The 55552-nt window shown below is 68.1% G+C and carries 53 protein-coding genes and 1 pseudogene (1 of these 54 cut by a window edge); 35 read left to right on the plus strand and 19 right to left on the minus strand.

Annotated elements, in window-relative coordinates; all coding sequences use genetic code 11:
- A pseudogene (locus B3E91_RS07410) lies at positions 1-160 on the minus strand (outer membrane porin, OprD family); the annotation flags it as partial.
- Positions 161-511: 351 nt separating this feature from the next.
- Between B3E91_RS07410 and B3E91_RS07415 the strand changes: the two are divergent.
- The 3 genes from B3E91_RS07415 to B3E91_RS07425 are packed head-to-tail and all read left to right on the plus strand — an operon-like array spanning position 512 to position 2822.
- Positions 512-1471 carry an aliphatic sulfonate ABC transporter substrate-binding protein gene (locus B3E91_RS07415; protein ID WP_287028901.1) on the plus strand — a complete coding sequence of 320 codons (960 nt, stop codon included), beginning with the start codon at positions 512-514 and terminating at the stop codon, positions 1469-1471.
- Positions 1468-2694, plus strand: coding sequence for an acyl-CoA dehydrogenase family protein (locus B3E91_RS07420; protein WP_287028902.1), 1227 nt, complete (start codon positions 1468-1470; stop codon positions 2692-2694). The genes B3E91_RS07415 and B3E91_RS07420 overlap by 4 nt, the downstream gene beginning before the upstream one ends.
- Entirely contained in the window at positions 2691-2822 is a 132-nt protein-coding gene (locus B3E91_RS07425) for a hypothetical protein (protein ID WP_287028903.1), read from the plus strand. The genes B3E91_RS07420 and B3E91_RS07425 overlap by 4 nt, the downstream gene beginning before the upstream one ends.
- Before the next feature lie 62 nt (positions 2823-2884).
- Here the strand turns inward: B3E91_RS07425 and B3E91_RS07430 are convergent, their stop codons facing one another.
- Together B3E91_RS07430 and B3E91_RS07435 are read right to left on the minus strand one after the other, a co-directional pair.
- Entirely contained in the window at positions 2885-4468 is a 1584-nt protein-coding gene (locus B3E91_RS07430) for a rhodanese-related sulfurtransferase (protein WP_287028904.1), read from the minus strand.
- Positions 4465-5073, minus strand: coding sequence for a cysteine dioxygenase (locus B3E91_RS07435; protein WP_287028905.1), 609 nt, complete (start codon positions 5071-5073; stop codon positions 4465-4467). The genes B3E91_RS07430 and B3E91_RS07435 overlap by 4 nt, the downstream gene beginning before the upstream one ends.
- A 94-nt stretch (positions 5074-5167) precedes the next feature.
- Here B3E91_RS07435 and B3E91_RS07440 point away from each other — a divergent pair, with 94 nt between their 5' ends.
- The 9 genes from B3E91_RS07440 (at position 5168) to B3E91_RS07480 (ending at position 14899) form a co-directional block, all read left to right on the plus strand.
- A complete protein-coding gene (locus B3E91_RS07440; protein ID WP_287028907.1) occupies positions 5168-6064 on the plus strand; it encodes a LysR family transcriptional regulator in 897 nt (298 codons plus the stop codon).
- Between the two features lie 633 nt (positions 6065-6697).
- The gene (locus tag B3E91_RS07445; protein WP_287028960.1) at positions 6698-7762 is read left to right on the plus strand and encodes an LLM class flavin-dependent oxidoreductase; all 1065 of its coding nucleotides are present in this window, start codon (positions 6698-6700) and stop codon (positions 7760-7762) included.
- Between the two features lie 18 nt (positions 7763-7780).
- Positions 7781-8713, plus strand: coding sequence for an ABC transporter substrate-binding protein (locus tag B3E91_RS07450; protein WP_287028908.1), 933 nt, complete (start codon positions 7781-7783; stop codon positions 8711-8713).
- Positions 8714-8743: 30 nt separating this feature from the next.
- Positions 8744-9841 carry an LLM class flavin-dependent oxidoreductase gene (locus B3E91_RS07455; protein ID WP_287028909.1) on the plus strand — a complete coding sequence of 366 codons (1098 nt, stop codon included), beginning with the start codon at positions 8744-8746 and terminating at the stop codon, positions 9839-9841.
- Positions 9838-11007, plus strand: coding sequence for an acyl-CoA dehydrogenase family protein (locus tag B3E91_RS07460; RefSeq protein WP_414708209.1), 1170 nt, complete (start codon positions 9838-9840; stop codon positions 11005-11007). The genes B3E91_RS07455 and B3E91_RS07460 overlap by 4 nt, the downstream gene beginning before the upstream one ends.
- 89 nt (positions 11008-11096) lie before the next feature.
- Entirely contained in the window at positions 11097-12077 is a 981-nt protein-coding gene (locus B3E91_RS07465; RefSeq protein ID WP_287028910.1) for an ABC transporter substrate-binding protein, read from the plus strand.
- Positions 12074-13144, plus strand: coding sequence for an ABC transporter substrate-binding protein (locus tag B3E91_RS07470; protein ID WP_287028911.1), 1071 nt, complete (start codon positions 12074-12076; stop codon positions 13142-13144). The genes B3E91_RS07465 and B3E91_RS07470 overlap by 4 nt, the downstream gene beginning before the upstream one ends.
- Positions 13125-14114, plus strand: a complete 990-nt coding sequence (locus B3E91_RS07475) for an ABC transporter permease (protein WP_287028912.1) — start codon at positions 13125-13127, stop codon at positions 14112-14114. Before B3E91_RS07470 ends, B3E91_RS07475 begins: the two co-directional genes overlap by 20 nt.
- Positions 14108-14899, plus strand: a complete 792-nt coding sequence (locus B3E91_RS07480) for an ABC transporter ATP-binding protein (RefSeq protein ID WP_287028913.1) — start codon at positions 14108-14110, stop codon at positions 14897-14899. Before B3E91_RS07475 ends, B3E91_RS07480 begins: the two co-directional genes overlap by 7 nt.
- Positions 14900-15081: 182 nt before the next feature.
- On the opposite strand, the gene gloA is transcribed toward B3E91_RS07480, so the two are convergent.
- Both gloA and B3E91_RS07490 read right to left on the minus strand, forming a co-directional pair.
- The gene (gloA, locus tag B3E91_RS07485) at positions 15082-15612 is read right to left on the minus strand and encodes a lactoylglutathione lyase (protein ID WP_090224800.1); all 531 of its coding nucleotides are present in this window, start codon (positions 15610-15612) and stop codon (positions 15082-15084) included.
- Positions 15613-15739: 127 nt separating this feature from the next.
- Positions 15740-16075: a ribbon-helix-helix domain-containing protein gene (locus B3E91_RS07490; protein WP_090224798.1), complete on the minus strand. Its 336-nt coding sequence runs from the start codon at positions 16073-16075 to the stop codon at positions 15740-15742.
- A gap of 244 nt (positions 16076-16319) precedes the next feature.
- Here B3E91_RS07490 and B3E91_RS07495 point away from each other — a divergent pair, with 244 nt between their 5' ends.
- The 8 genes from B3E91_RS07495 (at position 16320) to ssuD (ending at position 24508) form a co-directional block, all read left to right on the plus strand.
- Positions 16320-16880, plus strand: a complete 561-nt coding sequence (locus B3E91_RS07495) for a twin-arginine translocation signal domain-containing protein (protein ID WP_287028914.1) — start codon at positions 16320-16322, stop codon at positions 16878-16880.
- Between the two features lie 10 nt (positions 16881-16890).
- Positions 16891-18459 (plus strand): GMC family oxidoreductase, encoded by a 1569-nt coding sequence (locus B3E91_RS07500; RefSeq protein WP_287028915.1) that lies wholly within the window; start codon positions 16891-16893, stop codon positions 18457-18459.
- Between the two features lie 62 nt (positions 18460-18521).
- Positions 18522-19313 (plus strand): hydroxyacylglutathione hydrolase, encoded by a 792-nt coding sequence (gloB, locus tag B3E91_RS07505; protein WP_287028916.1) that lies wholly within the window; start codon positions 18522-18524, stop codon positions 19311-19313.
- A gap of 33 nt (positions 19314-19346) precedes the next feature.
- On the plus strand, positions 19347-21971 hold the full coding sequence (locus B3E91_RS07510) for a YdbH domain-containing protein (protein ID WP_287028918.1): 2625 nt from the start codon (positions 19347-19349) through the stop codon (positions 21969-21971).
- The gene (locus tag B3E91_RS07515) at positions 21971-22165 is read left to right on the plus strand and encodes a YnbE family lipoprotein (RefSeq protein WP_287028919.1); all 195 of its coding nucleotides are present in this window, start codon (positions 21971-21973) and stop codon (positions 22163-22165) included. The genes B3E91_RS07510 and B3E91_RS07515 overlap by 1 nt, the downstream gene beginning before the upstream one ends.
- Before the next feature lie 10 nt (positions 22166-22175).
- Positions 22176-22520, plus strand: coding sequence for a YdbL family protein (locus tag B3E91_RS07520; RefSeq protein WP_282344223.1), 345 nt, complete (start codon positions 22176-22178; stop codon positions 22518-22520).
- A gap of 4 nt (positions 22521-22524) precedes the next feature.
- A complete protein-coding gene (locus B3E91_RS07525; RefSeq protein ID WP_287028920.1) occupies positions 22525-23142 on the plus strand; it encodes a class I SAM-dependent methyltransferase in 618 nt (205 codons plus the stop codon).
- Positions 23143-23362: 220 nt separating this feature from the next.
- Positions 23363-24508, plus strand: coding sequence for an FMNH2-dependent alkanesulfonate monooxygenase (gene ssuD, locus B3E91_RS07530; protein WP_287028922.1), 1146 nt, complete (start codon positions 23363-23365; stop codon positions 24506-24508).
- 561 nt (positions 24509-25069) lie between these two features.
- On the opposite strand, the gene B3E91_RS07535 is transcribed toward ssuD, so the two are convergent.
- The 6 genes from B3E91_RS07535 to B3E91_RS07560 all read right to left on the minus strand — a co-directional run bounded on the left by B3E91_RS07535 (position 25070) and on the right by B3E91_RS07560 (position 30777).
- Positions 25070-26068 carry an ABC transporter substrate-binding protein gene (locus B3E91_RS07535; protein ID WP_287028923.1) on the minus strand — a complete coding sequence of 333 codons (999 nt, stop codon included), beginning with the start codon at positions 26066-26068 and terminating at the stop codon, positions 25070-25072.
- A 278-nt stretch (positions 26069-26346) separates the two neighbouring features.
- Entirely contained in the window at positions 26347-27216 is an 870-nt protein-coding gene (locus tag B3E91_RS07540) for an ABC transporter permease (protein WP_287028924.1), read from the minus strand.
- 15 nt (positions 27217-27231) lie between these two features.
- Positions 27232-28086, minus strand: coding sequence for an ABC transporter ATP-binding protein (locus B3E91_RS07545; protein ID WP_287028925.1), 855 nt, complete (start codon positions 28084-28086; stop codon positions 27232-27234).
- 40 nt (positions 28087-28126) lie between these two features.
- The gene (locus B3E91_RS07550) at positions 28127-29023 is read right to left on the minus strand and encodes a TauD/TfdA dioxygenase family protein (RefSeq protein WP_287028926.1); all 897 of its coding nucleotides are present in this window, start codon (positions 29021-29023) and stop codon (positions 28127-28129) included.
- Between the two features lie 166 nt (positions 29024-29189).
- Positions 29190-30125: a sigma 54-interacting transcriptional regulator gene (locus B3E91_RS07555; protein ID WP_287028927.1), complete on the minus strand. Its 936-nt coding sequence runs from the start codon at positions 30123-30125 to the stop codon at positions 29190-29192.
- Positions 30126-30195: 70 nt separating this feature from the next.
- On the minus strand, positions 30196-30777 hold the full coding sequence (locus tag B3E91_RS07560) for an RBBP9/YdeN family alpha/beta hydrolase (RefSeq protein WP_287028928.1): 582 nt from the start codon (positions 30775-30777) through the stop codon (positions 30196-30198).
- Positions 30778-30998: 221 nt separating this feature from the next.
- On the opposite strand from B3E91_RS07560, the gene oscA reads away from it, so the two are divergent.
- The 6 genes from oscA to B3E91_RS07590 all read left to right on the plus strand — a co-directional run bounded on the left by oscA (position 30999) and on the right by B3E91_RS07590 (position 36214).
- Positions 30999-31181, plus strand: a complete 183-nt coding sequence (gene oscA, locus B3E91_RS07565; protein WP_090224769.1) for a sulfur starvation response protein OscA — start codon at positions 30999-31001, stop codon at positions 31179-31181.
- Positions 31182-31356: 175 nt separating this feature from the next.
- The gene (locus B3E91_RS07570; protein ID WP_287028929.1) at positions 31357-32370 is read left to right on the plus strand and encodes a sulfate ABC transporter substrate-binding protein; all 1014 of its coding nucleotides are present in this window, start codon (positions 31357-31359) and stop codon (positions 32368-32370) included.
- Between the two features lie 90 nt (positions 32371-32460).
- Complete coding sequence (cysT, locus tag B3E91_RS07575; RefSeq protein ID WP_287028930.1) at positions 32461-33273, plus strand: sulfate ABC transporter permease subunit CysT; 813 nt, start codon at positions 32461-32463, stop codon at positions 33271-33273.
- 10 nt (positions 33274-33283) lie between these two features.
- Positions 33284-34156, plus strand: coding sequence for a sulfate ABC transporter permease subunit CysW (gene cysW, locus B3E91_RS07580; protein WP_287028931.1), 873 nt, complete (start codon positions 33284-33286; stop codon positions 34154-34156).
- Between the two features lie 82 nt (positions 34157-34238).
- The gene (locus B3E91_RS07585; RefSeq protein WP_287028932.1) at positions 34239-35240 is read left to right on the plus strand and encodes a sulfate/molybdate ABC transporter ATP-binding protein; all 1002 of its coding nucleotides are present in this window, start codon (positions 34239-34241) and stop codon (positions 35238-35240) included.
- A 233-nt stretch (positions 35241-35473) separates the two neighbouring features.
- Positions 35474-36214 carry a hypothetical protein gene (locus B3E91_RS07590; RefSeq protein ID WP_287028933.1) on the plus strand — a complete coding sequence of 247 codons (741 nt, stop codon included), beginning with the start codon at positions 35474-35476 and terminating at the stop codon, positions 36212-36214.
- A gap of 445 nt (positions 36215-36659) precedes the next feature.
- On the opposite strand, the gene glcC is transcribed toward B3E91_RS07590, so the two are convergent.
- A complete protein-coding gene (gene glcC, locus B3E91_RS07595) occupies positions 36660-37430 on the minus strand; it encodes a transcriptional regulator GlcC (protein WP_273234597.1) in 771 nt (256 codons plus the stop codon).
- A gap of 250 nt (positions 37431-37680) precedes the next feature.
- Here glcC and glcD point away from each other — a divergent pair, with 250 nt between their 5' ends.
- From glcD to glcF, 3 genes are read left to right on the plus strand one after another with little or no spacing between them, the layout of a single operon-like run.
- Positions 37681-39180: a glycolate oxidase subunit GlcD gene (glcD, locus tag B3E91_RS07600; RefSeq protein WP_287028936.1), complete on the plus strand. Its 1500-nt coding sequence runs from the start codon at positions 37681-37683 to the stop codon at positions 39178-39180.
- Positions 39180-40262 carry a glycolate oxidase subunit GlcE gene (gene glcE, locus B3E91_RS07605; RefSeq protein ID WP_287028937.1) on the plus strand — a complete coding sequence of 361 codons (1083 nt, stop codon included), beginning with the start codon at positions 39180-39182 and terminating at the stop codon, positions 40260-40262. The genes glcD and glcE overlap by 1 nt, the downstream gene beginning before the upstream one ends.
- Positions 40263-40265: 3 nt before the next feature.
- Complete coding sequence (glcF, locus tag B3E91_RS07610) at positions 40266-41483, plus strand: glycolate oxidase subunit GlcF (protein WP_273234601.1); 1218 nt, start codon at positions 40266-40268, stop codon at positions 41481-41483.
- Between the two features lie 271 nt (positions 41484-41754).
- Here glcF and B3E91_RS07615 read toward each other — a convergent pair whose 3' ends face one another.
- On the minus strand, positions 41755-42672 hold the full coding sequence (locus B3E91_RS07615) for a LysR family transcriptional regulator (RefSeq protein ID WP_287028938.1): 918 nt from the start codon (positions 42670-42672) through the stop codon (positions 41755-41757).
- 582 nt (positions 42673-43254) lie between these two features.
- Between B3E91_RS07615 and B3E91_RS07620 the strand changes: the two genes are divergently transcribed.
- The 6 genes from B3E91_RS07620 (at position 43255) to B3E91_RS07645 (ending at position 48604) form a co-directional block, all read left to right on the plus strand.
- Positions 43255-43653: a heme-binding protein gene (locus B3E91_RS07620; protein WP_090224751.1), complete on the plus strand. Its 399-nt coding sequence runs from the start codon at positions 43255-43257 to the stop codon at positions 43651-43653.
- Between the two features lie 108 nt (positions 43654-43761).
- Positions 43762-45936, plus strand: a complete 2175-nt coding sequence (locus B3E91_RS07625) for a malate synthase G (protein WP_287028940.1) — start codon at positions 43762-43764, stop codon at positions 45934-45936.
- 187 nt (positions 45937-46123) lie between these two features.
- Positions 46124-46291, plus strand: coding sequence for a rubredoxin (locus tag B3E91_RS07630; RefSeq protein ID WP_090224747.1), 168 nt, complete (start codon positions 46124-46126; stop codon positions 46289-46291).
- A 140-nt stretch (positions 46292-46431) separates the two neighbouring features.
- Positions 46432-47580 carry an NAD(P)/FAD-dependent oxidoreductase gene (locus B3E91_RS07635; RefSeq protein WP_287028942.1) on the plus strand — a complete coding sequence of 383 codons (1149 nt, stop codon included), beginning with the start codon at positions 46432-46434 and terminating at the stop codon, positions 47578-47580.
- 166 nt (positions 47581-47746) lie between these two features.
- Positions 47747-48040 (plus strand): HU family DNA-binding protein, encoded by a 294-nt coding sequence (locus B3E91_RS07640; protein ID WP_255964714.1) that lies wholly within the window; start codon positions 47747-47749, stop codon positions 48038-48040.
- A gap of 171 nt (positions 48041-48211) precedes the next feature.
- On the plus strand, positions 48212-48604 hold the full coding sequence (locus B3E91_RS07645; protein ID WP_287028944.1) for a helicase: 393 nt from the start codon (positions 48212-48214) through the stop codon (positions 48602-48604).
- A gap of 57 nt (positions 48605-48661) precedes the next feature.
- On the opposite strand, the gene B3E91_RS07650 is transcribed toward B3E91_RS07645, so the two are convergent.
- The 6 genes from B3E91_RS07650 to exbB all read right to left on the minus strand — a co-directional run.
- Complete coding sequence (locus B3E91_RS07650; protein ID WP_287028945.1) at positions 48662-50068, minus strand: aminoacyl-tRNA deacylase and HDOD domain-containing protein; 1407 nt, start codon at positions 50066-50068, stop codon at positions 48662-48664.
- A gap of 88 nt (positions 50069-50156) precedes the next feature.
- Entirely contained in the window at positions 50157-52232 is a 2076-nt protein-coding gene (gene recG, locus B3E91_RS07655) for an ATP-dependent DNA helicase RecG (RefSeq protein WP_273234837.1), read from the minus strand.
- On the minus strand, positions 52229-53158 hold the full coding sequence (locus tag B3E91_RS07660; protein ID WP_090224735.1) for a hydrogen peroxide-inducible genes activator: 930 nt from the start codon (positions 53156-53158) through the stop codon (positions 52229-52231). Before B3E91_RS07660 ends, recG begins: the two co-directional genes overlap by 4 nt.
- A gap of 280 nt (positions 53159-53438) precedes the next feature.
- Positions 53439-54176 (minus strand): TonB family protein, encoded by a 738-nt coding sequence (locus B3E91_RS07665; protein ID WP_287028946.1) that lies wholly within the window; start codon positions 54174-54176, stop codon positions 53439-53441.
- Entirely contained in the window at positions 54173-54595 is a 423-nt protein-coding gene (gene exbD / locus B3E91_RS07670) for a TonB system transport protein ExbD (RefSeq protein WP_090224732.1), read from the minus strand. Before exbD ends, B3E91_RS07665 begins: the two co-directional genes overlap by 4 nt.
- Positions 54596-54598: 3 nt before the next feature.
- Positions 54599-55552, minus strand: partial view of a tonB-system energizer ExbB gene (gene exbB, locus B3E91_RS07675; protein WP_287028947.1) — the 3' portion only. The gene runs 42 nt beyond the window's last position; only the last 954 of its 996 coding nucleotides appear in the window; its start codon lies beyond the right edge, outside the window; the stop codon is at positions 54599-54601.

The raw sequence follows: 55552 nt of genomic DNA on the forward strand, positions 1-55552 counted from the left end.
CGTTGGCCTCGGCCCGGTTGTCCGCGGTGTTCTTGGTGTTCAGGTCGTAATAGAAATTGCGCAGGCCGAGGCTGGCCTTGCTGTCCTCGATGAAATCGGCGGACGCCTGCTGGGCGACCGTCGCCAGCGCCACGGCCAGCGCCAGGGATGACGTGTTCATGCTCGTAATGCTCCAGGTTGCTGTGTCTGTCGCTCCTTGTGCCGGGTGGCTCGAGATGGTCGGGTCATCGTCGTTGGCAAGGGAGCCGCCTGGGTCGGCCTTTGCAGAGGCACGAAGCGGCAGCTGGGGTGCAATTTAAGGAGTCTTTTGTGATTCCAATAAAGAATTTTTTAGAACGTTTTAATAATCGTATGGAATAAACGCGACGTCTAAGCTAATTCTTAAAAAATATTTATATCGCGCTTTTTAGATCGTTTAGCTTTGCTGTACCGGACCACCGGACCCACTCGAATTCCAGATTCCGTCCGGTCCCCCCTCTGCGTGCGCGACCGGCACATTCCAGAGGTCCCCATGGCCATCGCCAAACTGCTTCGCCTTCCCCTCGTGCTCGCCCTCGGCTTCGGCCTGATCGCCGGCGCGCAGGCGGAAACCACCCTGCGTATCGGTTACCAGAAATCCTCCACCCTGATCAGCCTGCTGAAAATCAACGGCGCGCTGGAGAAGGACCTCGCCCGCCAGCAGATCACCATCAGCTGGCACGAATTCCCCAGCGGCCAGCCGCTGCTCGAAGCGCTCAACGTCGGCAACGTCGACCTCTCCGCCGATGTCGCCGACACCGTGCCGGTGTTCGCCCAGGCGGCCGGCGGGCAACTCACCTATTTCGCCCAGGAAGCGCCGTCGCCAGCCGCCCAGGCCGTGCTGGTGCGCAAGGACTCGCCGCTGCATTCGCTGGCCGATCTCAAGGGCAAGAAGGTCGCCGTGACCAAGGCCGCCGGCAGCCACTACCTGCTGATCGCCGCGCTGGCCAAGGCCGGGCTGAAATTCAGCGACATCCAGCCGGCCTACCTGACGCCGGCCGATGGTCGTGCCGCGTTCGAGAGCGGCAACGTCGACGCCTGGGTCACCTGGGAACCCTTCCTCAGCGGCGCGCAGGTGCAGCTGGACGCCCGCACCCTGGCCGATGGCAAGGGCCTGGCCGACTACCAGCGCTACTACCTGACCAGCAACGCCTTCGCCAAGGCGCACCCCGAAGTGCTCGACGCGGTGTTCGCCGAGCTGGTGAAGACCGGCGACTGGTTGCGCGCGCATCCCGCCGAGGCTGCGAAAACCCTCGGCCCGCTGTGGGGCAACCTGAAGCCCGAGATCGTCGAGCAGGCCAACGCCCGGCGCAGCTATCAGGTGCGCGCGGTGAAGCCGGAGAACCTCAAGGAACAGCAGAAGATCGCCGATGCCTTCTTCGCCGCCGGCCTGCTGCCCAAGCCGGTCGACGCGCTGGACGTGTCGATCTGGACGCCGGGCGCCAAGCCATGAGCGCCGAAGCCCGGCTGAGCCAGGGCCAGCCCCAGGGTCTGCTCGACCCGCGATTGTTTCCCTACGACTTCGGCCGCTTCGGCGGCAAGGTCGAACGCCTCGCCCAACGCCTGGCCGCCAGCGCCGTGGAGCGCGACCGCCGCGGCGGCAGCGCCCAGGCCGAACGCCAATTGCTGCGCGACAGCGGCCTGCTCTCCCTCGCGGTGCCGCAAACGTTCGGCGGCCAGGGGCTGGACTGGCCGAACCTCTATCGCCTGGTGCGCTACCTCGCCGCGGCGGACAGTTCGCTGGCCCACCTGTTCGCCTTCCAGCACCTGCAGGTGGCGACCATCCTGCTGTTCGGCAGCGCTGACCAGCAACGCCACTGGCTGGGCCGTACCGTGCAGGAGCGCTGGTTCTGGGGCAACGCCGCCAACGGCCGCGACAACCGCCTGAGCCTCGACCGTCGCGACGAACATTTCGAGCTCAACGGCAGCAAATCCTTCTGTTCCGGCGCGCTCGGCTCGGACGCCCTGGTGATCAGCGCGCCGCGTCCCGGCAGCCGCGATGAGCGGGTGTTCCTGGTGCTGCCGGCGCAACGCGAGGGCCTGGCGATCAACGACGACTGGGACGGCTTCGGCCAGCGCCAGACCGACAGCGGCACGGTGCAGTTCGACAACGTCTTCGTCGATGCCGGCGAGCTGCTCGGCCCGGTCGGCGCCAGCCCGCGCGGCACGCTGCGCACCTGCCTGTCGCAGCTGATCCTCACCCAGCTCTACCTCGGCAACGCCCAGGCCGCGCTGGACGCGGCGCTGCGCTACACCCGCGTGGAAGCGCGCGCCTGGCCCGCCTCCGGCGTCGGGCAGGCCAGCGACGATCCGTACAACCAGCTGCGCTACGGCGACCTCTGGCTGCGCTATCGCAGTGCCCTGCTGCTCGCCGAGGAGGCCGCGCAGCGTTTGCAGACGGCCTGGGAAAAACCCGCGCTGACCGCCGCCGAGCGTGGCGAGGTAGCCCTGGCCGCAGCGGAGGCCAAGGTGGTCTCGGCGCGCGCGGCGCTGGACATCACCGCGCAGATCTTCGAGAGCATGGGCGCCCGCGCCACCAGTTCGCGCTACGGCTTCGACCGCTTCTGGCGCAACGTGCGCGTGCACAGCCTGCACGACCCGCTGGACTACAAGGTTCGCGACCTCGGCCGCTGGCTGCTCGACGGGGTGCCTCCAGTGCCCTCGATCTACTCATGAAGCGCCCGTGGCCAGCGCGTCTGTGGCGCGCGATCCAGCTGGCGGCGCAGGCATTCAGCTCGCCGGAGCCGCAGATGATCCTGCGCAGCGACACCGCGTCGGCGAAGGCGCGGAACCGGCAATCCTGAACGGACCTTTCCCATGAAAAACGGCGCCCGAGGGCGCCGTTCCTTTTCGCCGGACGGCCACCCTAGATGACGAAGAAGCCGTGGGTGCCGTCGCGACCGAGCTGCTCCACCAGGCCGAACTCCCAGTCCAGATACCCCTGCATCGCCTCGCGCGGGTTGTCGGTGCCTTCGTACGGGCGCCGGTAGCGGTCGATGCGCGGGCTGGCCAGGCGGGCGTCGCCGACTTCCAGCGGCAGTCCAGCGGCGCGCCAGGCGGCGGTGCCTCCGGCGAGGAGGAACACCGGCTTGCCGGTGGCCGCGGCGAACTCTTCCACCGCGTAGCGCGCCAGCAGGCTGCTGGCGCAGGTGAGCACGTAGCGCGACGCCGGCGGCAGCTGCTCCAGCGCCTGGCGCAGGCCGGCACGCAGGGCCCACCAGGCACCGGGCACATGCCCGGCGACGTGGTTGGCGCTACTGGTCAGGTCGAGCACCTGGGTATCGCCTTCGGCCAGCCAGTCCCGCAGCGTCGCCGCATCGATCTCGCTGGCCGTCGGCGCCGCCGGACGCGGCGTCGGCCACTCGCCGCGCTCGCCGAAGGCCGTTGCGTCGAGGCCGTCGAGCACATGCACCTCCCAACCCATCTGCGCAAGCCAGGAGGCACTCATGTTGGCGCGCACGCCGTCGTCGTCCACCAACACCACGCGCGCGCCACGCACGCTGGCGTAGTGATCGGTTTCCTGCACCAGTTGCCCGCCCGGCACCGGCCGTGCGCCGGGCAGATGGCCGGCGAGGTATTCCTCCGTCGTGCGCACGTCGAACAGGTAGGTGGTGCGCCGTTCTTCCGCATGCCAGGCGGCGAGGTCCTGCGCCGTGGCGCGGCCTACGCCGGCCTTGTCGGCCACGCCGCGCGCCGAGCCGGCGGCGACCCTGCGGGTAGCCTCGGACACCTCGCCGAAGCGCCGCGCCTGGCCCTTGTCGAGGGTCTGCCCGGCCAGGGTCCAGCCGATGGTGCCGTTACGCAGCGCGGCGACCGGGTTGGGAATCCCGGCGTTCACCAGCGACTGGGTGCCGATGATGCTGCGCGTGCGCCCGGCGCAATTGACGATCACCCGCGTCGCCGGGTCCGGCGCCAGCTCGCGCACCCGCAGCACCAGCTCGGCGCCGGGCACGCTGATGGAGCCGGGGATGTTCATGGTCTGGTATTCGTCGAAGCGCCGCGCGTCCAGCACTACCACATCGGCCCGGGCATCGAGCAGCGCCTGGACTTCCTCGGCGGCCAGCGACGGCGTATGGCGCCGGCTTTCCACCAGCTCGCCGAAGGCCTTGCTCGGCACGTTGACGTCGCGGAACAGCTCGCCGCCGGCATCCGCCCAGCCGGCCAGGCCGCCTTCGAGCAGCGCCACGTCGCTGTAGCCAAGCGCGCGCAGACGTTCCGCGGCGATCTCGGCGAGGCCTTCGCCATCGTCATAGACGGTGATTGGCGTGTCGCGACGTGGCACGCGGGGGAAGACTTCCAGCTCCAGTCTGGACAGCGGCACATTGGCCGCGAACAGCGGGTGCGCCTGGGCGAACGGATCTTCCTCGCGCACATCGAGCAGGGCCAGTTCCTGGCGGGCGAGCAGGGCGCGGCGCAGCGCGGCGTAGGATCGGACGGGGAACGAACTCATGCGGGAAGAGACTCCTTGGACAGGTCCCAGAGGTTGGGCAAGGTGCTGTTGGAATAGCCCGAGATGAACGGCTTGCTGCCGCCCTCGGGCGGATAGACCGCGCGGCTGACCGCGCCGATGTTGGCGCCGTAGACGTGGATGCTGATGGAGGTGCGGTCGGCGAAGGCGTTGCTGACCCGGTGGATGTCGCCGATGCGCGGCGATACCGCTTCCACCTGGCCGGGCTCGAGACGCAGCGCCGGGCCGCTCTCATGCAGCACACCGTCGTCGTCGCTGCTGAAGTTCTGCGCCAGCTCGGCGCCACGCAACATGCCGATCAGGCCCCAGACGCGGTGATCGTGCACCGGCGTGGCCTGGCCCGGTCCCCAGACGAAGCTGACCACCGAGAAGCGCGACTGCGCGTCGGCGTACAGCAGGTATTGCTGGTAGTACTGCGGGTGCGGCTGGGCGAAGGCCTCCGGCAGCCAGTCGTCGTGGCGCACCAGCTCGCCGAGCAACTCGGCGCCGCGCTCCAGCAGGCGTGCCTCATCGGTTTCGCGACCGACCAGGGCGGACAGCCCGGCGAGGAAATGGCGCAGGCGATAAAGACGTGGGGCTTGGCTCATGACAAGTGCTCAACGGGAACGATGGCGCTAAGCTAGCAACCCGCTGCATGCTTACAAAATTCAATTTGGTCATAAGCTAATATGCGAATCCAGCATGAAAATAGATGACATCGATGCCTTCGTCGCGGTGGTCCGCCTGCAGTCGCTGAACCAGGCGGCGGAATCCCTGCAGCTGACCCAGTCGGCCGTGACCCGACGCCTGCAGAACTTCGAGGAAACCCTCGGCGTGGCGCTGCTGGACCGCAACACCAAGCCGCTCAAGCCCACCGCCATCGGCCTGCGCGTGTACGAGCGCTGCCGCGTGGTGCTGCGCGAGCTCGATTCGCTGCGCGATCTGGTGGCGCAGGACGCCATGCCCAGCGGCGCGCTGCGCCTCGGCGTGCCGCAGACGATCGGCGACAGCGCGCTGCTCGAAGCCCTGCAGGCGTTGCGCGGCAGCTACCCGGACCTGCAGGTGCAGGTCTCCAACGGCTGGGGCGCGAGCCTGGTGAAGAAGCTGGAGAACGACGAACTGGACGCCGCCGCCGCGCTGTTCCCGGCCGGCAAGCAGTTCCCCGAGGGCATCGTTGGCCGTTCGCTGGCGCGTATGGGCCTGGTCATCGTCGCCGCGCGCGGCTCGGCGCCCAGGCGCAGCTACCGGTTGGCCGACTGCCAGGCCCGCGGCTTCGTGCTCAACCCCGACGGCTGCGGCTTCCGCGCCGGCCTGCAGCGGGCGCTGGCCGAGCAGGGCCTGAACCTCAAGGTGAACCTGGAAATCTTCGGCACCGACCTCCAGCTGAGCCTGGTCGCCAACGGCATGGGCCTGGGTCTGGTGCCGCTGCCGCTGCTGCAGGACAGCCACCACCTCGACGTGCTCAACGTGGTCGACTTCAAGCCGATGATCGACCTCTGGCTGCTGCACGCCGCCTTCCTCGGCAACCTGCAGGGCGCCGTCGAACGCTTCGGCGAATCCGTGGCGCAACGCCTGGCGGCACCGGCCGACGCGGCCTGAGCATCCCCCAACCGTAGGGTGCGCCGCGCGCACCGCTGGAGCCTCGCCGAAGAGCCGGTGCGCATGGCGCACCCTACGACGTACGTCCTGAAGCTCGGTGCCCCCGTAGGGTGCGCCGCGTGCACCACCGGAGCCGCGCCGAAGAGCCGGTGCGCATGGCGCACCCTACGGCGTACGTCCTGACGCTCGGTGCCCCCGTAGGGTGCGCCGCGCGCACCGCTGGAGCCGCACCGAAGAGCCGGTGCGCATGGCGCATCCTACGAGGTACTTCCTGACGCTCGGTGCCCCCCGTAGGGTGCGCCGCGCGCACCACCGGAGCCACGTCGAAGAGCCGGTGCGCATGGCGCACCCTACGGCGTGCTTCCGGACGCTCGGTGAATCCCACCGTAGGGTGCGCCGCGCGCACCACCGATGCAGCACGGAGCAGCCGCGCACGCAGCACCCGGCACATCACTACCCGCGTAACACTTGCGCGATAAGCATATTAGAATATGCCTAAAATGAATTTCCATCCTGATTGGCTTGCGACTAGCTTATAAGCGCTCGTTAGGCGTTTTCATTTCCTTATATGGAAAAAGCGCAGTAACAGTCCAAACCAACAGGAGCACACGCATGAGCGTGGAAATCATCGGCATGATCACCGCGACGCCCAGCGCCGAGGTCGACCAGCCACTCGGTGCGGCGGTGGACGCCGACTTCGTCCGCCGCTTCGCCCAGGCCCATGAGAGCGCCGGCTTCGACCGCGCGCTGGTGGGCTACTTCTCCAACGGTGCGGAAGGCGCCGTGGTCAGCGCGTTCATCGCCGCCGCCACCGAGCGCCTGGGCATCCTGCTGGCCTACCGGCCGGGGGTGATCGCGCCGCCGCTGGCCGCACGGCAACTGGCGACGCTGGACCAGTTCAGCAACGGCCGCCTGGCGCTCAACGTGATCAGCGGCGGCAGCGATACCGACCAGCGGCGCGACGGCGACTACCTCGACCATGACGCGCGCTACGCCCGTACCGACGAATACCTGCAGGTGCTGAAGACGATCTGGACCGCGCAGGCACCGGTTGATCACCACGGACGCTTCTACCGTTTCGACGGCGCGCTGCCGAACGTACGCACGCAGCAGAAGCCGCACATCCCGATCTACTTCAGCGGCTCCTCGGACGCCGCCGTCGAGGTCGCCGCGCGCCACGCCGACACCTACATGCTCTGGGGCGAGCCGCTGGCCGACTTCGCCGCCCACGTGCAGAAGGTCCGCGCGGCGGCGCAGCGCCAGGGCCGCAGCCCGCGCATCTCGGTGTCGTTCCGGCCGATCGTCGCCGACACCGAGGAAGCCGCCTGGAAACGCGCCGCCGAAATCCTCGAACGGGTGCGCGAGAACCGCGCGCGCCTCGGCCTGCCGCTGAACGACCACGCCCCGGCCAACGTCGGCTCGCAGCGCCTGCTGGCCGCGGCCCGGCGCGGCGATGTGCTGGATACACGCCTGTGGACCGGCATCGCCCAGCTGACCGGCGCGCAGTGGAACTCCACCGCGCTGGTCGGCACCGCCGAGCAGGTCGCCGAAGCCCTCGGCGAATACCACCTGCGCGGCGCCTCGACCTTTCTCATCCGAGGCTTCGACCCACTGGACGATGCCCTCCTCTACGGCCGGGAACTGATCCCGGCCATCCGCGAACGCATTGCCGGCCTGCAACGTCGCCACGCCGGCTGATCAAGGGACATGAATCGCATGAAGCTGCTCCACGCACTCGCCACACTCGTCCTGCTGACGCCCCTGGCACAGGCCGCCGAACAGATCACCCTGCGCGTCGGCGATCAGAACTACTACAACGTGCGCGCCTCGGTGGAAGCCTCGGGCGTGCTCGAAGGCGCGCCCTACACGGTGGACTGGAAGCACTTCCAGTCCGCCGCGCCGGTGGCCGAGGGTCTGGATGCCGGCGCCCTCGACCTGGGCTTCCTCGGCGACTCGGGCTTCATCTTCCTCGCCGCCAAGGGCGCGCCGGTGAAGCTGATCGGCGTCTCGCGGCAGAACCCGGACACCATCGCGCTGCTGGTGCCGAAGGACTCGCCGGCGAAAAGCATCGAGGACCTGAAGGGCAAGAAGGTCGCCTACTGGCCCGGCGCCTGGAGCCAGCAGCTGACCCTGCGCGCGCTGGAGAAGGCCGGCCTGCCGAACGACTACGTGGAGTTCGTCAAACTGATGCCGATCGACGCCGCCGCGGCGCTGCCGCAGGGCAGCATCGATGCCTTCCCGGTCTGGGAACCCTACATCTCGCAGCAGATCGTCTTCTCCGGCGCGCGGCCGATCATCACCGCGCGCAACCTGATGCCCGGCCTGTCGAGCATCGCCGCCAACGCCAATTCCCTGGAACCCAAGCGCGCCGCGATCGCCGATTTCCTCGGCCGGCTGCAGAAGGCGCGTGCCTGGGTCGAGGCCAACCGCCAGGCCTACGCCGACCTCTGGGCGAAGAAGGCCAACCTCGACCAGGCCGTGTCGCGGCACTGGATCGACCAGGCGCACATGACCATCGAGCCGGTCGACACCCAGGCCGCCGCCGATTACCAGGCGACCACCGATTTCCTCGCCAAGACCGGCGCGCTGCCCAAGCCGTTCGATTTCAGCGGCGTGATCGATACCTCTTTCACCGCCGCCTTCCACTGAAGGCCGGCGACACACCAGGGAGCACTTAGCATGAGCGTTCAGTTTCTCGGCATGATCGGCCACCGGCTGTCCTCGGAAATCATTCCCGCCGTCGGTCCGGTGTTCGACAAGCAGTACATCACCGCCGCCGCGCAGGCCCACGAGGCGGCCGGTTTCGACCGCCTGCTGGTCGGCTACTGGTCGGATCAGCCAGACGGTTTCCTGGTCACCGCGCTGGCCGGGCTGGCCACCACGAAGGTCGGCCTGCTGCTCGCGCACCGCCCCGGTTTCGTCGCCCCGACCCTCGCCGCGCGCAAGCTGGCGACCCTCGAGCACCTGCTCGACGGACGCCTGGCGGTGAACGTGATTTCCGGCGGCAGCGATGCCGAGCAGCGCCGCGATGGCGACTTCCTCAGCCACGACGAGCGCTACGCGCGCACCGACGAGTTCCTCGATGTGGTCCGCCGCGTCTGGCAAAGCGAGCGGCCCTTCGACCACCAGGGCACCTATTACCAGGCCGAGCAAGCGTTCTCGGCGATCAAGCCGCTGCAGAAACCGCACCTGCCGATCTTCTTCGGCGGCTCCTCGCCGGCGGCGCTGAAGGTCGCCGGCAAGCACGCCGACGTCTACATGCTCTGGGGCGAATCCCTGGAGCAGGTGCGCGACACCATCGCCGCCGTGCGCAAGGAGGCCGGCAAGCACGGCCGGCGTGTGGAGTTCAGCGTATCGTTCCGGCCGATCCTCGGCGCCACCGAGGAAGAAGCCTGGGCCAAGGCCGAACGGATTCGCGCCGCGACCCGCGAGCAGTTGATCCAGGGCGGCAATCCGTTTCCCAAGCCGAAGCCGCAGAGCACCGGCGCGCAACGCCTGCTGCAGGCGGTGGAAAAGGGCGATCGCCTGGACAAGCGGCTGTGGACCGGCGTGGCCGCGCTGGTCGGCGGCGGGCACAACTCCACCGCGCTGGTCGGCACCGCCGAGCAGGTCGCCGATGCGCTGCTCGACTACTACGACCTGGGCGTCACGCATTTCCTCGTGCGCGGCTTCGACCCGCTCAACGATGCCATCGAATACGGCCGCGGACTGCTGCCGCTGACCCGCGCCAAGGTCGCCGAACGCGATGCCCGCAACGACCGGGGAGCACGCGCGTGAGCCAGGCGCTACGAAAGGCCGATCCCGTCGCGCCGGTAACGGACGCGCAGGCGCTGGACGCCCTTTGCGCGACACTCGCCGCCAGCGCCGCGCAGCTCGACCGCGATGCCGGGTTTCCCCACGCCAACCTGGCGCTGCTGCGCGACGCCGGGCTGCTCGGCCTGGCCACGGCGCGACGTTTCGGCGGCGACGAGGCGGAGCGCAGCCGGCTGCGCGAGGTGATCGGCGAGGTGGCGCGCGGCGAGCCCTCCACCGCGCTGCTGCTGGCCATGCAGTACATCAACCTGCGCCGCCTGCAGCGCAACGCCACGGCGCCTCGGCCGCTGGTGGAACGCGTGCTGCGCGAATCGGTGAGCGACGGCGCATTGATCAACGCCTTTCGCGTCGAGCCGGAGCTCGGCTCGCCAGCGCGCGGCGGCCTGCCGCAGACCATCGCCCGGCGCCAGCCCGACGGCTGGCGGCTGAGCGGGCACAAGCTCTACACCACCGGCATTCCGGGGCTGACCTGGCTGCTGGTGTGGGCGCGCAGCGACGATCCGCAGCCGCTGGTCGGTGGCTGGCTGGTGCACCGCGACACGCCGGGCATCCGCGTGATCGAAAGCTGGGACCACCTGGGCATGCGCGCCACCGGCAGCCACGAGGTGATCTTCGAGGACGTGCATCTGCCGCCCGACAGCGCGGTCGACGTACAGCCCTTCGAGCGCCAGCCGGGCCTCGACGACGCCGCTGTCGCCGCCTTCCAGGGCGACAACGCGATCCTCCTCGCAGCGCTCTACGACGGTGTCGCCCGCGCCGCCCGCGACGACCTGCTCGGCTGGCTGGCGCAGCGCGTGCCGGGCAGCCTCGGCGCGCCGCTGTCGAGCCTGCCGCGGGTGCAGGAAGCGGTCGGCCGCATCGATGCGCTGCTGCTGAGCAACCGCCTGCTGCTGCGCGGCTCGGACGATCCGGTGCTGAGCGTCGGCGAGTTGGGGCAGATCAAGGTGAATGTCATCGACAACGCCATCGACGCCGTGCGCCGCGGCCTGGAGCTGGCCGGCAACCACGCGCTGGAACACGCCAATCCGCTGCAACGGCACTACCGCAACCTGCTCTGCGGCCGCGTGCACACGCCGCAGCCGGACAGCGTCTGGCTGGCGGCCGGCAAAGCGGCCTTCGCCACCTTCTGAACGACGCCGGCGAGGCCGGCACGCCCTTCGAGACCGCACGCGCGGACCGAATCCCCTTTTCCTGGCCACGGCCAACCGGAGATCCGTCCATGCGTCATCCCCTACTCGCCACCGTCGGCCTGCTGCTCTCACTGACGGCCAGCGCCATCGCCCTCGCCGCCGAGGTTCCGACCCTGCGCATCGCCGACCAGAAGGGCAACATGCGCGCCCAGCTGGAAGCCGCCGACGCGCTGCGCGACCTGCCGTACCGTATCGAATGGGCGGAATTCCCCGCCGCCGCGCCGCTCGCCGAGGCGCTCAACGCCGGCGCGGTGGATGCCGGCATCATCGGCGACGCGCCGCTGCTGTTCGCCCTCGCCGCCGGTGCCCAGGTGAAGGCCATCGCGGTAGACAAATCCGACCCCTACGGCACCGCGATCATCGCCCGCCAGGGTTCGCCGCTGAAGGCCGCGCAGGATCTCAAGGGCAAGCGCATCGCCACCGGCAAGGGCTCCATCGGCCACTTCATCACCCTCAAGGCGCTGACCTCGGCCGGGCTGACGGCGAAGGACGTCGAGCTGCGCTTCCTCACCCCGGCGGACGCCAAGATGGCCCTGGCCAACGGTTCGGTGGACGCCTGGGCGACCTGGGAACCCTACACGGCGCTGGCGGAAACCGCCGACCACGCCAAGGTGGTGGTGAACGGCCGCGGCCTCTGGGCCGGCAACAGCTACCTGGCCGCCACCGACGCGGCGCTGGCCGATCCGGCGCGCCGCGCCGCCCTGCAGGATTACCTGCAACGCCTGGCCGACGCGCAGCGCTGGGCCTACCGGAACCTCGACCGCTACAGCGCCAGCCTGGCGCGGATCATCGGCTTCCCCGAGGACGCCGCGCGCCTGCAGTTCGAGCGCCGCAAGCTGCGCTGGCTGCCGCTGGACGCCGAGACCCTGGCACAACAGCAGGCCACGGCCGATTTCTACCACGCCAGCGGGCTGATCCCGGAACCGCTGGATGTCACCCCCACCTTCGACCGCAGCTTCACGCTGAACAGCCAGCAGGCCGCGCTCGATCACGACAGGAACGTCAAATGAAACCGCTCGACAACCATCGCCTTTCCGCCCTCTCCCGCCGCCGCCTGCTGGGCCTCGCCGGAACCGCCGGCGCCGCCGCTCTGCTCGGCCGCTTCGCACTGGCCGACGAGCACGTGCATGAGCACTCCGCCGCCGGCGCGGCCGCGCCCGAGCGCTCCTTCGTACTGCCCGAGCGGCGCAAGCTGAAGCTGGCGATCAACCTCAACGCGGTGTGCCTGGCGCCGGTGGCGGTGGCCGAATCCCAGGGCTTCTTCAGCAAGCACAACCTCGACGTGGAGTTCGTCAACTTCGGCAACTCCACCGAAGTGCTGCTCGAAGCCATCGCCACCGGCAAGGCGGATGCCGGCGTCGGCATGGCGCTGCGCTGGCTGAAGGCGCTGGAGCAGGGCTTCGACGTCAAGCTCACCGCCGGCACCCACGGCGGCTGCCTGCGCCTGCTCACCGCGGCCAACGGCGGCGCCAGCAACCTGGAGGCGCTCAAGGGCAAGACCATCGGCGTCACCGACATGGCCAGCCCGGACAAGAACTTCTTCTCGATCATGCTCAAGCGCCACGGCGTCGACCCGGTACGCGACGTGGAATGGCGGCAGTACCCGGCCGACCTGCTCGGCACCGCGCTGGACAAGGGCGAGGTGCAGGCGGTGAGCGGCAGCGACCCGTTCATGTACCGCCTGCTCAAGGGCGGCGATTTCGTCGAGCTGTCGACCAACCTGGCCGAGGAATACGGCCAGCTCAGCTGCTGCGTGGTCGGCGTCACCGGCACCCTGGCGCGCCAGGACAAGGCTGCCGCCGCGGCACTGACCCAGGCGATCCTCGAAGCGCACAGCTGGGCCGCCGCGCACCCGGACGTGGTCGCCCAGGACTTCCTCAAGTACGCGGTGAACACCTCACCCGAGGAGATCGCCGCGATTCTCAAGGACCACACCCACGCGCATCACGCCAGCGGTCCGGCCTTCGTCAAGGAGATCGCCTACTACGCCCGCGACCTGAAGGACGTGGACGTGCTGCGGCCGAGCACCGACCCGCAAAAATTCGCGGAGAGCATCTATGTCGACGTCTTCTCTTGAGTGGAGCGCCGCCCGCGAGCGCCCCGCGCCCGCGCGGCTGTGGCGCACCGGCCTGCTCGCCGGCGCGGCCTGGGTCGGGCTGGGCCTGCTCACCGCGCGGCTGCCCAACGCGATCCGCGACTGGCCGCTGACCGCCGAGCTGGCGAGCCTGAGTTTCGTCGTCGCAGCCTTGCTGGTCGGCCTGGCGCTGGCCGGGCGCTGGGTGCCGGCGAGGCTGCGCGCGGCCGGCCCCTGGCTGGTGGCGCTGGCGCTGCTGTTCGGCGCCTGGCAGCTGTTCACCGCCAAGCTCGGCTGGTTGCCGGTGCCGTTCTTCGCCCCGCCGCAGGCGCTGCTGGAGGTGTACCTGGAAGACTGGGCGCGCCTGGGCGAAAGCCTGCTGCATTCGCTGGCGCTGCTCGGCAGCGGTGTGGCGTTCGGCGCGGGCTGCGGTTTTCTCGCCGGCGTCTCGATCGGCTGGTCGCGGCGCATCGGCTACTGGCTGCATCCGCTGCTGCGCCTGCTCGGCCCGGTGCCCTCCACCGCGCTGCTGCCGCTGTGCTTCTTCCTGTTCCCATCGAGCTGGAGTGCCAGCGTGTTCCTCATCGCCCTGGCGACCTGGTTCCCGGTCACCGTGCTGACCTGGTCCGGCGTGGCCAGCGTCGAGCGCGGCTATTACGACGTGGCGCGCACGCTGGGCGCCAGCCAGTGGTTCCTGATCCGCCGGGTGGCGATTCCCGCCGCGCTGCCGCATGTCTTCGTCGGCCTGTTCATGGGCCTGGGCGCGTCCTTCTCGGTGCTGGTGGTGGCGGAGATGATGGGCGTGAAGGCCGGTCTCGGCTGGTACCTGCAATGGGCGCAGGGCTGGGCCGCCTACGCCAACATGTACGCCGCCCTGCTGCTCATGGCGCTGGTCTGCTCCGGGCTGATCAGCGCGCTGTTCCTGATCCGCGACCGCGCCCTGAGCTGGCAGCAAGGAGCGATGAAATGGTAGCCACCGCGCGTTCCCCGATCCCCGCCGAGCGCGGCCTGCGCCTGGACATCCGTGGCCTGGCGCACGCCTTCGAACTCAAGGGTGAGCGCCTGCCGGTATTGCAGCGCCTGGACCTGAGCGTGGCACCGGGGGAGATGGTCGCGCTGCTCGGCCCGTCCGGTTGCGGTAAGTCGACCCTGCTGCGCCTGGTCGCCGGCCTGGAGCCGCTGCAGAGCGGCGAGCTGCTGGCCGACGGCGCGCCGATCGTTGGGCCCGATCCGTCCCGCGTGGTGGTGTTCCAGGACCCGACGCTCTACCCGTGGCGCACGGTGTGGGACAACGTCGCCCTCGGCCTGCAGGCGCGCGGCCTGCTCGGGCAGCAGCGCGGACGAGTCGACGAGGCGCTGGCCAAGGTGGGCCTCGGCGAATTCGCCCAGGCCTATCCGCGGCAGCTTTCCGGGGGCATGGCGCAGCGCGTGGCGCTGGCCCGCGCGCTGGTCAACCAGCCGCGCCTGCTGATCCTCGACGAGCCGCTGGGCAAGCTCGATTCGCTGACCCGCATCGCCATGCAGGGCGAGCTGATCCGCCTCTGGCAGCAGCAGGGCTACAGCGGCCTGCTGGTGACCCACGATGTCGAGGAGGCGCTGCTGCTGGCCGACCGCGTGCTGGTGTTCAGCGACCGGCCGGCGCGGGTACTGGCGGAGTTGCGGGTGGAACGCGACTACCCGCGCCACCGCGACGACCCGCACCTGGTCGAGCTGCGACGCCAGGCGCTGGAGCTGCTCGGCTTGGGCAAGGACTGGTAGCCCGCTACAGCGGTGCGCGCGGCGCACCCGACGAAAAGCACGCACCCGTCAGTAGGGTGCGCCATGCGCACCGTGACTGTTCGGCCTGGGCAAGGACGGGTAGCCCGTTCGGTGCGCGCGGCGCACCCTACGAAAGCACACCGGTCACCGTAGGGTGCGCCATGCGCACCGTGACCCGTCGATCAGCGGCCGAGTTCGGTGTTGAGGTCCGGCTGCACCAGTTCGATCCAGTAGTTGTCCGGGTCGCTGATGAACGCCACGTCCTTCATCTTGCCGGTGTCCAGGCGCTTGACGAAGTTGACGCCCAGCTCCTCGAAGCGCGCGCAGGCGGCGCGGATGTCGGGCACCGCGAAGCAGATGTGGCCGAAGCCGCGCGGCTCGCTGTTGCCGTTGTGGTAGGCGGAGTCGTCGTTCTCGGTACCCCAGTTGTGGGTCAGCTCCAGCACGCTCTGCCGGCCGAAGGTGTAGCGCTGCCGCTCGCCAACCTCTTCGGGCACCGTCTCGCCCTTGGTCATCGCCAGGAAATACAGCGAGAACTGGCCTTCCTCGAAGTCCAGCCGGCGCAGCAGGCGCATGCCCATGACGCGGGTGTAGAAATCCAGCGAACGCTCCGGGTCCTTGACCCGCAGCATGCTGTGGTTGAACACGTAGTCCTGGGTGGCCGCATCCGGGGTCGCGCAGACGCCGGCCTGGGTTTCGGTGGTGAACGCCATGGTTTGACTCTCGCTGGAAAAAACACCGCGCCAGTGTAGAAATCCGCTCCCGCCCGGGGGTAGCAACCGGGTACTACGATGCGACATCCGCCGCGGAGCACCGGCCAGGCCGCCGGCGCCCGGCTACTCAGGCGCTGCGGCGCACGCCGCTCACGGCGCGGTTCGGGGCGAGGGCGATCAGTTGCGCCGGGGCGGCGGACTCGCGGCCGTTGGCGAGGAACACGGTGCAGATCACCCGCAGCAGCGACGCCAGGTTGTTCACCTCGCCGCGACGCAGGATGACTTCCTCGTAGACCTGGTTGATGAATTGCGGCACGCCGTAGCCTTCGCCGGCGGCGATTTCCTCGAGGATCGACCAGAACTCGTTTTCCAGACGAACGCTGGTGACCACGCCCTGGATGCGCACCGAGCGGGTCTGGCATTCGTAGAGGCTGGGATCGGTCGACACGTAGATATTGCACATGGTGGCTGTACTCCGGTTTCACGACCTTTCTTCGCCGGGCGCGCCGGCAAGGCCTGTTGTTCGTCGCGGTCAGGCGACCGCTCGCGTCTCGACCATAACCCCTCGGGTAAATATCCGCCAGTTTGCCCGACTGTAGTAATTCGCTATTACCAGCCGCCGTAACGAACTGCCCTAGGATGATCTCAAAGGCAGGAAGGCGCCCTCGCGACCTTCCCCTGACAAAAACAAGAAGAAGGAGAATCCGATGAGCGATCTCGCACTGAGTCGCCGCCGCTTCCTGCAGGGAAGTGGCGGTCTGTTGATGGGAACCCTGCTGTTCAGCTCCGGGCCCATCGCCCTGCTCGCCCCCAGCCAGAGCTGGGCGCTGGAGCTGACCACCCTCGACAGCGCCACCGGCCAGCGCCTGCTCGCCATGCTGCGGCGCATCTACCCCCACGACGACATGGAAGACGCTGTCTACGCGCTGACGGTGAAGGACATCGACAGCAAGGCCTCCGCCGATCCGGGCCTCGCCGAGCTGCTGAAGAAGGGTGTCGCCGACCTCGACACGCGCGCCGGCGGCGACTGGACGCGCCTCGACGAGGCACGCCAGGTGGCGATCCTCGAAGCCATCCAGGACCAGCCGTTCTTCACCCAGGTACGCGCCATCGCGGTGAACTCCCTCTACAGCAACGAGCTGGCCTACCACCACTTCGGCTACGAGGGCGCCTCCTTCCCCAAGGGCGGCTACCTGCACCGCGGTTTCAACGACCTGTCCTGGCTGCCCAACCCGCCGGCCGACGCCAGCCCCGCTCCCTACGGTTGAGGAACCCGATATGACGACCTATCAGCATGACGACGATTCGGTGGTGGTGATCATAGGCTCCGGTGCCGGCGGCGGCACCCTGGCCAACGAACTCTGCCAGAAGGGCATTCCGGTGGTGCTGCTGGAAGCCGGCGCGCGGCAGAACCAGGGCACCTTCGTCAACGACGAATGGCCCTCGTTCAACCAGCTGGCCTGGAGCGACACCCGTACCACTTCCGGCAGCTGGCGCATCGCCAAGGATTTCCCCAACCTGCCGGCGTGGATCTGCAAGACCGTCGGCGGCACCACCACGCACTGGGCCGGGGCCAGCCTGCGCATCCAGGAACACGAATTCCGTGCCCGCGAGACCTATGGCGAACTCAAGGATGCCCAGCTGCTGGACTGGCCGCTGACCCTCGCCGAACTCGAGCCCTACTACGCCCGCGCCGAGGACAAGATGGGCGTGACCCGCACCAACGATATCCCCGGCCTGCCCGGCAACAACAACTTCAAGGTGATGTACGCCGGCGCGCAGAAGCTCGGCTACCAGCACTGCTCCACCGGGCGCATGGCGATCAACAGCCAGCCGCGCGCCGGCCGCGCCTCCTGCCAGCAACTGGGCTTCTGCTTCCAGGGCTGCAAGATGGGTGCGAAATGGTCGACCCTGTACACCGAGATCCCCGCCGCCGAAGCCACCGGCAGGCTCGAACTGCGCGCCGAATCCCAGGTCATCCGCATCGAGCACGACGCCCGAGGCCGCGCCAGCGCGGTGGTCTACGCCGATGCCAAGGGCCAGCTGCAGCGGCAGAAGGCGCGCGTGGTGGCGGTGGCCGGCAATGCCATCGAGACGCCGCGCATCCTGCTCAACTCGGCCTCGACGCTGTTCCCCCACGGCCTCGGCAACGGCGCCGGGATGGTCGGCAAGCACTACATGCGCCACACCACCGGCTCGGTGTTCGCCGAGTTCGACGAGGAGGTGCACTTCTACCGCGGCACCATCATGGCCGGCATCATCAGCGACGAGAATCGCCACGACACCTCACGCGGCTTCGCCGGCGGCTACGAGATGGAAACCATCTCCCTCGGCCTGCCGTTCATGGCCGCGTTCTTCAACCCCGGCGCCTGGGGCCGCGACTTCACCGGCGTGATGGACCGCTACACGCACCTCGCCGGGATGTGGCTGGTGGGCGAGGACATGCCGCGCGAGAGCAACCGCGTCACCCTCAACGACGGCGTCAAGGACGCCTTCGGCATGCCGGTGGCCAACGTCCACTACGACGATCACCCGAACGACCTGGCGATGCGCGAGCACGCGTTCAAACAGGGCGAGGCGCTGTACCAGGCGGTCGGCGCGAAGAAGGTCCACCGCGTGCCGCCGTACCCGTCGACGCACAACCTCGGCACCTGCCGGATGAGCGCCAGGGCCGACGACGGCGTGGTCAACAAGCACGGCCAGAGCCACGAGGTGCCGAACCTGTTCATCTCCGACGGCAGCCAGTTCACCACCAGCGCGGCGGAGAACCCGACGCTGACCATCGTCAGCCTGGCGATCCGCCAGGCTGACTACATCGCCGAGTCGCTGAAGACCAATGCCGCCTGAACCGTCCCGCAGCGGCGTCCGCGCGCCGCTGCGGGACGCCACTCACCGACCGGAGAACCGCCATGCTCTGCATCCAGGCCCTGCGCGCCTTCGCCGACAACTACATCTGGCTGCTCCAGGACGTCACCCTGCGGCGTTGCGCGGTGGTCGATCCGGGTGACGCCGAGCCGGTGCAGGACTGGCTGCAACGCAATCCGGGCTGGCAGCTCGCCGACATCCTGGTCACCCATCATCACGACGACCACACCGGCGGCATCGCGGCGCTCAAGCGCAACACCGGCTGCCGGGTGATCGGCCCGGCCGGCGGGCGCATCCCTGCGCTCGACCTGACGCTGCACGACGGCGACCTCTGCGCGGCGCTCGGCCAACGCATCGAGGTGATCGGCGTACCCGGCCATACCCTCGACCACATCGCCTACTTCCTGCCGGGCACGGCGGGCGCGCGGCCCTGGCTGTTCAGCGGCGACACCCTGTTCGCCGGCGGCTGCGGGCGGCTGTTCGAAGGCAGCGCGCAACAGATGCACGACTCGCTCACCCGTCTCGCCGCGCTGCCGGGCGAGACCGAGGTGTTCTGCGCCCACGAGTACACCCTCGGCAATCTGCGCTTCGCCTGCGCGGTGGAACCGGACAACCGCGAACTGCGCCAGCGGCTGGAACAGACCGAGGCGATCCGCGCCCACGACGGCATCAGCCTGCCGTCCAACCTCGCCTGCGAACGCGCCACCAACCCGTTCCTGCGCACCGGCGAGGCCAGGGTGCGCGAGGCCGCGGCGCGTTTCAGCCGCTGCCAGCAGGCCGATCCGGTGGCGGTGTTCGCCGCCCTGCGCGAATGGAAGAACGGCTTTCCGGGTTGATCTCGCGCGGCGCGCACGCCACCCTGAACGCCCATGCACCACCGCCCGGTGATTCCGCTGACCGCTCCCGCCCTGCTTCCGAAACGCCGCTCGCGCCGACGCATTGCCGCCTGGTTCGCGTTGCTGGCGCTCCTGCTGCTGGCCCTGCTCAGCCTCGCCTGGGCGCGGCTGCTGCACGGCCAGGGCATCGAGCGCCTCGACCTGAACGGGCTGCGCATCGGCGCCGACGGCGTGCAAGCGCAGCGCCTGTCGCTACAGCGGCGCGGCACGGACGGCGCGCAACTGTACCTGGTGGTCGACGACCTGCTGCTGGATTGGCGCGACGGCGGGCGCCTGCGCATCGGCCAGTTGAACATCGACCTCGACACGCCCGCGCAGGCCGACGCCGGGGAGGCCGCGGCGTTCGACCTGGCGGCGCTGCCCGAGCTGCCGACATGGCTGCCACGGCGTTTCGACATCCAGCGGATCGACGCCAACCTGCCCTGCGCCGCCGGGCGTTGCGCCCTGCAGGGTTCGCTGAGCCTGCGCCACGCCGGCGCCGCGCTGTTCCCGGCCAGCCTCGAGGCGAACCTCGAACGCGACGGCCGCCAGGTGCAGCTGCTCGGCCTGCTCGAAGGCGATCGCCAGGCGCCGCGGCTGTCGTTGGGGCTGGCGATCGACGAACAGCCGCGCGCCAGCCTGCGTGTCGCCCTCGCGCCGAACGCCGACGGCCAGTCGCTCAGCGGCCAGCTGTCGGTGCCCAACCTGCAGGAAGCGCCCTGGCTGGTGGAATGGCTCGGCGAATGGATGCTGTTCGCCGAACGCCAGGTGCCGCTGGCGCCGGAGGCGATGCAGTTGTCCGCCGACTGGCAGTTGCAGCTGCCCGCAGGCGCGCTGCGAGCCAGCGACCTCGGCGTCGCCAGCGGCAGCGCGCGGGTCGAAGCGCACCTGCCGCAGCCCTGGCCGCTGCCGGACGTCGGCCAGGTCCAGGGCGACCTGCAACTGAGCGCCACGGCCGATCGGGGCCACTGGCTGCCCGGCGAGGTGCGCGCCACCCTGCGCCTGGACAACCTCGCCGGCAGTTGGCGCGACGCATTGCCCGCCGGCCTGCGCGCCGACAGCCTGGACCTGCGCATCGTCCCGGCCGAACGCCCGCGCAGCGACGGCCTGCTGCCCTTCGATCTGCAACTGGCCAGCCAGGGCGCGCTCGCCGCTACCCTCGACGCCAGGCTCGCCAGCGCCACGCAGCCGCCCTGGGTTCTGCAGATCGACAGCGCACGGCTGCGCAGCCAGAGCACCGGGCTCGCGCTGGACGGCCTGCGCCTGAGCCGGCCGAGCCTCGACCTGGCCTTCAGTGGGCGGATCGATCAACGGCAGGCGCGGCTGCTGCTGGGCAATCCCGCACAGGTGCACAGCGAGCGCGTCGACCTGCTCGATACCGGCCAGTCGACCCTGGAACTGCACGCGCTCGACGCCACGCTGGCCGGCATGACGCTGGACGCCAGCTACTCCGACGCCGGCCTGGACACCTTGCGCGCACAAGGTCCCGCGCGCCTGCAAACGACCCAACTGCGCCAGGCCAGCCTGCGGCCGCAGGGCTGGAGCTGGCAGGGCAGATTCGCCAGCGACCTCGCCGGACTGAAGGTGGACGGCGCCCTGGGCAACGACGCCGGTTTGCCCGCGCAGGTGCAGTTCGACTACGCCTACGGTGGCGCGCTGCACCTGAAGGCGCAGGTGCAGGAGCTGTTCATGCGCGCCGGCAACCCGCTGGCGAAGACCCTGGCGGACTGGCCGGCGCTGCTGGAGCTGGGCGACGGCCGGCTGCGCGCCCATGCGCAATTCGACCTGCGCGACGGCGTGCCAGAACTGGACCTGGCGCTGAACGCGCAGAACCTCGGCGGCATCTATGACCGCGTGGAGCTGTCCGGGCTCAGCGGCGATGCGCGCGTCACCCTGAACGACAAGGCCCTGCAGCTGGAACTGCCCGACCTGCGCCTGGGCGAACTCAATCCGGGCCTGGCGATCGGCCCGCTGCGTTTTTCCGGACGTTACCGCGCCAGCCTGCAACGGCCCGCCGCCGGGCGGCTCGACTGGCAGCGCGCGGAAACCGCGCTGCTCGGCGGGCGGCTGTGGCTGGAGCCCGGCAGCGGCGACCTGGCCGCGGCCGGTCTCGACCTGCCGCTACAGCTGCGGGGGCTGCAACTGGCGGAACTGTTCCGCGCCTATCCGGCCGAAGGCTTGAGTGGCGACGGCGTGCTCGACGGGCGCCTGCCGCTGCACTGGAACAGCCAGGCGCTGCGCATCGACCAGGGTGAAGTCGCGGCCCGGCCGCCGGGCGGCATGCTGCGCTTCCATTCGCCGAAGATCATCGCCCTGGCCCAGGCCAACCCGGCGATGAAGCTGGTGGCCGACGCGCTGGAGGATTTTCGCTACGAGCTGCTCAGCAGCGCGGTCAGTTACGATGAGGCCGGCAAGCTGATGCTCAACCTGCGCCTGAACGGGCGCAATCCGGATCTGGAACGCGGCCGGCCGTTCAACTTCAACATCAACCTGGAAGAAGACATTCCGGCCCTGCTGACCAGCCTGCAACTGAGCGGCCGGGTCAGCGAAACCATCCAGCGACGGGTGCAGGAGCGTTTGCAGCGCCCCGCCGAGTCGCCCACCGAGGAGAAACCCTGATGGGTCGTCAGCGCCACATCCTTGCCGTTGCTCTGCTGCTGTTGTTCGGCGTCGGTTGTACCCCCACCGTGCAACTGGCGGTGCCCAACGAGCCGATCAACATCAACCTCAACGTGAAGATCGAGCACGAGATCTACATCAAGGTCGACAAGGCGCTGGACAACGTCCTCGACGAATCCAGCGGCCTTTTCTAGGAGACTTGCCATGCGCCTTCGCCACACCTTCGCAGCCAGCCTGCTGGCCCTCTGCCTGGCCACTCCGGCCTTCGCCCTCAGCCTCAACGAGGCGATGTCCGCGCTCGGCGCCGCCAAGGCCGCCGGCCAGCTCGGCGAGCAACCCGACGGTTACCTCGGCGTGGTCAAGCCCGGCGGCCAGGCCGAGGACATCGCCGCGCAGATCAACCAGGCGCGCCGCGCCGAGTACCAGCGCCTGGCCAAGCAGAACGGCATCGCCCTGGGCGACGTCGAGGCCATCGCTGGCAAGAAGGCGCTGGACAAGACCCCGAGCGGGCAATACATCCAGCTCAACGGCAAATGGATGAAGAAGTAAGCCGATGGACGCCGACGACAAGGGCGCGATCAGCCGCCTGACCCTCGCCCACTACGCGCGCAACGCAGAAGGCTTCCGCGAGGGCACCCGCGACCACGACGTCAGCCAGAACATCGCCGCGCTGCTGCGCCACATCCAGGCAGAGGCACCCTTCGCGCTGCTCGACTTCGGCTGCGGTCCGGGCCGCGACCTGCGCACCTTCAAGGCCCTCGGCCACGCGCCGGTAGGCCTCGACGGCACCGCGCGCTTCGCCGAAATGGCCCGCGCCGACAGTGGCTGCGAGGTCTGGGAGCAGGATTTCCTCGCTCTCGACCTGCCGCCGGAGCGCTTCGACGGCGTGTTCGCCAACGCCTCGCTGTTCCACGTACCGCGCGCCGACCTGCCGCGCGTGCTGCGCCAGCTGCACGCCACGCTCAAGCCCGGCGGCGTACTGTTCGCCTCCAACCCGCGCGGCGACAACCGCGAAGGCTGGAGCGGCGAACGCTATGGCGCCTGGCACGACTGGGCACGCTGGCGCGACTACCTCACCGCCGCCGGCTTCACCGAGCTGGAACATTACTACCGGCCCGAAGGCTTGCCGCGCGACCAGCAACCCTGGCTGGCGAGTGTGTGGCGGCGCTGACGTAAACACTTTCTGCGCGGCGGTTAATTACCTCGATGTCATTGGAAAAGTTATCAGCTTATATGACTAAGTGAGCGCTTATTACCTATTGAATTCGCCTTCGCCAAAACGATCTTGATAAAGGCGAACCTGCCAGATTCCACTTGATACATATCAACTTTCAACGCACCGCCCAATTGAAAGAATGGCTCCCCGTATAATCAAACCCTAGGGAGTTAATATGAGTCTCAATGTTTTCTGGTTCCTGCCAACGCACGGCGACGGCCGCTACCTAGGCAGCGCCAACCAGGCACGCGCCGTGGATCAGGCCTACCTGCAACAGATCGCCCAGGCGGCGGAAAAGCTCGGCTACGGCGGCGTCCTGATTCCCACCGGGCGTTCCTGCGAGGACTCGTGGATCGTGGCTTCCAGCCTGATTCCGGTGACCCGCACGCTGAAATTCCTGGTCGCCCTGCGCCCGGCGACCTTCTCGGTGACCGCCAACGTGCGCATGGCCGCGACGCTGGATCGGCTGTCCGGCGGACGCCTGCTGGTCAACGTGGTGGCCGGCGGCGACTCGTCCGATCTGGAGGCCGACGGCAACTTTCTCGGGCATGACGAACGTTATGACCACGCCGGCGAATTCCTCAGCGTGTGGAAGAAACTCTTCGCCGGTGAAACGGTGGACTTCGACGGTGAACATATTCAGGTAAAAGGCGCGCGGCAGATATTCCCCGCCTTGCAGCAACCGCATCCGCCGTTGTTCTTCGGTGGTTCTTCGCCGGCCGCCCATGAAGTGGCCGCCGAACATGTGGACTTATATATTTCCTGGGGTGAAACACCCGACGAGGTGGCGAAGAAGTTCGCCGACATCCGTCGCCGCGCCGCCGCCCTCGGCCGCACCGTGCGTTTCGGTGTGCGCCTGCACGTGATCGTCCGCGAGACCGAGCAGGAAGCCTGGCAGGCCGCCGATCGCCTGATCAGCCACCTCGACGACGACACCATCGCCCGCGCCCAGGTCTCGCTGGCGCGGATGGATTCCCACGGCCAGCAGCGCATGCAGGAACTGAACAACGGCAAGCGCGGCGATCTGGTCGTCAGCCCCAACCTCTGGGCCGGCGTCGGCCTGGTCCGCGGCGGCGCCGGCACTGCGCTGGTGGGCAGCCCGCAACAGGTCGCCGACCGCCTGCTGGAATACGCCGAGCTGGGCGCCGACACCTTCGTGCTCTCCGGCTACCCGCATCTGGAAGAGGCCTACCGTTTCGCCGAGCTGGTGTTCCCGCTGCTGCCGCTGCCGCTCCAGGAAAAACTCGGCGCCAACCTGATCAGTCCCTTCGGCGAAGCCATCGCCAACGATCAGTTGCCGCTGCGCGCCGCGCAGAGCTGAGCCACCACCCTCCGCCCGGCACCCAAAGTGCCGGTGCGCATGGCGCACCCTACGTTGTCCCGATGAAGCGCCAGGCATCCCCGACCGTAGGGTGCGCCGCGCGCACCACCAGCCGGCCCGGGGGTACCGGTGCGCATGGCGCACCCTACGTTGTCCCGGTGAAGCGCGAGGCATCCCGACCCTAGGGTGCGCCGCGCGCACCATCGGCCAACGCGCAAGTGCCGGTGCGCATGGCGCACCCTACGTTGTCCCGATGAAGCGCCAGGCATCCCGACCCTAGGGTGCGCCGCGCGCACCATCGGCCGGCGCGGGGGTACCGGTGCGCATGGCGCACCCTACGGAACGGCTTCGTCCCCCATGAGCCGGCATCAACGTGGCAGTCGATCATCCGGCTGCAGCAGCGGCACCTCGACGCTGAGGGTGTCGGGGTACTTGATGCCGGCGCCGGTGCTCAGCGCCACCACGCGTTCGCCGGCCCTGATCCAGCCGGCCTCGCGAAACTAGCGGGCGGCGGCGAACAGCGCCGCGCGGACACGGCGGTTCGTCATCAGGCGGGATCGATCAGCTGCCCGGATTGACGTGGGCTTCCTCGAAGAAATAGTCCTTCCAGGACGTCGCCTTGTTCTTCAGCACGCCCAGCTCGTTGAGCTTCTCGGCGTAGATGAAGGTGCGCTCCGGGGAGACGGTGAAGTCGATCTCCGGGTCTTCGACGATCTTCTGCACGAAGGCCAGCGGCAGCTTGGATTGCTCAACGTCGATGTAGGTCTGCGCAGCCTTGGCCTTGTCCGCCTTGATGATCTGCGAGGCCTCGACGAGGGCGTCATAGAAGGCCTTGTAGGTCTTCGGATTCTCGTCGTGGAATCTCTGCGTGGTGTAGAGCACGTTGAAGGTGGCCTGGCCGCCGAGGATGTCGTAGGAGCTGATCAGCTTGTGCACCTTGGGGTTTTCCAGCGCCTGGTACTGGAACGGCGGGCTGGAGAAATGCGCGCTGATCTCCGAGCCGCCGGCCAGCAGCGCGGCGGTGGCGTCCGGGTGCGGCAGGCTTACGGAGATCTTGTCGAAGCGCTGGAAGTCGGCGTTGCCGTAGCGCTTGGCGGTCTCGATCTGCAGGGTGCGCGACTGGAAGCCGACGCCCGCGGCCGGCACGGCGATGCGGTCCTTGTCGGAGAGGTCGTCGAGGGTCTTCACCTCGGCGCGGTTGCTCAGCAGGTAGTTGGGCATCGAACCCAGCGAGGCGATGGCCTTGACGTTCTGCTTGCCGCGGGTGCGGTCCCACACGGTGAGCATCGGCGGCACGCCGGCCGAGACCACGTCCAGGGCGTTGGCCAGCAGCGCCTCGTTCATCGCGGTGGCGCCGGAAATGGTCCGCCAGTCGACCTCGACGTTGTCCAGGCCCAGGGCCTTGCCGTGTTTCTCGATCAGCTTCTGTTCCTTGACCACGTCGAGGATCAGGTAGCCGATGCCGAACTGCTGGGCGATGCTGATGCTGCCTTCGGCCTGGGCCAGCGTCGGCGCCAGCAATGCGGCGGCCAGCAGGGTGTTGCGGATGCGATGGTTCATGGTGTCCCCAAAAAAGTAGTGGCCGCTGACGGCCGGATATCGGTGTTGGCAAAGGCCGATCCGGCGGCCCGGTCTCGGAGAACTCTGGTAAGGCGGATCACGCTTTGGCGGCCCATCGGGTGGCGAGCCAGCCAAGCCTCCGCCTGGTGGATGAAAAGAGCGTTATCCACCCTACAAGCGCCGTAGGGTGGATCGTGCTTCATCGATCCACCGGGGGGCTGTCCAGCCCGACCTCCGCCTAATGGATGCAAAGAGCGTTACCCCGCCTACGGCCGGCGTTAGCCGCGCTGCATTCCCCAGCGCTTCACGGTTACTCGCTCCAGGGTGGCGAACACCAGGTTCTCCACCACCAGGCCGATCAGGATCACCGCGACCAGCCCGGCGAAAACCTTGTCGGTGTACAGCTCGTTGCGGTTCTGGAAGATGTACCAGCCCAGCCCGCCCTTGCCGCTGGAGGCACCGAACACCAGTTCGGCGGCGATCAGCGTGCGCCAGGCGAAGGCCCAGCCGATCTTCAGCCCGGCGAGGATCGACGGCAGCGCCGCCGGCACCAGGATCAACAGGACGAAACGCAGCCCGCGCAGACCGTAGTTGCGCCCGGCCATGCGCTGGGTTTCGGAGACGCCGAGGAAGCCGGCGTAGGTGTTCAGCGCCAGCGGCCAGAGCACCGAATGCACCAGCACGAACACCAGGCTGGCTTGGCCCAGACCGAACCAGAGCAGCGCCAGCGGCAGCAGCGCGATCGGCGGCAGCGGGTTGAGCATCGACGTGAGGGTGCTGAGCAGGTCGCGGCCGAGCTGGGTCGACACCGCCAGGGTGGTCAGGCCGAACGCCAGGACGATGCCGATCAGGTAACCCTTGAACAGGATCGACAGGGAAATCCCGACGCGCTCGATCAGCACGCCGCTGGCCATGTCTTCGAAGAAGGCGCGGGCGGTCTGCAGGAAGCTCGGCAGCATCAGGTCGTTGGCCTGGTAGCGCGCGACCACCTCCCAGAGCACGGCCAGCAGCACGAGGATCAGCGTCTTGCGCAGCCAGCCCTGTTGCCACAGGCGTTGCGCCAGCGGCAGCTCGCGCTCCAGCGGCAGGCCGACCAGCGGCGCCAGGGTGATTTCGTATTCCTCGCGCACGGGCGGGATCAGTTTCATGGTGGTGCTCCCGTGTCAGTAGGAAATGCGGATGTCCTGGAAGCGCAGGTCGGGCTCGACCTGCGGCTCGCCGTCTTCATCGAACAGCAGCCGGTGAATGCGCTGCGCGGTGTGCTGGAAGTCGACGCCGCCCAGGCTGTTCAGGTCGTATGGGTGCGCGTTGATCTCCGCCCGCACGCGCCCCGGATGCGGCGAGAGCAGCAGGATGCGGTTGCCCACCACCAGCGCTTCCTCGATGGAGTGGGTGACGAACAGCAGGGTGAAGCGCACTTCGTCCCACAGCTGCAGCAGCTCTTCCTGCATCTTGCGGCGGGTCAGCGCATCGAGCGCGGCGAACGGCTCGTCCATCAGCAGGATCTTCGGCTGCATGGCCAGCGCGCGGGCGATGGCGACGCGCGCCTTCATGCCGCCGGAAAGGGTGTGCGGGTAGGCGTCCGCGAAGGCGGCCAGCCCGACCTTCTCCAGGTAGTGCAACGCACGCTCCTCGGCCTCGCGGCGCTTGAGGGTGCGCGAGGCGAGCAGCGGGAACATGACGTTCTGCTTCACCGTCTTCCACGGCGGCAGTTGGTCGAACTCCTGGAACACCACGATGCGGTCGGGGCCCGGCTCGCTGATGCGCTGATCGTCGAGGCGGATCTCCCCGTCGCTCGGCTCGATGAAGCCGGCGACCGACTTGAGCAGGGTCGACTTGCCGCAACCCGACGGGCCGAGCAGGACGAAACGGTCGCCCGGATAGACGTCGAAACTCACTTCATGGGTGGCCCGGACCACCCGCTGCGGGGTCTTGTATTCCAGGCTGACCTTGTCCACGTGCAGCAGTGCTGCCAGTGCCGAAGCGCTGGCCGTGTGGCCTTGCAGGACGGCGTTCATCGGATTTCCTTTACTGGGTGGGGCTGAGGAGGCGCGCCGTTCAGAACGGCACATCGCCCTGGATGGTGGTGCGGTGCATGCGCCGGCGCAGGTGGCTCGGGCAACCGGTGGCGAGGTGGATCAGCGAGCGGTTGTCCCAGAACACCATGTCGTGCGGCTGCCAGACGTGGCGATGGATGAACTCCGGGCGCGCGCTGTGGGCGTACAGCTCGGCGAGGATCTGCCGGCTCTCGTCCTCGGGAAGATCGAGGATGTGGGTGGTGAAGTTCTCGTTGACGAACAGGCCCTTGCGTCCGGTTTCCGGGTGCGTGCGCACCACCGGATGGACCACCGCCGTGACCTCGGCGAGCTGCGCCGCGGTCAGCGTCGGCCGGCGAATGCCCTTGAACACTTCATCGGCGTAGCGCGCCGTGTAGAGGTGCGCCGCGCGTTTGCCCTGGATGGCGCGGGCCAGTTCCGCCGGCAGGGTTTCATAGGCCAGTTGCTGGCTGGCGAACAGGGTGTCGCCGCCCTCTTCCGGCAGTTCCTGGGCGTAGAGCATCGAGCCCAGGCTGGGGAATTCCTTGTAGGACAGGTCCGAGTGCCAGAACTTGCCGGCATCGCCCAGGCCGATCGGCTGGCCGTTCTCGACGATGTTGGAAATGATGAAGACTTCCGGGTGCCCGGCCAGCAGGAACTGCTTGAGCACGTGGATCTGCAGCGGGCCGAAACGGCGGCTGAAATCGACCTGCTGTTGCGGGCTGATGTGCTGGTCGCGGAACACCAGCAGGCCGTGGTCGAGGTGGGCGCGATGGACGCGGGCGAAATCCGCGTCATTCAGCGGGCGGGCGAGGTCGAGGCCGACGATCTCCGCGCCGAGCTGGCCCAGCGGCCGGATTTCGAAGTGTTGCGAGGTGGTCTCCGGGGAAGGAGTCGCCACCGCAGTTACCGCGTTCATGGATGTTTCTCCATGCAGGCGCGACGGACGCGCGCAGTGAAAGGATCAGGACGATGTCGCCCTGGATTCTCGTTTCATGTGCGGCGCGCCGGTTGGCCGGCAGGTACGCGAGTGACGACTATAAGTGAATAAGAATGGCGGATATAAATACGATTAGCGCATAAGGTTATGGCCGGGCGCGCGGCTCGTCCGCCAGCACCCGGCGCAGCAGATCGAACAGCGCGATACGCGTCTGCGGGTCCTCGCTGGCGAGCTGCAGCTGCCGTTCGAGGCGCGCCAATCCGCAGGGCGCGGGCAGGTTCAGGTGCTCGGCGAGAATCTCCGCGCCGCTACTGACCAGCAGCGCGAAGTGGATGACGCTCTCCAGCTCGCGGGTGTTGCCCGGCCAGTCGTGCTGCTCCAGCGCCTCACGCGCGGACTGGGCGAACTGCGGCAGCGCCAGGCCGAGGCGCTGGGCGTAGGTGCCGAGGAAGTACTCGCCCAGGGCGAGGATGTCGCCGGGCCGTTCACGCAACGGCAACAGGTGCACGTAGCCTTCGCCCAGGTAGTGGTAGAGACGCTCGTTGAACTTGCCGGCGGCGACGGCCTGGCCCAGGTCGATGCTGGTGGCGGCGACCAGGCGCACGTCCGCCGGACTCGGCTGGCGCGCGCCGACACGGATCACCTCGCGGGTCTCCAGCGCGGCCAGCAACTTGCCCTGCAAGGCCAGTGGCAGGTCGCCGATCTCGTCCAGATAAAGCGTGCCGCCGGTGGCCGAACCGAACCAGCCGGCGCGGCTGCTGGCCGCGCCGGTGTGGGCGCCCGGCGCATGGCCGAACAGCTCGGCCTCGCCGTAGGTCGGGCTCAGCGCCTCGCAGTTGACCGCGACGAACAACCCCTGGCGCTCGCTGCTGCGGTGGATGTAACGCGCCAGCAGCTCCTTGCCGGTGCCGGTTTCGCCGCGGATCAGCACCGGCAATTCACTGTCGGCGAGCTGCTCGACACGTTCGCGCAGCTGCCGCGAGCGCGGATCGATGAACACCAGCGCCTTGGCGCGAATGCTCAGCGGGTTCTTTTCGGCATCGGGGAAAGCCAGCAGCGGCTGGCGCAGGTCATCGTGCATGGGATTGTTCCTGAAACGTCGAGGCCGCCGGGGCTTCCATGGGCGCGGCGGCCTCGATTGAAGAAAGAACTCAGGCGCTGTGTCGCGCCAGCCGGTCGATCCGCGCCTGCAGCCGGTAGAGCCAGGCGAAACCCTGCTCCCAGCGGGTGTAGCCGGACTTCACGTTGATATGCCCCGCGCCGACTAGGATGCTCGCCTCGGACTCCCACCCACGCGCCAGCTCCAGCGCGCGGGCGGCGGTGGCGGCCGGGTCGTCGTCGGAGCCGATAAGCTGGCTGGGAAACGGCAGCGGCCGCGTGGGAATCGGCGCGAAGTTGTGCAGCGCTTCCGGGCAACCGGGGCGCTCGACGTCCGCCGGCGCCACCAGCAGCGCACCACGCACGCGGCGCAGCAGGGCGGGCGAGGCCTGCTCGGCCCAGTGCGCGACGGTGACGCAACCCAGGCTGTGGGCGATCAGCATCACCGGCCTGCGCTCGGCGGCGATTTCGCGCTCCAGCGCCGCCACCCAGTCCTCACGTTGCGGCCGCTCCCAGTCGGCCTGCTCGACCCGCGCGCTGTTCGGCAGGCTGCGCTGCCAATGGCTTTGCCAATGCTCGTCCGAGGAGCCCTGCCAGCCGGGCACGATGAGGTAGCGGATCGATTCGTTGCGCATGTTCGCCTCCAATGTTCTGGCGGCAGTGTAGGCAGCCTGAATCGAGCAATGAAGGAATAAAAGATTATGTTCTTATTCTACAAATTCACTTTGCAGCGACATTACATGCGCTCTAAAGGTTATATAAAAATACTAAAACGGTATTTTTAAGAATAAAAATACCTCCTTATATTCGCCTCCACGCCATTGCCATCGCATGGCGCCCAGCGAAGGAAAGACCCATGAGCGCAACCATAAGAAGCGTCGATGGCCAGGACGAGCAAACCATCCTGCGCGAAATCCAGAGTGCTCTGCGCGACCTGCGTTTCGGCTCGGTGGAAATCACCGTCCACAACGCCCAGGTCGTGCAGATCGAACGCAAGGAAAAATTCCGCCTGCAGCCGTCCTCCGGCAAGCCGGCCTGAATTCACCCCGACCGGACCGCCGGAGGCATGAGCATGAAAACGATTAGAAGAAGCATGTCCCCGCACGGCTATCGCCGCTGTTGCTGGCGAATGCGCTGAACCCCCGATCGAACCGCACCAGCCAACACTGAAGAATTCATCCGCGCGCCAGGAACGGCGCGCTTCGGAGCGCACCATGTCGACCAAATCCATCCGTTCGTTCAGCCTGGCGCTGATCGCTGGCGCCCTGTTCAGCGCGCAGTCCTTCGCCGCCACCGAACTGCTCAACGTCTCCTACGACCCCACCCGCGAGCTGTACGTCGAGTACAACGCCGCCTTCGCCAAGCACTGGAAGGCCGAGACCGGCGAAGACGTGGTCATCAAGCAATCCCACGGCGGTTCGGGCAAACAGGCTCGCGCGGTGATCGACGGCCTGCAGGCTGACGTGGTGACCCTGGCGCTGTCCGGCGACATCGACGCGCTGAACCTGCTCAAGCCGCTGATCGACCCCAACTGGCAGGCGCGCCTGCCGCAGAACAGCACGCCGTACACCTCGACCATCGTGTTCCTGGTGCGCAAGGGCAACCCGAAACACATCAAGGACTGGGACGACCTGGTGAAGAGCGGCGTCGAGGTGATCACCCCGAACCCGAAAACCTCCGGCGGCGCGCGCTGGAACTTCCTCGCCGCCTGGGCCTACGCGAAGAAAAAGTACGGCAGCGATGACAAGGCCCTGGAGTTCGTCACCGAGCTCTACCGCCACGCCCCGGTGCTCGATACCGGCGCCCGCGGCGCGACCATCAGCTTCGTCCAGCGCCAGCTCGGCGACGTGCTGCTGGCTTGGGAGAACGAGGCCTACCTGTCGCTCGCCGAGGAAGGCGGCGACCAGCTGGAAATCGTCACCCCGTCGCTGTCGATCCTCGCCGAGCCGCCGGTTTCGGTGGTCGACGCCAACGTCGATCGCAAGGGCACCCGCAAGGTCGCCGACGCCTACCTGCAATACCTCTACAGCGAGGAAGGCCAGCGCATCGCGGCGAAGAACTTCTACCGTCCCCGCGATGCCAAGGTCGCGGCCGAGTTCAAGGACAAGTTCGCCCAGCTCGAACTGGTGACCATCGACAAGGAGTTCGGCGGCTGGAAGCAGGCTCAGCCCAGGTTCTTCGACGATGGCGGCGTGTTCGACGACATCTTCAAGAAGATCAATCAGTAACACCGCTACCTCGCGTACCGCGTGCCGCTCCCTCGGGAAGCGGCACCGGCGCTTCCGACCAGGCTTAGATACCTTACCCAAGGACGCCACATGTCCCACCGAACCTCCCCGGTCATACCCGGCTTCGGGCTGACGCTGGGTTACACCATCAGCTACCTCGCGCTGATCGTTCTGATCCCCCTCGGCGCCATGCTGATCTATTCCCTGCAGATGAGCGCCGAACAATGGTGGTCGCTGATCAGCAGCCGCCAGGTGCTGTTCTCGCTCAAGCTGTCGTTCGGCACCGCGCTGTTCGCCGCCCTGCTCAACGGCGTGCTCGGCACGGTGCTGGCCTGGGTGCTGGTGCGCTACCGCTTTCCCGGCCGGCGCATCATCGATGCGATGGTCGACATGCCCTTCGCCCTGCCGACCGCGGTGGCCGGCATCGCGCTGACGTCGCTGTACGCGCCCAACGGACTGATCGGCTCGCTGTTCCCCTTCAAGATCGCCTACACCCCGCTGGGCATCACCCTGGCGCTGGTGTTCGTCACCCTGCCGTTCGTGGTGCGCACGCTGCAGCCGGTGCTGGCCGACATTCCCAAGGAAATCGAGGAAGCGGCGACCTGCCTGGGCGCGCGTCCCTTGCAGGTGTTCCGCCACGTGCTGCTGCCGAGCCTGCTGCCGGCCTGGGTCACCGGCTTCGCCCTGGCCTTCGCCCGCGGCGTCGGCGAGTACGGCTCGGTGGTGTTCATCGCCGGCAACATCCCGCTGAAGACCGAGATCCTGCCGCTGCTGATCGTCTCCAAGCTCGACCAGTACGACTACAAGGGCGCCACCGGGATCGGTGTGCTGATGCTGGCGGTGTCGTTCGTGCTGCTGCTGTTGATCAACCTGCTGCAGCGTCGCCTGCAGCCGCAGAACTGAGGAGCGCGGGATGAGCACCGCAAGCGCAACCCTGACCAAGGACAGCGCCGTGCGCGCCAGCGTGCAGCGCACGCCCGCCGCGCTGATCCTGATCGGCCTGGCCTGGATCATCTTCGCGGTGGTCCTGCTGCTGCCGCTGTACATCGTCGTCACCCAGGGCCTGCAACGCGGGCTGGACGTGTTCTGGAACGCGATCAGCGAACCGGACGCCATCTCCGCCCTCAAGCTGACCCTGCTGGCCACCGCCATATCGGTGCCGTTGAACCTGGTGTTCGGCGTCGCCGCGGCCTGGTGCGTGACCAAGTTCGAGTTCCGCGGCAAGAGCCTGCTGATCACCCTGATCGACATGCCGTTCTCGGTTTCGCCGGTGGTCGCCGGCCTGATCTACGTGCTGCTGTTCGGTTCGCAGGGCGTCGTCGCCCCGTTCCTCCAGGCGCATGACCTGCAGATCGTCTACGCGGTGCCGGGGATCGTCCTGGCGACCATCTTCGTCACCTTTCCCTTCGTCGCCCGCGAGCTGATTCCGCTGATGGAAGAACAGGGCACCACCGAGGAAGAGGCCGCGCGGCTGCTCGGTGCGAACGGCTGGCAGATGTTCTGGCACGTCACCCTGCCCAACGTGAAATGGGCGCTGATCTATGGCGTGGTACTCTGCACGGCCCGGGCGATGGGCGAATTCGGCGCGGTATCGGTGGTCTCCGGGCACATCCGCGGGATGACCAACACGCTGCCGCTGCACATCGAGATTCTCTACAACGAATACAACATCGTCGCCGCGTTCAGCGTGGCGATCCTGTTGCTGGCGATGGCCCTGGTGATCCTCCTGCTGCGGCAGTGGAGCGAATCGCGGCTGAGCCGCAGCCTGGTGCGCGACGACGAATGATCGCGCGCCAGATACCGAACGAAACTACCGGCGCCACGCGCCGTCACCCGGCCAACGCCGTGGCACAGCAAACGAGGCTGACATGAGCATCGAGATTCGTGGCATCAACAAACACTTCGGCAACTTCCAGGCGTTGAAGAACATCGACCTGCACATCCGCAGCGGCGAACTGGTCGCCCTGCTCGGCCCGTCCGGCTGCGGCAAGACCTCGCTGCTGCGCATCATCGCCGGCCTGGAAACCCCGGACACCGGCAGCATCGTGTTCCATGGCGAGGACGTTTCCAGCCATGACGTGCGCGACCGCAACGTCGGCTTCGTCTTCCAGCACTACGCCCTGTTCCGCCACATGACGGTGTTCGACAACGTCGCCTTCGGCCTGCGCATGAAGCCGAAGAAGCAGCGCCCGAGCGAAAGCGTGATCGCCAGCAAGGTCCACGAACTGCTCAACCTGGTGCAGCTCGACTGGCTCGCCGACCGCTACCCGGAGCAACTCTCCGGCGGCCAGCGCCAGCGCATCGCCCTGGCCCGCGCGCTGGCCGTGGAGCCGAAGATCCTGCTGCTCGACGAACCCTTCGGCGCGCTCGACGCCAAGGTGCGCAAGGAGCTGCGCCGCTGGCTCGCGCGCCTGCACGAGGAAGTCCACCTGACCTCGGTGTTCGTCACCCACGACCAGGAAGAAGCGATGGAAGTCGCCGACCGCATCGTGGTGATGAACAAGGGCGTGATCGAGCAGATCGGCACCCCGGCGGAGGTCTATGAGAAACCCGCCAGCGAGTTCGTCTACCACTTCCTCGGCGACTCCAACCGCCTGCAACTGGCCGAGGACAACCACCTGCTGTTCCGCCCGCACGAGGTCTCGCTGTCGCGCTCGGCCGCGGACGAATACCGCGCCGCGCAGGTCCGCGACATCCGCCCGCTGGGCGCGATCACCCGCGTGACCCTGCAGGTCGACGGCCAGGACGAACTGATCGAGGCGGAAGTCGCCAAGGATCACGGCAGCCTCGCCGGCCTGGTCCGCGGCGAAACCCTGTACTTCAAGCCGAAGGCGATTCTCACGCCGTCCAGCGCCGTGCAGCACGTCTGACCGCCCCGCCGCCGCGCGCCAGACGGGCGCGCGGCCTTCCGGCCAAACCGCGCCGGCCCTCCCAGGCTCATTCCGCCGCGATTGCGCACGCAATGGCGTCGAGTTCGACGCGTTCGATCGTAAAAATCACACTTTCGAGCAATCCGAAAACTCCGTTTCGGCGTTAGGCTATGCACCGACTGCCCAGAGAGGCAGCGCTGGCTCACAACAATAAGATCAGGAGCTTTCCGGAAATGAATCCCAAGCCATTCCTCGTACTGCTGTGCACCCTCCTCGCCGGGCTGACGACCGCCGCCGCGCCCGCCGCACAGGCCGAGCTGTCGGTTCTCGAGCAGGTGCAGATCTACGCCTCACGCGCCACCTCGAGCCTCATCCTGCTGCGCGGGGAAGGCTTCCAGGACATGTACCGCGAACGCCTCGAACAGGACATCAAGGCCCTCGATGCCGCCATGCGCCGCGTGCCGGAGCCCAGCAGCGCGCTGCTCGCCGAACAGCGCGACCTGGTGGCCGAACTGCGCCGTGGCGTGGCCTTCGGCCCCAGGGAGGACGCCATGCCCTGGGGTTATCCGCTGGAGCTGAACAAGCGCCTGCGCGACTTCCTCACCGCCGCCCGCGCGATGCCCGGCGCGCCGCACACCGAAGTCGCCGCCAAGGTGGAGTACCTCGGCGTGCAGTACCTCAACCGCGCCTACCTCGGCGCCTTCGAGATCGCCCGCGAACAGCCGGAAAACTACCTCGGCCAGGACGAACGCCAACTGGTGCCGTCCATCGACGCGGAGATACAGACCTTCGCCGCCCGCGACCCCGCCGCCCTGGCCCGCCTGCAGACACGCTGGAAGTTCCTCCGCGCCGCGTTGCTGGACCTCAACAGCCAGAGCAACTCGCTGATCAGCGTGTCCGGTCGTCCCTACGCGCCCACCGTGGTCGACCGCAACACCCGCACCCTCAGCGACCAGTGGATGAGCATGAACTGACCCACCGGCACGGTACGTAGGGTGCGCCATGCGCACCGAAAACTCCTGCGCCAAACCTCGACCCGCATCGCCACCCAGGGTGCGCGCGGCGCACCCTACGGAGCGTGCCGCGCTTATGCTCAACCCTCCAGACGCATCCCCGCGGGCGGCGCGCTGCGCTTGGTCGGGATGGATAACCATGAATTGAACCGCCGCCGCATTCCGAATGGGTGCGCCATGCGCACCGGAATCATCCGCCGCGCCTTCGCCAAACCCTGAAACCACATCGCCACCCACGGTGCGCGCGGCGCACCCTATGGGCGTGTCGTGCTTATACCCACTCGTCCAAGCACATTCCGTAGGGTGCGCCATGCGCACCGAAAACATCCGCCACGTCTGCGCCAAACCCTGAAACCGTATCGCCACCCACGGTGCGCGCGGCGCACCCTACGGGGGCGTGCCGCGCTTACGCCCATCCTTCCAGGCGCATCCCGGCGCGCACCAGGCGCTGCTCTTCCTGCTCGATCTCGCGCAGGTTGTCGCGAATGCTCTGGATATGGTCGCGCGCCGCGCGCTGCGCCTGATCGGGCAGGCGGCCGATCACCGCCTGGTAGAGGCGCGCGTGCTGGCGGTCGATCTGGCGCTTCTGCAACGGCCGGTGGTAGAGGTTGTTCACCGAGGCGTAGACCGTGCTGAGCATCAGGTCGGTGAGCGATTGCAGCGTGTGCACCAGCACCGGATTGTGCGACGCCTCGCAGATCGCCAGGTGGAAGGCGTGGTCGAGCCGCGCATGTTCCCTCGGGTCGGTGCCCTGGCCCTCGTGGGCCGCGAGCATTTCCTCGTAGCGCCGGCCGAGCAGGACGAAATCCGCATCGGTGCCCCGCAGCGCCGCCAGCCGCGCAGACTCCGCCTCCAGCAGCACGCGCACTTCCAGCAGGTCGTAGAGCGTGCGCGGCTGCGAGCTGAACAGGTGCATCAGCGGCGTGGCATCGCGCTTGCCGGACAACGACGCGACGAACGAGCCGCGGCCCTGGGCGGTCTCGATGATGCCGTGGCCGCGCAGCACGCGCAGGCCCTCGCGCAGCGCCGAACGCGACACGCCGAGCTTGTCGCACAGGCGCCGCTCCGACGGCAGCGCCTGGCCGACCTTGAGCACGCCGTCGACGATCAGGCGTTCGATGCGCTCGGCGACCCGGTCGGCGACCTGGCCACGTTCGCTGGGCGTTTCCGTAAGCATCCTTCACCTCGTCGTACTGGTAGGACCAGGTAAAACCCGCCAGTCATGTATGAACGGCCGGTTACCTCTGGCTGCCATTTTGCCTGGCTTGCAGCGATCTGTACGCCCGGCGCTCCCGCAAAAACTGGTAGGACCAGTGCTGCCGGCGATGGACGCGCGCGCGAACGCCGGCGCACCATGCGACGCATAAGCGCCTACCCCGACCGGGCGGCGCGGGACAACAACGACAATAGAGCTGACCGAGCCTGATATGAACATCCTCTACGACGAGCGTGTCGACGGCGCGTTACCGAAGGTCGACAAGCAGGCGCTACTCACCGAGCTGCGCCGGCATTTGCCCGACCTGGACATCCTGCACAGCGCCGAAGACCTCAAGCCCTACGAGTGCGACGGCCTCTCCGCCTACCGCACCACGCCGATGCTGGTGGTGCTGCCACGCCAGATCGAGCAGGTCGAAACCCTGCTCAAGCTGTGCCACCGGCTCAAGGTTCCGGTGGTCGCGCGCGGCGCCGGCACCGGCCTTTCCGGCGGCGCGCTGCCGCTGGAGCAGGGCATCCTGCTGGTGATGGCGCGCTTCAACCGCATCCTCGAGATCGATCCCGCCGGGCGCTGCGCCCGCGTGCAGCCCGGCGTGCGCAACCTGGCAATATCCCAGGCCGCCGCGCCCCACGACCTCTACTACGCGCCGGACCCGTCCTCGCAGATCGCCTGCTCCATCGGCGGCAACGTCGCCGAGAACGCCGGCGGCGTGCACTGCCTGAAGTACGGCTTGACCGTGCACAACCTGCTCAGCGTGGAAATCGTCACCATCGAGGGCGAGCGCATGACGCTCGGCTCGGACGCCCTGGACAGCCCGGGCTTCGACCTGCTGGCGCTGTTCACCGGCTCCGAGGGCATGCTCGGCGTGGTGGTGGAAGTCACCGTCAAGCTGCTGCCCAAACCGCAGGTGGCCAAGGTGCTGCTGGCCAGCTTCGCCTCGGTGGAAGCCGCCGGGCGCGCGGTTGGCGACATCATCGCCGAGGGCATCATCCCCGGCGGGCTGGAGATGATGGACAACCTGGCGATCCGCGCCGCCGAGGACTTCATCCAAGCCGGCTACCCGGTGGACGCCGAGGCGATCCTGCTCTGCGAACTGGACGGCGTCGAAGCCGACGTGCACGCCGACTGCGACCGCGTGCGTGCGGTGCTGGAAAGGGCCGGCGCCAGCGAAGTGCGCCTGGCCCGCGACGAGGCCGAGCGCGTGCGCTTCTGGGCCGGTCGCAAGAACGCCTTCCCGGCGGTGGGGCGGCTGTCGCCGGACTACTACTGCATGGACGGCACCATCCCGCGGCGCGAGCTGCCCGGCGTGCTGCAGCGCATCGGCGAGCTGTCCGCCGAATTCGACCTGCGCGTGGCCAACGTCTTCCATGCCGGCGACGGCAACATGCATCCGCTGATCCTCTTCGATGCCAACCAGCCCGGCGAGCTGGAGCGCGCCGAGGAGCTCGGCGGCAAGATCCTCGAACTCTGCGTGGCGGTGGGCGGCAGCATCACCGGCGAACACGGCGTCGGGCGCGAGAAGATCAATCAGATGTGCTCGCAGTTCAGCGGTGACGAACTGACCCTGTTCCATGCGGTGAAGGCGGCCTTCGACCCCGAGCGCCTGCTCAACCCCGGCAAGAACATCCCGACCCTGCACCGCTGCGCCGAATTCGGCGCCATGCACATCCATGCCGGGCAGTTGCCCTTCCCCGAACTGGAGCGTTTCTGATGAGCGTCGAAATACGCGCAACCGGCAGCCGCGACGCCGACATCAGCGAACGCCTGCTCGCCGACGTCCAGCAGGCGCTGGCATCCAACACCCCGCTGGCGATCCACGGCGGCAACAGCAAAGCGTTTCTCGGACGTCCGGTTCAGGGCACGGCGCTGAGCACCGCCGAGCACCGCGGCATCGTCAACTACGACCCCACCGAGCTGGTCATCAGCGTGCGCAGCGGCACCCCGCTCGTCGAGCTGTGCGCCGCCCTGGAAGCCGCCGGGCAGATGCTGCCCTTCGAGCCGCCCGCGTTCGGCGCCGCGGCCACCGTCGGCGGTACCGTGCTCGCCGGCTTGTCCGGCCCACGGCGGCCATGGGCCGGTTCGGCACGCGACTACGTGCTCGGCGCGCGGGTCATCACCGGCCTCGGCAAGCACCTGCGCTTCGGCGGCGAGGTAATGAAGAACGTCGCCGGCTACGACCTGTCGCGCCTGATGGCCGGCAGCTTCGGCTGCCTCGGGCTGGTCACCGAAGTCTCGCTCAAGGTGCTGCCCAAACCGCGCCTGTGCACCAGCCTGCGGCTGCAGATGGACACCCGCAGCGCGCTGGCGCGGCTCTCCGAATGGGGCCAGCAGCCGATCCCGATCAGCGCCGCCAGCCATGACGGGCAAGCGCTGCACCTGCGCCTGGAGGGCGGGGAAGGTTCGGTGAAGGCGGCCTGCGACCGCCTCGGTGGCGACCCGCTAGATGCCGGTTACTGGGAAGGGCTGCGCGAACATCGGCTGGACTTCTTCGCCGATGGGCGCCCGCTGTGGAGGCTGTCGCTGCCGAACAACGTTGGCGAGCTGGCGCTGCCCGGTGAACAACTGATCGACTGGGGCGGTGCGCAGCGCTGGCTGAAGTCCGACGCCGACGAGGCGCACATCCGCGCCATCGTCGGCGAGGCCGGCGGCCACGCCACCTGCTACAGCGCCGGGCACACCGACACGCCCTTCCAGCCGCTGGCCGCGCCCCTGATGCGCTATCACCGCCAGCTCAAGGCTCAGCTCGATCCGCAGGGAATCTTCAATCCCGGGCGGATGTATTCCGAGGTCTAACGCGTGCAAACCAATCTCTGCGATCAAGCCAAACGCCTGGAACAGGCCGCCGAAGCCGAGCGCGTGCTGCGCAGCTGCGTGCACTGCGGCTTCTGCAACGCCACCTGCCCGACCTACCAGTTGCTCGGCGACGAGCTGGACGGCCCGCGCGGGCGCATCTACCTGATCAAGCAGTTCCTCGAAACCGACGTGGTGACCGAGAAGACCCAGCTGCACCTGGACCGCTGCCTGACCTGCCGCAACTGCGAAACCACCTGCCCGTCCGGCGTCGAGTACCACAAGCTGCTGGACATCGGCCGCGCCGCGGTCGAGGCACGGGTGCCGCGCTCGCCGGGCGAACGCGCGCTGCGCGCCGGGTTGCGCGCGGTGGTGCCGCACGCCGGGCTGTTCAAGGCACTGATCCGCACCGGCCAGGCGTTCCGTCCGCTGTTGCCGGAAGCGCTCGAGAACAAGCTGCCGCGCCACGCGCGCCCGGCCAAGGCACGCCCGCTGGCGCGCCATGCGCGGCGCGTGCTGATGCTCGAAGGCTGCGTGCAGCCGGGGCTTTCGCCGAACACCAACGCCGCCACCGCGCGGGTGCTCGACCGCCTGGGCCTGAGCGTCGAGCCGGCCCGCGAGGCGGGCTGCTGCGGCGCGGTGGACTATCACCTGAACGCCCAGGAGAAGGGCCTGGAGCGCGCCCGACGCAACATCGACGCCTGGTGGCCGGCGATCGAAGCGGGCGCCGAGGCGATCCTGCAGACCGCCAGCGGCTGCGGCGCCTTCGTCAAGGAATACGGCCACCTGCTGCGTGACGATCCGGCCTATGCGGCGAAGGCCGCGCGGGTCAGCGAACTGGCCAAGGACCTGGTGGAAGTGCTGCGCGAGGAACCGCTGGAGAAGCTCGGCATCCACGCCGACCGGCGCCTGGCGTTCCATTGCCCGTGCACCCTGCAGCATGCGCAGAAGCTTGGCGGCGCGGTGGAAGGCGTGCTGTCGCGGCTCGGCTTCCACCTCACCGCGGTGCCCGACGGCCACCTCTGCTGCGGCTCGGCCGGCACCTACTCGATCACCCAGCCGGAGCTGTCCAGGCAACTGCGCGACAACAAGCTCAACGCCCTGGAGAGCGGCAACCCGGAAGTCATCGTCACCGCCAACATCGGCTGCCAGACCCACCTCGACGGCGCCGGCCGCACGCCGGTGCGGCACTGGATCGAGCTGGTCGAGGAGGCACTGCACTAGCGCCGCATGAGGTGCGCATGGCGCACCCTACGGACGAGGCCCCGCGCGGGCGGTCGTAGGGTGCGCTGCGCGCACCGGCAGGCATCGCCCGTTACGCACCTGCAGGCTGGATGACGCTCTTTCATCCACCGCTACACCGCCAGGTGGATCGATGAAGCGCGATCCACCCTACGCACTAGCGCAGCACGGGGTGCGCATCGCACACCCTACGGACGAGGCCACCGCGCCGGCGAGCGGGTCGTAGGGTGCGCCGCGCGCACCGGGCATTCCATCAGAGGCTGTGCGGCCGCTCCCAGTAGCCGGGCTGGTTGTACTGCTCGCGGAGAAAGTCGATGAAGCAGCGCACCTTCGCCGGCAGGTAGCGTTGCTGCGGGTAGACCGCCTGGATGTCGTAGTCCGGCAGGGCGAATTCGTCGAGCACGGTGACCAGTTCGCCGCGCTGCAATTCGGAATGGATCTCCCAGGTCGAGCGCCAGCCGATGCCCAGGCCCTGGCGAATCCAGGCGAACAGCAGCTCGCCGTCGTTACAGGCGAGGTTGCCGGCGACCTTCACCGCCACCTGGCGACCGTCGCGCAGGAAGGTCCAGCCGCGGTGCTGGCCGCCCTTGAGGTTGAACGCCAGGCAATTGTGCCGGGCCAGGTCCTCGAGGGTTTCCGGCCGGCCGTGCTCGGCGAAGTAGCCGGGCGTGCCGCACACCACGCGGCGGTTGGGGAACAGCTTGATCGCCACGTAGTTGGGGTCGGTGACCGCGCCGATGCGAAGGCTCATGTCGTAGTTCTCGCCGATCAGGTCGATCACGCTGTCGGTGAAATCGAAGGACAGCTTGAGCTCCGGAAACAGCTTCTGGAACGCCAGCACATGGGGCGCGACGTGCAAACGGCCGAACGACGCCGGCGCGGACACCACCAGGTGGCCGCTGACCGACGACGAACTGCTGCTGATGCTCGCCTCCACTTCGTCGAACTCGCGAAGCAGGTGGCGGGCGCGCTCCAACAGTTGCTCGCCGGGCTCGGTGAGGGTCAGCCCGCGGGTCGAGCGGTGCATCAGCTTCACCCCCAGGCGCCGCTCCAGGGCGTCCAGCCGGCGGCCGAGGATCGCCGGCGTGACGCCCTCGCTGAGCGCGGTCGCGGCGAAACTGCCGCGCTGGGCGACCTGAACGAAGCTGTGTAATTCGGTGTAGCGGCTCATTCGATACTCCCAATATCGATAGAAACCCTTTTCCGGGCATTTTCCCCGCCCAAGGCCTGATCCATCGTCGCATCCATCAATAAAAATATCGACTCGCAGGTCGAAGGAGCGATGACGAGGCCCGACGCCGTCGGGCGCGAGCACGGCGGCATTGCCCACTATCGACGCGGCACGTCGAAGGCGTCCTGCACATGGCGATAGCTAAGACGGCGCCCCTCCGACGACACCGGGTTGCGCAGTGGCGGCCAGCACCGATACCCTCATGGTTCACCCGCGATGGCGTCCTGAAATCCATGCAGCCTCTCCGAGCGCTCTGGAATGCCCCTCCTGCCGAACTTGTGATATCCCTGACCCAGGGTAAGTCGATACTTCCGGTATCGACAGAAAACAGTTTTTAGCTGTTCATCCTCGTCGCCCGCTGAGCCATCCTTCGTCCATCACCCACCCGGCGGATCATTTCTACGAGCGCGCTCGGGAAAAAGTCGGCGGGGTGTGGTCTGAAGAAACCGATCCCCACGCCGCGGCCGGGGTTAGCGATGATCCTGTCCGCGTTGCCACTGCCCAACAAGAACGAGGCCCCACATGCTCAGCAAAGCCGTACTCAGCCAGACCGAAGTCAGCCGCATCCTCAGCGCGGCCCGTAACGAAGCGCAGCAGAACGGCTGGGCCGTGACCATCGCCGTGGTCGACGACGGCGGCCACCTGCTGGCGCTGGAACGCCTCGACGGCGCGCCGGCGAACAGCGCCTACATCGCCCCGGAAAAGGCCCGCAGCTCGGCCCTTTCGCGCAAGGAAACCAAGGCGCTGGAAGACATGGTCAACGGCGGCCGCACCGCCTTCGTCACCGCCCCGCTGATGACCTCGCTGGAAGGCGGCGTGCCGGTGCTGGTGGAAGGCCAGGTGGTCGGCGCGGTCGGCGTGTCCGGGGTCAAGGCCGACCAGGATGCGCAGGTCGCCAAGGCCGGCATCGCCGCCCTCTGAGCCCCGCCGATCGGCTGCGCGTCGGCCAGCGTAGAGCACCTGCCCCGCAGGCCGCGCGATAGAGACGAACAGGCTGCAATCGTTACCCGAACAAGAGAGAGACCGAACATGACCGAACGCGTAACCCTCAATCGCCTGCAGGTCGCCGCCAACCTGCAACGCTTCGTCGACGACGAAGTTCTGCCCGGCAGCGGTATCGACAGCGCCGCCTTCTGGGCCGGCTTCGATGCCCTGGTCCATGACCTCGCGCCGAAGAACCGTGCGCTGCTCGCCGAACGCGACCGCCTGCAGCTGGAGCTGGACACCTGGCACAAGGCCAACCCCGGCCCGGTGAGCGATCTGCCGGCCTACCGCGCCTTCCTCGAATCCATCGGCTACCTGCTGCCGCAGCCGGCCAGCGTCGCCGCGCGCACCGCCAACGTCGACCGCGAGATCGCCGAGCAGGCCGGCCCGCAGCTGGTGGTGCCGGTGATGAACGCGCGCTATGCGCTGAACGCCGCCAATGCCCGCTGGGGCTCGCTGTACGACGCGCTCTACGGCACCGACGCGATCAGCGAGGACGGCGGCGCCAGCAAGGGCCCGGGCTACAACGAAGTGCGCGGCGCCAAGGTGATCGCCTTCGCGCGGGCCTTCCTCGACCAGGCCGCGCCGCTGGCCAAGGGTTCCCATGCCGACGCGCAACGCTACCAGGTGGTTGGCGGCCAGTTGCAGGTCGCACTGAAGGACGGCAGCACCAGCGGCCTGGCGCAGCCCGAGAAGTTCATCGGTCACCAGGGCGACGCCGACCAGCCGGTCGCCCTGCTGCTGAAGAACAACGGCCTGCACTTCGAGATCCAGATCGACGCCTCCAGCCCCATCGGCCGCACCGACGCCGCCGGGGTCAAGGACGTGCTGATGGAGGCCGCGCTGACCACCATCATGGACTGCGAGGACTCCATCGCCGCGGTCGACGCCGACGACAAGGTGGTGGTCTACCGCAACTGGCTGGGCCTGATGAAGGGCGACCTGGTCGAGGAACTGGACAAGGGCGGCAAGCGCGTCACCCGCCGCCTCAACCCCGACCGCGAGTACACCGCCGCCGACGGTTCCAGCCTGACCCTGCATGGCCGCTCGCTGCTGTTCATCCGCAACGTCGGCCACCTGATGACCAACCCCGCGGTCCTTGACGGCGAGGGCAACGAGGTGCCGGAAGGCATCCTCGACGGCGTGTTCACCAGCCTGATCGCGCTGCACGACCTCCAGCGCCGCGGCAACTCGCGCAGCGGCAGCGTCTACATCGTCAAGCCGAAGATGCACGGCCCGGCCGAAGTGGCCTTCGCCAACGAGCTGTTCGGCCGCGTCGAGGACCTCCTCGGCCTGCCGCGCCACACCCTGAAGATGGGCATCATGGACGAGGAGCGGCGCACCAGCGTCAACCTCAAGGCCTGCATCGCCGAGGCGGGCGACCGCGTGGCGTTCATCAACACCGGCTTCCTCGACCGCACCGGCGACGAGATGCACACCGCCATGGAAGCCGGCGCGATGCTGCGCAAGGGCGACATGAAAGGCAGCGCCTGGATTCAGGCCTACGAGCGCAACAACGTGCTGGTCGGGCTGTCCTGCGGCCTGCGCGGTCGCGCGCAGATCGGCAAGGGCATGTGGGCGATGCCGGACCTGATGGCAGCCATGCTGGAACAGAAGATCGGCCATCCGAAATCCGGCGCCAACACCGCCTGGGTGCCGTCGCCGACCGCCGCCACCCTGCACGCGCTGCACTACCACCAGGTGGACGTACAGGCCGTGCAGCAGGAGCTGGAGAAGATCGACCTCGCCAGCCAGCGCGACGACCTGCTCGCCGGCCTGCTCAGCGTGCCGGTGGCCGCCGAGCGCAACTGGAGCGCCGCGGACATCCAGCAGGAGCTGGACAACAACTGCCAGGGCATCCTCGGCTACGTGGTGCGCTGGGTCGAACAGGGCGTCGGCTGCTCCAAGGTGCCGGACATCCATGACGTCGGCCTGATGGAAGACCGCGCCACGCTGCGCATCTCCAGCCAGCACATCGCCAACTGGCTGCACCACGGGGTGGTTGGCGAAGCGCAGGTGCGCGAAACGCTGGAGCGCATGGCCAAGGTGGTCGACGGGCAGAACGCCGGCGATCCGCTGTACACGCCGATGGCCGCCGACTTCGGCAAGTCCTTCGCCTTCCGCGCCGCCTGTGACCTGGTGTTCAAGGGCCGCGAGCAACCCAGCGGCTACACCGAGCCGCTGCTGCACCAGTGGCGCCTGGCGTTCAAGAAAGGCTGATACGAAGGCGTAACCGCCGGGCGGTCGCGACGCGAACCGCCCGGCGCCAACGAGGCCCCGAGCATGCCCCGCATGCCGGGGCTTGTTCTTGTCCGCCAATCGGCGGGCGCACCGACGCCCCGCTTGGCGGATCGGGCGTTCTGCGATAGGTTGCCGACGCAAACCGTGAGCGTCGCCTGAGGTAGATATGAAGAAGTGGCAATGTGTTGTGTGTGGGCTGATCTACGACGAAGCCGAGGGCTGGCCGGATGACGGCATCGCAGCCGGCACGCTCTGGCAGGACGTCCCCGAAGACTGGCTGTGCCCCGATTGCGGCGTCGGCAAGAGCGACTTCGAGATGATCGAAATCGCCTGATCCGCGCCCGAAACCCCACGGCGGCCCCCAACGGCCGCCGTTTTTTTGTCCGTCGCAGGCGCGGCGGGCCGCGGCGAATTGGCGAACGCGGCGCTTTGCGCTACGGTCGTCGGCCCGCCCCATCCTCGACGGAGAGAATCATGAGTGCACCCCTGGTGATCATCGGCACCGGCCTGGCCGGCTACAACCTCGCCAGGGAGTGGCGCAAGCTGGATAGCGAAACCCCGCTGCTGCTGATCAGCGCCGATGACGGCCGCTCCTACTCCAAGCCAATGCTCTCCACCGGCTTCGGTAAGGACAAGGATGCCGATGCGCTGGTGATGGCCGAGCCCGGCGCCATGGCCGATCAGCTCAAGGCCGAGGTGCGCACGCACACCCGCGTCACCGGCATCGACCCCGGACACAAGCGCCTGTGGATCGGCGAAGAAGCCGTCCCGTACCGTGACCTGGTGCTCGCCTGGGGTGCCGAAACGTTGCGCGTGCCGGTGGCCGGCGACGCCCAGGAAGCGATCTTCCCGATCAACGACCTGGAAGACTACGCGCGCTTCCGCAGCGCCGCGGCCGGCAAACGCCGCGTGCTGATCCTCGGCGCCGGGCTGATCGGCTGCGAGTTCGCCAACGACCTCAGCCTCGGCGGTTTCCAGGTGAGCCTGGTGGCGCCCTGCGAGCAGGTGATGCCGGCGCTCCTGCACCCGGCCGCCGCCCGCGCGGTGCAATCCGGACTGGAAGGCCTGGGGGTGAACTTCCACCTCGGCCCGACCCTGGCCAGTCTCGACCGCGCCGGCGACGGCCTCGACGCACACCTATCCGACGGCTCGCGGATCGCCTGCGACCTGGTGGTCTCCGCCATCGGCCTGCGCCCGCGCACCGACCTCGCCGCTGCCGCCGGGCTGCAGATCAACCGCGGCGTGATGGTCGACCGCCAGCTGCGGACCTCCCACGCGAACATCTACGCACTGGGCGACTGCGCCGAAGTCGACGGCCTCAACCTGCTCTACGTGATGCCGCTGATGAGCTGCGCCCGTGCGCTGGCGCAGACGCTGAACGGCACGCCGACCGCGGTGAGCTACGGCCCGATGCCGGTGACGGTGAAGACGCCGGTGTGCCCGCTGGTGGTCTCGCCGCCGCCGCGCGGCAGCCAGGGCGAATGGCAGGTCGAAGGCAGCGGCGCGGACATCAAGGCACTGTGCCTGGGCTCCGGGGGCGAGCTGCTCGGCTATGCCCTGACCGGCAGCGCGGTGCAGGAGAAACTGGCGCTGAATCGACAGCTGCCGGCGCTTCTGGCGTAAATGCCGCCCGTTCTGTCGCAAAAAGCCTCGAGTTACCGTCGCCAGTCTTGAGCCGCGACTGGCGCGGGCTCCGGAGGCATGCCATCCTCCGTGGGGTCTGCCGCAGCGCAGAGCTGTTGCGGCGCCTAGGGCGCTGTTCGGGAAGAACAGCACGGACACAACAACAATAACCGTCAAAGAGGCATCTATGCGCAAACCGGAACTCGCCGCCGCCATCGCCGAGAAGGCAGACCTGACCAGAGATCAGGCCAATCGCGTACTCAACGCCGTTCTCGATGAAATCACCACCGCACTGAACAAGAAGGACAGCGTGACGCTGGTCGGATTCGGCACCTTCGTGCAACGCCACCGTGGAGCCCGCACCGGGAAGAATCCGCAGACCGGAGAGCCGGTGAAGATCAAAGCCAGCAACACCGTCGCCTTCAAACCGGGCAAATCGCTCAAGGACGCCGTCAACTGACGCCGCCAACCTGTCGGGAACGGCCCTCTCGTCTGCCGCGAAGGGTCGTCTCCGACGGGCGCTCCAGCCCGCTGCCGAAGCACCCGCCGAACCACCCGAAAGTCCAGCTGTGAGGGGCCGGGCGAGCCGCTAGAATCGCGCCGCCGTGTCAATTCTCCCTCGAGGCTGCGCATGAAATTCCGCTTTCTTCTCTGGATGCTGGGCCGAATGATGGCCAAGGCAAGCCGCGACAACCCCGCCTTCCGCCAGCAGCTGGCCGGCAAGGATCTGGTCTTCCAACTGCATACCCTCGACGGCAAGCTCGCCCGCCACTACATCGTTCGCGACGATCGCGTGGTCGGCAAACGCGGGCCGGCGGTGGCACCCGCCTTCGCCGTCGGCTTCAAGGATGCGGCCTACGGTTTCGCCACCATGACCGCGAAGAACAAACAGTTGGCGTTCATGCAGGGCATCCAGAACAAGGACATCCAGATCCAGGGCAACCCGGCGCTGGTGATCTGGTTCCAGGGCCTGACCAAGTACCTGGCGCCGAAGAAGAAAAAGCCGGTGGACAAAGCCGCCTGAGGCGATGCCAGACAACGAAAAAGGGGCCTCGCGGCCCCTTTTTCAGATCGGCTGCATTCAGTTCGGTTTGCCGAACTGCGACGCCAGCTCGCGCAGCGCGGCTTCGGCGGCGAGTACCTTGTTCACCGCGTCGTTGGCTTTCTCGCGGGTGATGTCGAGGCGCTCGAAGAGGCTGTCGGGAATCTCGCTCTCGGGACCGGAGCCGATGCCATGCGCACGCAGCAGGCGCACCGCGAGGAACACCAGATTCGGGTAGACCGCGTAGTCGCCGTCGTAGTCCGGATCGTTCTGGAAGCGCAGCGCGGTGCACAGCTCTTCGGGCATGTCCCAGTGCTGCATCAGCCAGCCGCCGATCTGCTCGCGGGTGATGCCCAGCAGGTGATGCTCGACGATGCTGTGGTCTATGTGCGGATTGACCTCCAGGTGCCGGCAGATCAGCGAGAAATGCGGCGGGAAGACGTGCGCCAGCACCAGGTAACCGAAGTTGTGCAGCAACCCGGCGAGGTAGGTGAGGCCGGCCTCCGGGCGGTGCGTGCGCGGCATCGCGCGGGTCAGACCCTCGATCACGGCGGCGGTGTAGATTGCCTGGTGCCAGTAGGGCGTGGCCTGCTGCGGATGATCCTTGGGCAACGCCAGGGTCTTGCCCAGCGCCAGGCCGAGGGCCAGGTTGATCACCAGATCGAAGCCGAGCACCCGGACGATGGCGTCCTCGACCGAGCGGATCTTGCCCGGCGCCGCGTAGTAAGGCGACGCCGCCCAGCTGACCACCTGGGCCGCCAGCGCGGGATCGGTTTCCACCACCCCGGTGATGTCGTCGACGCTGGCGCTCGGATCGACCCGCAGCTTGACGATCTTCTGCGCGGTCTCGGCCAGCGGCGGAATCTCGATGGTTTCCTCCAGACGCTGCTGGATGCGACGTGCGGTGAACGCCTGCACCGCCTGGATGATTTCGGCACGGTCGTCGTGCGGGCGTTTCAGGTTCGGCCGGATGTTGCTCAGCGGCTCGCCGAAATGCGCGGAGCTGGCCTTGTTCAGCAACGCCTTGAAGCTGTCGCCGGCGATGTCCAGCAGCAGCCCCGGCTGGCCCGACTCGATGCTCAGCTCACGCTGCTGCAGCAGCCGCTCTTCGTACAGGCATGGCGAGCTGGTCAGCATCGGCAGCGCCGGAAGCAGGCTCAGCGCGTGCTTGCTCAGCATCTTTTCCAGGCGCTCTGGCTTCACCGCGGTGAGCTGGCGCCCGGTCAGTTCGGCCAGGCGGCCGAGGTCGAGCATCTGGCTGCGCGGGTAGAGCACCAGCAGCGCGCCAACGGCGTCCTCGAGCAGCACCGCCTGTACCCGCTGTTCCGGGTTCAACGCGCCCTGCTCGCTGCGTTCCTTGAGAGGCAGGCCGAGCTTCTCCAGCAGTTGCGTGATCAGCGCAGGGGTATGGGGCGTATCGTCGGAGACAAGCGCGACTTCGGTCATCAACTGATTCCTACAGGCATTTGTGCCGAAGTATACCCATCGTTTCCGCCGAGCGCGGCCTCCCCCGGCGGGCGGCGCGTGAGCGCCGTCACACCTGGCCGTATTGCTGGCCGTGGCGGAGCCAGCGTTCGAGCAGCGGGCTGACATGCTGGGGCCATTGCGCCAGCAGGGTCTGCGCCGCATCGCGCACCGCCGGCAGCAGCTCGGCGTCGCGCATCAGGTCGGCGACCTTGAACTGCAGCAGGCCGGTCTGGCGGGTGCCGAGCATCTCGCCGGGGCCGCGCAGCTCGAGGTCCTTCTCGGCGATGAGGAAACCGTCGCAGGTCTCGCGCATGATCGCCAGGCGCTCGCGGCCCATCTGCGACAGCGGTGCGTGATACAGCAGTACGCAATGGCTGGCCGCGCTGCCGCGACCGACCCGCCCGCGCAACTGGTGCAGCTGGGCGAGGCCGAGCCGCTCGGGGTTCTCGATGATCATCAGGCTGGCGTTGGGCACGTCGACGCCCACTTCGATCACCGTGGTCGCCACCAGCAGCTGCAGCTCGCCCTGCTTGAACGCGGCCATGATCTCGGCCTTCTCGGCCGGCTTCATGCGCCCGTGGATCAGCCCGACACGCACCTCGCCGAGCGCCGCGGTCAGCTCCTCGAAGCTGGTCTCCGCCGCCTGGCAGGTCAGCTCCTCGGATTCCTCGATCAGCGTGCACACCCAGTAGGCCTGGCGTCCCTCGCGGCAGGCGGCGCGAACCCGCTCGACCACTTCCAGGCGGCGGCTGTCGGCGATCACCAGGGTGTTCACCGGCGTGCGCCCCGGCGGCAGCTCGTCGAGGATCGAGGTGTCGAGGTCGGCGTAGGCACTCATCGCAAGCGTCCGCGGGATCGGCGTGGCGGTCATGATCAGCTGGTGCGGGCAGAGCCGCCCGTCGATGCCTTTCTGCCGCAATGCCAGGCGCTGCTGCACGCCGAAGCGGTGCTGCTCGTCGATGATCACCAGCGCCAGGCGGGCGAACTTCACCTCGTCCTGGAACAGCGCATGGGTGCCCACCACCATCGGCGCTTCGCCGGCGATGCGCTGCAGCGCCGCCGCGCGGGCCTTGCCCTTGAGCTTGCCGGCCAGCCAGGCGACCTCGATGCCGAGCGGTTCCAGCCAGCGGCTGAAGTTGATGAAGTGCTGCTCGGCAAGGATCTCCGTGGGCGCCATCAGCGCCACCTGGTAACCCGCCTCCAGCGCCTGCAGCGCGGCCAGCGCGGCGACCACGGTCTTGCCGGCGCCGACATCGCCCTGCACCAGGCGCAGCATCGGCTCGTCCTGGGCCAGGTCATAGGCGATCTCGGCGCCGACCCGGCTCTGCGCGCCGGTGGGCGCGAAGCCGAGGTTGCGCAGGAAGCGCCCGGGCAGCTCGCGCGCCGGCGGCAGGCTCGGCGCCTGTTGCGCGCGTACCGATTCACGCAGGCGCTGCAGCGACAGCTGGTGGGTCAGCAGTTCCTCGAACGCCAGGCGCCGCTGCGCCCAGTGCGCGCCCTCGGCGAGTTCCTCGAGATCGGCATCGGGCGGCGGGCGGTGCAGGTAGCGGATCGCCTCGGCCAGCGGCCCGAGGTGGTGGTCGCGAGCCAGTTCATCGGGCAGCCAGTCCGGCAGGCTGTGCGGCCCGAGACGCGCCAGCGCCTGCTGGCTGAGCTGGCGCAGGCGCTGCTGGGTGAGGCCTTCGGTGGTCGGGTAGATCGGCGTCAGCGTCTGCTCCACCGGCATGTCCTGCGCATCGCTGAGCGCGCGGTACTCCGGGTGGTAGATCTCCAGCCCGGTGGCGCCGGGGCGGACTTCGCCGTAGCAGCGCAGGTGACTGCCGCGCTTGAGGCCGTCCTTCTGCGCCTGACTGAAGTGGAAGAAACGCAGGCTGAGCGTGCCGCTGCCGTCTTGCAGGCGCACCAGCAGGCTGCGGCGGCGCCCCATGACCACGTCGGCACCGGCGACGATGCCTTCGATCACCGCGTCCTGGCCCGGACGCAGCGCGCCGATGGGCGTGACGCGGGTGCGGTCCTGGTAGCGCAAGGGCAGATGGAAGAGAACGTCCTGCAGGTTTTCCAGGCCAACCTTGGCGAGCTTCTCGGCGAGCGCCGCGCCAACGCCCTTGAGCGCGGTCACCGGGACCTGGGCGAGTTCGGTCATGCCGTTTGCACGGCATCCTGCGGGCGCGCGACCGAGCAGAGGCGGATAGAGTCGGCCAGCACTTCGATGGCCTTGGGCCGCGGGAAGCTGGCGCGCCAGGCGATCGCTACGGTGCGCCAGGGTGCGGGTGCCGTCAGCGGACGCACTTCGATCACGCCGGGGGCGTAGTGATGGCTGTCGACGGCGGAGAACGGCAGGATCGATACGCCGAGCCCGGAGGCAACCATGTGGCGGATGGTTTCCAGCGAGCTGGATTCGACCGTGGTGTGCTTGGCCGCTTCCTCGCCCTTGCGCAGGGTCGGGCAGGCTTCCAGCACCTGGTCGCGGAAGCAGTGGCCCTCGCCCAGCAGCAGCAGGCTCTTGTCGTTGAGCAGCTCGCTGTCGATGGTCTTCTTCGCGGTCCACGGATGGCCGGCCGGCATCAGCACATAGAACGGCTCGTCGTACAGTGGCTTGGTCAGCACGTCGGCTTCGTTGAACGGCAGCGCGACGATGATCGCGTCCAGCTCGCCGGTGCGCAGCTTGTCGCGCAGCACGTGGGTGAAGTTTTCCTCGATGTACAGCGGCATCTGCGGGGCGACCCGGTGCAGCTGCGGGATCAGGTGCGGGAACAGGTAGGGACCGACGGTGTAGATGGCGCCGACCTTGAGTGGCGCGGCGAGCTGGTTCTTGCCGGCCTGGGCCAGCTCACGGATGCCCTGAGCCTGCTCGAGCACCTTCTGCGCCTGAGTGACGATGCCCTCGCCGGTCGGCGTCAGGCGCACCGCGCTCTTGCTGCGCTCGAAGATCAGCACGCCGAGTTCGTCTTCGAGTTTCTTCACGCCCACCGACAACGTTGGCTGACTGACATGACAACGATCCGCCGCGCGGCCGAAATGCTGCTCCTGGGCGAGGGTGACGATGTAGCGCAGTTCGGTGAGGGTCATGAGTGTCTTCCATTGAGTGCAGCCAAGCATAACGGCTGCACCCGATGGAACCAACCGCTATGGCCGACGGGCGTCGGCCGCGAATCCCGGAGCCGGCCGGCGACCTCGCGAGTTGGCGTCAGACAAGGCCTGGGCGGCCGGCAATGCCCGGGGCGCGGAGTGATGATCGGTAGCCGCTTCACTCGTCCCTCGGGCCGCGCCGCCGCGCGTTGGCCGCAAGCATGGCCCGGAGGTATCTGGCCGCCCGCTTCACCGCAATCTGGCCGACACGCCGCCGTTGTCAGCTGCGTTTGAGCTCATAGCTCAGCGGCATGATGATCTCGATCGTGCCGTCGTTGAGCAGCTCCGGCGGCGGCTTCGGCAGCGGTTGCGCCTTGCGGATAACTTCGAGCGTGGCGCGGTCGATCAGCCGGTTGCCGGAGCGGCCGACCAGTTCGTAGGCCAGCACGCGGCCTTCGGCGTCGACCGTGAAGCGCAGGCTGTTGGTGCGGATGCCGGGCCTCTCGCCGCGCTTGGCAGCTTCCGGGTATTTCTGGAAGCGCGCCAGTTGCGTCTGCAGCTGGCTCTGCCAGGTCTGCTTGGCCTGCTGCCGGGCGATCGACACGCTCGGCGCTTCGGCTGCAGCGGGCGCGGATGCACGCTCGGTAGGCGCCGGCTCGGCATCTTCCTCGGCTTTCTCCGGGGTAGGCTGCGGCGGCTTGGGCTCCGGCGGTTTTTCCTGGACGGGCTTCGGCTTGGGCTTGACCACCGGCTTGGGCTTGGCCAAGGCGATCGTCGGCTTCGGCGCTTCGACCAGTTTGGGCTCGGGCTCCGGTTCCGGCTCGGGCTCTACCTTCGGCGGCGGGGGCGGCGGCTTCACCGGAGCGGGCTCCAGCTCGACCATCATGGCCGCGGGCGGCAGTTCCACCGGCGGCGTGTGCGGCCGCCAGAACAGCGCCCAGCAGGCCAACCCGACATGCAGCCCGAGCACCAGCAGCAGGCTGACGCCCCACAGCGACAGGATGCGCGATCGACTCATTTTCCGACGGTCTCGAGTCCCACCAGGCCGATCTTCAGGTAGCCGGCGCCGCGCAGGGCGTCCATGACTTCCATCAGGTTGCCGTACTCCACGGCGGTGTCACCCCTGACGAAGATGGTCTTGTCCTTGTCGCCGCCGGTCAGCGCGTCCAGGGTCGCACCGAGCTTCTCCTTGGCGACCGCGTCGTTGCCGACGAACAGGCTCTGGTCTTCCTTGATGCTCAGGTAGATCGGCTTGTCCGGGCGCGGCGCGGGCTTGGCGGTGGAAGCCGGCAAGTCGAGCTTGACGTCCACGGTGGCCAGCGGCGCGGCGACCATGAAGATGATCAGCAGCACCAGCATGACGTCGATGAAGGGGGTGACGTTGATCTCGTGCGACTCGACGAGGTCATCGCCCCCTTCGTTCAGATGCAGGCCCATGGCTCAGCCCACCTTGGCCACGTGCGGCGCCTGGCTGCGTTCGCCCGGCGTCGGCAGATGATCGAGGTCGCGGCTGACCAGCAGCAGGACCTGGGCGGAAGCGTCGGCGACCTGCGCCTTGTAGCCGGTGATGGAGCGGGCGAAGACGTTGTAGATGACCACCGCGGGAATCGCCGCGACCAGGCCCAGCGCGGTCGCCAGCAAGGCTTCGGCGATACCGGGGGCGACCACGGCGAGGTTGGTGGTCTGCGATTTGGCGATGCCGATGAAGCTGTTCATGATGCCCCAGACGGTGCCGAACAGGCCGACGAAGGGTGCCGTGGAACCGATGGTGGCGAGCACGCCGGTGCCCTGGCTCATGTTGCGCCCGCAGGCGGCGACCAGGCGCTCGAGGCGGAAGCTGACGCGCTCCTTGATGCCGTCCTTTTCCCTGCTGCCGGCAGACAGCTGCAGCTCTTCCTGCGCGTCCTCGATCAGCAACTGGCTGAAGCTGTGCTTCACGCGGGCCTGTTCGGCGGCCTGATTGAGCGTGCGCACGCCCTTCAGCTCGACCAGTTCGCGACGCAGCCGGCGCTTGGCGCGCAGCAGCTCCAGGCCCTTGGCGATCCAGATCGTCCAGGTGATCACCGAGGCGATGGCCAGGCCGATCATCACGCCTTTAACGATGACGTCGGCATTCTGGAACATGCCCCAGGGAGACAGGTCGTGCGGCAGGCCGTTTTCCGTCTCGGCGGCGGCCAGTGCCTCGGCGGCGGCATCGCTCGGCGGTGCCGCGGCGTCACCCTGCGGTGCGGCCTGCGCACTAGCGTCGACGGTCGGCTGCTGCGACACGTCGCCCACCGGAGCGGCGTTCTGAGCCGGCACCGTAGCAGCCGCGGGGGCGTTGGCGGTGCCTTCGCTCTGCTGGGCGAAACCGGCGACCGGCGTCAGCAGCAGGCTGAACAACAGGGTACCGAG

Origin of the sequence: Pseudomonas sp. UBA6310, assembly GCF_002438225.1 — a bacterium.
Taxonomy (GTDB): domain Bacteria; phylum Pseudomonadota; class Gammaproteobacteria; order Pseudomonadales; family Pseudomonadaceae; genus Pseudomonas_O; species Pseudomonas_O kuykendallii.

Bases quoted from the DNA above. Each gene is read 5' to 3' on its own strand.
- B3E91_RS07585 (WP_287028932.1), top strand. From the start codon at position 34,239: ATGAGCATCGAGATTCGTGGCATCAACAAACACTTCGGCAACTTCCAG.
- B3E91_RS07625 (WP_287028940.1), top strand. From the start codon at position 43,762: ATGACCGAACGCGTAACCCTCAATCGCCTGCAGGTCGCCGCCAACCTG.
- B3E91_RS07570 (WP_287028929.1), top strand. From the start codon at position 31,357: ATGTCGACCAAATCCATCCGTTCGTTCAGCCTGGCGCTGATCGCTGGC.
- ssuD (WP_287028922.1), top strand. From the start codon at position 23,363: ATGAGTCTCAATGTTTTCTGGTTCCTGCCAACGCACGGCGACGGCCGC.
- glcD (WP_287028936.1), top strand. From the start codon at position 37,681: ATGAACATCCTCTACGACGAGCGTGTCGACGGCGCGTTACCGAAGGTC.
- B3E91_RS07510 (WP_287028918.1), top strand. From the start codon at position 19,347: ATGCACCACCGCCCGGTGATTCCGCTGACCGCTCCCGCCCTGCTTCCG.
- B3E91_RS07550 (WP_287028926.1), bottom strand. From the start codon at position 29,023: ATGAACGCGGTAACTGCGGTGGCGACTCCTTCCCCGGAGACCACCTCG.
- gloB (WP_287028916.1), top strand. From the start codon at position 18,522: ATGCTCTGCATCCAGGCCCTGCGCGCCTTCGCCGACAACTACATCTGG.
- B3E91_RS07515 (WP_287028919.1), top strand. From the start codon at position 21,971: ATGGGTCGTCAGCGCCACATCCTTGCCGTTGCTCTGCTGCTGTTGTTC.
- B3E91_RS07430 (WP_287028904.1), bottom strand. From the start codon at position 4,468: ATGAGTTCGTTCCCCGTCCGATCCTACGCCGCGCTGCGCCGCGCCCTG.
- exbD (WP_090224732.1), bottom strand. From the start codon at position 54,595: ATGGGCCTGCATCTGAACGAAGGGGGCGATGACCTCGTCGAGTCGCAC.
- B3E91_RS07425 (WP_287028903.1), top strand. From the start codon at position 2,691: ATGAAGCGCCCGTGGCCAGCGCGTCTGTGGCGCGCGATCCAGCTGGCG.
- B3E91_RS07435 (WP_287028905.1), bottom strand. From the start codon at position 5,073: ATGAGCCAAGCCCCACGTCTTTATCGCCTGCGCCATTTCCTCGCCGGG.
- B3E91_RS07450 (WP_287028908.1), top strand. From the start codon at position 7,781: ATGAAGCTGCTCCACGCACTCGCCACACTCGTCCTGCTGACGCCCCTG.
- B3E91_RS07445 (WP_287028960.1), top strand. From the start codon at position 6,698: ATGATCACCGCGACGCCCAGCGCCGAGGTCGACCAGCCACTCGGTGCG.
- B3E91_RS07455 (WP_287028909.1), top strand. From the start codon at position 8,744: ATGAGCGTTCAGTTTCTCGGCATGATCGGCCACCGGCTGTCCTCGGAA.
- B3E91_RS07525 (WP_287028920.1), top strand. From the start codon at position 22,525: ATGGACGCCGACGACAAGGGCGCGATCAGCCGCCTGACCCTCGCCCAC.
- recG (WP_273234837.1), bottom strand. From the start codon at position 52,232: ATGACCGAACTCGCCCAGGTCCCGGTGACCGCGCTCAAGGGCGTTGGC.
- B3E91_RS07540 (WP_287028924.1), bottom strand. From the start codon at position 27,216: ATGAAACTGATCCCGCCCGTGCGCGAGGAATACGAAATCACCCTGGCG.
- B3E91_RS07635 (WP_287028942.1), top strand. From the start codon at position 46,432: ATGAGTGCACCCCTGGTGATCATCGGCACCGGCCTGGCCGGCTACAAC.
- B3E91_RS07620 (WP_090224751.1), top strand. From the start codon at position 43,255: ATGCTCAGCAAAGCCGTACTCAGCCAGACCGAAGTCAGCCGCATCCTC.
- B3E91_RS07465 (WP_287028910.1), top strand. From the start codon at position 11,097: ATGCGTCATCCCCTACTCGCCACCGTCGGCCTGCTGCTCTCACTGACG.
- B3E91_RS07650 (WP_287028945.1), bottom strand. From the start codon at position 50,068: ATGACCGAAGTCGCGCTTGTCTCCGACGATACGCCCCATACCCCTGCG.
- B3E91_RS07555 (WP_287028927.1), bottom strand. From the start codon at position 30,125: ATGCACGATGACCTGCGCCAGCCGCTGCTGGCTTTCCCCGATGCCGAA.
- B3E91_RS07665 (WP_287028946.1), bottom strand. From the start codon at position 54,176: ATGAGTCGATCGCGCATCCTGTCGCTGTGGGGCGTCAGCCTGCTGCTG.
- B3E91_RS07520 (WP_282344223.1), top strand. From the start codon at position 22,176: ATGCGCCTTCGCCACACCTTCGCAGCCAGCCTGCTGGCCCTCTGCCTG.
- B3E91_RS07500 (WP_287028915.1), top strand. From the start codon at position 16,891: ATGACGACCTATCAGCATGACGACGATTCGGTGGTGGTGATCATAGGC.
- cysW (WP_287028931.1), top strand. From the start codon at position 33,284: ATGAGCACCGCAAGCGCAACCCTGACCAAGGACAGCGCCGTGCGCGCC.
- glcC (WP_273234597.1), bottom strand. From the start codon at position 37,430: ATGCTTACGGAAACGCCCAGCGAACGTGGCCAGGTCGCCGACCGGGTC.
- B3E91_RS07560 (WP_287028928.1), bottom strand. From the start codon at position 30,777: ATGCGCAACGAATCGATCCGCTACCTCATCGTGCCCGGCTGGCAGGGC.
- B3E91_RS07590 (WP_287028933.1), top strand. From the start codon at position 35,474: ATGAATCCCAAGCCATTCCTCGTACTGCTGTGCACCCTCCTCGCCGGG.
- B3E91_RS07415 (WP_287028901.1), top strand. From the start codon at position 512: ATGGCCATCGCCAAACTGCTTCGCCTTCCCCTCGTGCTCGCCCTCGGC.
- B3E91_RS07545 (WP_287028925.1), bottom strand. From the start codon at position 28,086: ATGAACGCCGTCCTGCAAGGCCACACGGCCAGCGCTTCGGCACTGGCA.
- B3E91_RS07480 (WP_287028913.1), top strand. From the start codon at position 14,108: ATGGTAGCCACCGCGCGTTCCCCGATCCCCGCCGAGCGCGGCCTGCGC.
- glcE (WP_287028937.1), top strand. From the start codon at position 39,180: ATGAGCGTCGAAATACGCGCAACCGGCAGCCGCGACGCCGACATCAGC.
- B3E91_RS07420 (WP_287028902.1), top strand. From the start codon at position 1,468: ATGAGCGCCGAAGCCCGGCTGAGCCAGGGCCAGCCCCAGGGTCTGCTC.
- B3E91_RS07475 (WP_287028912.1), top strand. From the start codon at position 13,125: ATGTCGACGTCTTCTCTTGAGTGGAGCGCCGCCCGCGAGCGCCCCGCG.
- oscA (WP_090224769.1), top strand. From the start codon at position 30,999: ATGAGCGCAACCATAAGAAGCGTCGATGGCCAGGACGAGCAAACCATC.
- B3E91_RS07470 (WP_287028911.1), top strand. From the start codon at position 12,074: ATGAAACCGCTCGACAACCATCGCCTTTCCGCCCTCTCCCGCCGCCGC.
- B3E91_RS07660 (WP_090224735.1), bottom strand. From the start codon at position 53,158: ATGACCCTCACCGAACTGCGCTACATCGTCACCCTCGCCCAGGAGCAG.
- B3E91_RS07630 (WP_090224747.1), top strand. From the start codon at position 46,124: ATGAAGAAGTGGCAATGTGTTGTGTGTGGGCTGATCTACGACGAAGCC.
- B3E91_RS07440 (WP_287028907.1), top strand. From the start codon at position 5,168: ATGAAAATAGATGACATCGATGCCTTCGTCGCGGTGGTCCGCCTGCAG.
- gloA (WP_090224800.1), bottom strand. From the start codon at position 15,612: ATGGCGTTCACCACCGAAACCCAGGCCGGCGTCTGCGCGACCCCGGAT.
- cysT (WP_287028930.1), top strand. From the start codon at position 32,461: ATGTCCCACCGAACCTCCCCGGTCATACCCGGCTTCGGGCTGACGCTG.
- B3E91_RS07645 (WP_287028944.1), top strand. From the start codon at position 48,212: ATGAAATTCCGCTTTCTTCTCTGGATGCTGGGCCGAATGATGGCCAAG.
- B3E91_RS07490 (WP_090224798.1), bottom strand. From the start codon at position 16,075: ATGTGCAATATCTACGTGTCGACCGATCCCAGCCTCTACGAATGCCAG.
- B3E91_RS07495 (WP_287028914.1), top strand. From the start codon at position 16,320: ATGAGCGATCTCGCACTGAGTCGCCGCCGCTTCCTGCAGGGAAGTGGC.
- B3E91_RS07535 (WP_287028923.1), bottom strand. From the start codon at position 26,068: ATGAACCATCGCATCCGCAACACCCTGCTGGCCGCCGCATTGCTGGCG.
- B3E91_RS07615 (WP_287028938.1), bottom strand. From the start codon at position 42,672: ATGAGCCGCTACACCGAATTACACAGCTTCGTTCAGGTCGCCCAGCGC.